This is a genomic window from Mycobacteroides sp. H001 (genome assembly GCF_001440005.1).
Lineage (GTDB): Bacteria > Actinomycetota > Actinomycetes > Mycobacteriales > Mycobacteriaceae > Mycobacterium > Mycobacterium gwanakae.
In genome coordinates this window covers 170,837-228,507 of record NZ_LJYH01000028.1, presented here as the reverse complement: position 1 = coordinate 228,507, position 57,671 = coordinate 170,837, and the positions used below count along the sequence as shown (strand labels likewise).

The following is a 57,671-nucleotide window of genomic DNA, read 5'->3' as shown; positions in this document are numbered from 1 at the left end:
CCGGGTGGGGAAATGTCGCGGATGTCCGCCGACATGACCTCGATGGCGGCGCAACCGCAAGCCCTCGAATCCGGTACCGCGCTGGATAACAGCAATAACATGATCGACCAGCTCATGCGGTTCATGACCAATCCGCTCGGCACGCTCCAGGACATGATCGAAGACTTCATGAAGAACCCGATCGCTGCGTTCTTCGCGTGGTTCCCACTGTTGTTCTTCATCGCGTACGAGGCGTTCTTCATTCCCTTCGGGTTCACCTTCTGGGGCATTGTGCTTTCGGCGCCGGCCTGGCTGCCGATTGTGCTCGGACTCGCTCTTTCAGCCCTGGTTCCGCCCGCCGGTATCGAAGAGCCCGGGCATGAGGACGAGCCCGGCCGCGAGCCTGCACGGATCGAGCGCCGCAACCTGCAACAGGATCTACAGCTCGCGCAGGTGCCGTCGGGGCAGTCGATGCCGGGCGGCTCATCCTCCGCCCCAACGACTTCCAGTGCACCCACGTCCACATCACCGGCTCCGGCGGCCGCCACTCCCGCATACATGGTGTACGCGGTGCAGGAGGATCCGCCGGCGGCGCGGTTTGGGCCGACATTGAATGAAGGTGCGGGTGCCAAGGCGCCGGCAGCGGGGATCTCCGCGGCGGCCGCCGCGGCCGCGTCGGCGCGTTCACGTGCCCGCCGCAAGCGCGCGGCGCGGATCAAAGATCCGGCCCCGCAGTTCATGGACATGAATTCCACCGTGGACCCCGACTTTTCGGAACAGACAACACGGCAGCCTGCTGGCGTGGGGGCTTCTTCTCGCGGCACGGGCCAGCTTGGCTTTTCCGGGACGGTATCCAGGAGTACCTCGAGCACCAGCGCGGCCGGTCTGATCGAACGCGAGACCGCCTCGGAGAGCATGGACGGCACGCGCACCATGCCCATGATCCCCACCACGTGGGGAGCCGAACCTGACGGACCCGCCGAAGGGGGGTCCAGCAGCTGACCGGCCGCCCCACTTCACTGACCATTTGAATCACATGCAACACAACACAATTCAGGAGGAACAATGAGTTTGCTTGATGCGCACATTCCGGCCCTGGTGGCTGCGGAGGGCACCTTTGGTGCCAAGACTGCTTTGATGCGTTCGACGATCTCGCAGGCGGAGTCGGCGGCGTTGTCGGCGCAGGCGTTCCATGTCGGTGAGTCTTCGGTGGCTTTCCAGGCCGCACACGCCCGGTTCGTGGAGGTCGCCGCGAAGGTCAACGCGCTGCTCGATATCGCGCAGATCAACCTTGGTGATGCCGCCGCCACCTACGTGGCCGAGGATGCCGCCGCCGCCAGCCGTTACGTCGGTGTCTAAGACCGGACTTTTGAGGAGATAGAAATGTCGCAGATTACTTTCAACTACCCCGCGATGCTGGCTCATGCCGGTGAGATGAACACCTATTCCGGTGTGCTGACCGCTCTGGGTGCTGACCTGGCCGCTCAGCAGGCTTCCCTGCAGGCGGCCTGGCACGGTGATACCTCGATGAGCCAGGCCGCTTGGCAGGCTCAGTGGAACACCGCGATGGAAGAGCTGATCCGCGCTTACCGCGCGATGGGTTCCACCCACGAAACCAACACCTTGTCGATGAACGCCCGCGACATGGCCGAAGGCGCCAAATGGGGCGCATAAACGCCGGCTAGCGATTCGCATAAGGGCCAGAAACTCTCAAGAGTTTCTGGCCCTTATGCTTTGCCGATCCGACGAAACCTATCGAGCTGCGTTGATGGCCTTGATGATTCGTTGCTCACTGACCGCACGCGCGGTGCCGAGCTGCTGGGCCCACAGGCTCACCCGCAATTCCTCGATGAACCACGCGATATCCCTGATATCGGGATCATCGGAGCGCCCGGCGGGTAGATCACGCAGCAGATCGTCGTAGACGTCCTCGACTGCATGCACGCGTTGCATGCGTTCGCGGTCCGCCTCCACCCCCTGGGGCAGACGTTCCAGTCGCTTACTGATCGCGGTGACGTAACGCGCAAGGTCGGCCAGCTTCGCGGCGCCGGTGGCCGCGACGAATCCCGCCTCCAGGAGTCTGGCGAGCTGATCGCGCATGTCGGTGATCGCATCGGCCTGCACCGCAGGCACTGTGGTGGGCAGCGCCACGTGTACCTCACTCCAGGCCGTCACAACCTTCTCGGCACGGCGCACGGTATCGAGCGTGGTGGCTACCAGACTCTGTGCCGTACGATCGCGGAGCGCCGTGAACTCTGCCCGGGTCCATACCGGTGCGGGGGCAAGCAGATCGACGGCTGCGTCGGCACAGTCGTCGAGCAACGCGGCCAAGGAACCATCTGGGTTGGACGAGAGTACGAGCCGGGATCGCGGGTCCAGGCCGCGTTCAACGGCTTTCATCGGTGACGGAATCGACAGCCGCAGCAGGCGACGGGTGCCCGCCGCCATGGAGGCCCGTTGCTCGGCAGCGGTGGCGAAGACGTGAATGTCCACCGCGTTGCCCGTATCCACCAGCGCCGGATATCCGCGTACGGTGTGGGCGCCGCTGACTTGTTCCACGGTGCAGGGCAATTCGGGTAAGTCCTCCGGCCAGCCGCGTAGATCCCTGCGCTCCCAATCCCCCGCGACCGCCGCCGCCACGGCCTGGCGGGTGGAGCCCGCGAGCTGTTGCTGCAGCGCATCGAGGTCCTTGTCACGTGCCACCTCGGTGCCGTCGGCGGACTCGACCACGAAGGTCACCCGCAGGTGCGGGGGCACTTTGTCCAGGTCGAACGCGTCGGTGGGTACACGGATGCCGGTGAGCCGGTGCAGCTCCCGCCCCAACGCGTACACCAGCGGTTCGGATCCGGGCGCAATGTTCTCGAGCACCGCCCGGGCGGTGTCGGGCGCGGGAACAAAGTTGCGGCGCAGATCCTTCGGTAGCGAACGGATCAGCGCGGTGACCAGTTCTTCACGCAGAGCCGGCACATGCCAAGCGAATTCGTCGCCGCCCAGGCGAGCAAGAACCTCGACCGGAATATGCACGGATACGCCGTCATCAGCCGCACCGGGTTCGAATCGATAACTGGCAGGCAACGCCACATCACCGGACCTCCAGGTGTTGGGCATATCGTCGATCGCGTGTTCGGAACGCAGCAGATCGTCACGTGTGAACGTCAGTAGAGCGGGCGTCTTGTGCCGCTGTTTGCGCCACCAGGCATCAAAATGCCTGGCGGACACGGCATCCTCCGGTATGCGCGCCGCGTACAGGGTGAAGATCTCGTCATCGCCCACCAGCAGATCGCGCCGGCGCGCCTTGTCCTCAAGCTCGGACAGCTCGCGCAGCAGTCGCGCGTTGTCCCGCAGGAAGTGGTGCTTGCTTTGCCAGTCGCCCTCCACCAGCGCGTGCCGGATGAACATCTCGCGAGCCAGCTCCGGATCCACCTGCGCGTAGCCCACCCGGCGGCGCGGCACCAGTGGCAGCCCGTAGAGAGTCACCCGCTCGAAGGCCATCACAGATCCGCGCTCGGCGTCCCAGTGCGGCTCGCTGTAGGTACGCTGCACCAGATCCCCGGCGATCCGCTCTACCGATTGTGGTTCGACGCGGGCCGCGATCCGGCCGAAAAGCCGACTGGTCTCGACCAGATCGGCAACGACCACCCACCGGGGCGGCTTCTTGGTCAGCACCGAGCCGGGGGCGAGTACGAATTTGGTGTTGCGTGCACCGGAATAGTCGCGGGAGTCGCCTTCGCGCAGACCGATATGGGACAGCAGGCCCGCGACCAGGGCCGCGTGGACCAATCCCGGATCGGCGGGCTCACCCGACTCGCGGATGCCGAGGTCACGCGCGATGCTGCGTAGCTGCCCCACCAAGTCCTGCCATTCCCGGATGCGCAGGTAGTGCAAAAACTCCTCGCGGCACATGCGCCGGAAGGCGCTGCCCGAGAGTTGGCTTCGTTGATCTTGGATGTATCGCCAGAGATTGAGATAGGCGCTGAAGTCGGAATGGTCGTCGGCGAAGCGCGCGTGCTTTTGGCGAGCCGCATCCTCGCGGTCGGCCGGTCGTTCCCGTGGATCGGGAATCGACAGTGCGGCCGCGAGTACCAGGATTTCCCCGACGCAGCCCTCGGCATCGGCCTGCAAGATCATCCGGCCGATGCGTGGGTCGAGGGGCAGCCGTGCCAGCCGTCGCCCCAGCTCGGTGATGGCGCCGCCGGTATCGAACGCGCCCAATTCCTGCAGCAGCTGTACACCATCGCGGATGCTGCGTTTGTCGGGCGGATCCAGAAACGGGAAGTTCTCGATATCGCCGAGCTTCAGCGCCGCCATCTGCAGGATGACGGCGGCAAGGTTGGTGCGCAGGATCTCCGGATCGGTGTAGTGGGGCCGGGCCTCGAAGTCTTGTTCGGAGTACAGCCGGATGCAGATACCGGGTGCCGTACGTCCGGAACGGCCGGAGCGCTGGGCGGCCGACGCCTGGGAGATGGATTCGATGGGCAGGCGCTGCACCTTAGTGCGCCGGCTGTAGCGGGAGATGCGTGCGGTGCCGGGGTCGATGACGTAGCGGATGCCCGGAACGGTCAGGGAGGTTTCGGCGACGTTGGTCGCCAGCACCACGCGCCGGCCGGTGTGGGGCGCAAAGACCTTATGCTGCTCTGCTGTTGGTAGACGTGCGTACAGCGGAAGAACTTCGGTGTTGTGGAAGCTGCCGCGCAGCGTCTCGGCGCAATCGCGGATCTCGCGCTCACCCGACAGAAATACCAATACGTCCCCGGGTGGTTCGGCTTCCAGCTCGCGGACGGCGTCGGCGATCGCCTCGGTCTGGTCGCGGATCTCGGTACGGACGATTTCATGGTCGGGGTCGTCCGGATCATCTGACGAATCACTGGAAACAGGGACTTCCAGCGGCCGGTAGCGGATCTCGACCGGGTACGTCCGCCCGGACACCTCGACGATGGGTGCTCCCCCGAAGTGCTCCGCAAAGCGTTGCGGCTCAATGGTGGCCGAGGTGACGATGATCTTCAGGTCGGGCCGCTGTGGCAGCAGTTCGCGCAGATAGCCCAGGAGGAAGTCGATGTTGAGGCTACGTTCGTGCGCCTCGTCCAGGATGAGGGTGTCGTAGCGCAGTAGCCGTCGATCGCGCTGGATCTCCGCGAGCAGAATGCCGTCAGTCATCAGCTTGACCAGGGTGCGGTCGCTGGCTTGGTCGGTGAATCTGACGGTGTAGCCCACGGTTTCGCCAAGGGGCGTGCCCAGTTCCTCGGCGATACGTTCGGCGACGGTGCGTGCCGCGAGTCGGCGTGGCTGGGTGTGGCCGATGGTGCCACGGATTCCACGGCCCAGCTCCAGACAGATCTTGGGAAGCTGTGTGGTTTTCCCCGAGCCGGTGGCGCCGGCGACGACGACCACCTGATGCGCGGAAATTGCGCGGGCGAGTTCGTCCCGATGCGCGCTGACGGGTAGGTCTGGGTACGTGATCGTCGGGACGGCAGCGGTCCGGGTGGCCACCAGTGCCTCGGCGGTGGAGATCTGTTCGAGGAGTTTCTCGGCGTCGGCAGGATTTCGCAGGTTCTTGAGGCGGCGCCCGAGCCGGGACGCGTCGCGAAGGGTCACGCCGTCGAGGCGCGCGCGCAACGCGGAACGGGACTCCCCCGACAATTCGGACACTCCGGAAAGGATAGGCGCCCGTGGCGCTAGGCCGTTAGACGCTCCAGGCGCTCGCCAGGCCGGCCGAGACCGAGGCCGCTGCGGTGACCAGGCCATGCCAGGTCTCGGGCTGCAGCTGATGGATGTCGAGCGGGCCCGCCGTGGCGATATGCGGGTCATAAGGCACAGCGACGATGTGGTTCGGCGAGATCCAGCGGTGGAATCGGGCGACCATCGCTGCCACCAGACGCTCGGAGTTCCTGCGATCCTCGCGATTGTCGTAGCCGCGAACATGGTTGATCACCACCACCATGCGGGGGATCAGATATTCGTAACCCTCGGAAATGAGCCACTCGATCGCGCGGACCGCGCCCTCGGCGCCGACCGGCGTGGCGGCCGCAACCAGCACCACACCGTTGGCGGACCGCAGCACGCCGGGCATCACCGGATGCCAGAAGTCCACGCCGGTATCGGTGAGCAGCAGGCTGTAAAGCCGCTGCAGCCGACTGTGGGCCTGGGTGTAGATCTCGGCATTGAGTTCCCCGCGCGGACGCACCGAATGTGCGTTGGCGGCAAGCACATCCAGCCCGGTCACCGGATTCTGGCCGACGAAGAAGCGCAGATCGAAGTTGCGCTCAGGTTCGTCCTGGGCCAGCACGTCGGCGAAGGTGGACGAGGCCGACGGATCAATCCACGACGCCAGGTTGGCCGACTGGCCCGGATCGGCGTCGGTGGCCAGCACCATGTCCTTGCGGCGCAGCTCTGAGAGCACCGAACCGAGAGCGGCGGTGATCATCGTCTTGCCGACGCCGCCGTTTCCGCCCAGCACCGCCAGGGAGTGGATGCCCCGCCAGGGGGTGCGCACCACGGCGGTCAGCTCACGAAGCTCGGCCTCTTCACGGGACTCGCCCGGATTGATAACGCCAAAGCTCCCGCGGTACACCCACTTACGCCAACCAATCGACGCGGGCCGACGCGGTGAGGGCAGAATTTCTGAACGAAGCTGCGCTCCCAACGCGTCGCCGATGGCCGGAGGGAGATCGACATGCGGATCATGCTGAGGTACGGCGTCGACGATGGACAGCGGGCCGCGAGGCGGTAACTGCAGTGGGCGGGGTTCCACCTCGGGCTGGCGCTGTTGCAGCGAGGCGGCCTCGGCGCGCTGCCGTTTGGCGTGCGCGCCCAGCTTGATGGGGATGATGGGTCCGGTCCGGTCGAGGATCTCGTCCTCGGAGCCGTCCGCCGGGGAATCGTTGGGCGCACTCACGGCAATCTCCTCCTCCACCAGAAGCCGTTTGGCCCCAGCGCTCCGACAGTTTCGATCTGCATCGCGGGCAGCGTGAGACCCGTCGCATACGCAGTCTCTTATGGTCGTTGCGCGGTTGGCGAGGGCCGTTACCCACCCGTGTCTGAATCGGCATCAAATGGAACGAGGTTGGTATGTAGTCGGTACCGGCGCTAAATCAGCAGGTCACATCCACATACATGGTCTTGGTGGTCGTGGTGTTGGTGAAGACGCCCGGACGCTTGTTGCTCGGCAGGCCGTAATCGGACCGCACGGTGGTCTGACCGGGACGCACGCTGCTGGCGGTGCACTGGTTGAGGGCCTTGGATCCGGTCTTGCTGACGATCACGCTGTAGCCCTGTGCCTGAAGCTCGCTGACGGTCTGTTGGGCGTTGGAGCCGTCGGTCTGAGCGGATGCGGTGCCGAGGGCGAAGCCGAGTGGCGCCAGCGCGAGGGCGGCGGCGGCGGTTCCGGTGATGATGTACTTCTTCATGATTTCTCCTGTGCCAGTGGGTCTTTGAGTTGGATCACCGGGTTGCTTGGTGATACTTCAACGATGCGGCGCGGAGGCCGGAATGTATGTCGGGCGACTGGCTGATACACCGGAGGATCTTGATGTCCCCCAATTGGGGGACACACGTGGATTTGGCGTGCCAAGCTTGCGTTTGTGCAGGTGAGCGGCGAACTTGTGCGGGTGGTTGTCGGCGATGATCACCCGCTTTTTCGCGAGGGTGTGGTGCGGGCGCTGACCGGAAGCGGCCAGATATCCGTGGTGGCGGAGGCTCAGGATGGCGCCGGTGCGCTCGCGTTGATCAGAGAGCACCAGCCCGACGTCGCGCTGCTCGATTACCGGATGCCGGAGCTCGACGGGACGCAGGTGGCGGCGGCCGTGCGCCGCGACGAGCTGCGTACCCGGGTACTGCTGCTCTCGGCGCATGACGACGCGGCGATCGTCTATCACGCGCTGGCGGAGGGTGCCGCGGGCTTCCTGTCGAAGGAATCCACGCGTGCGGAACTGGTCAGTGCGGTGCTCGACTGCGCGCGGGGCCGGGACGTGGTGACGGCCAGCCTCACGGCGGGACTGGCCGGTGAGATCCGCAAGCGCGCACAACCGGCAGGCCCGTCGTTGAGCACGCGTGAACGTGAGGTGCTCCAGATGATCGCCGACGGCCTCACCGTGCCGGCCATGGCCAAGCAACTGTTCCTGGCTCCGTCCACCGTGAAAACGCACGTGCAGCGGCTGTACGAAAAACTCGGCGTCGGTGACCGGGCGGCGGCGGTGGCCGAGGCCATGCGGCGTGGATTGCTCGAGTAGCCGTGGCGCTGGAGCGGGTGGCCGGGTACTTCACCGCTGAACCCATGCGGGTTTCGGCCTGGCTACGTCTGCCCCTGATCGTGCTGATTGTGCTGCTGGGGTCTAACCCGAACATCGAAATGTGGCATGTCGGTGTGTATTACGGGGTACTGGCCGTGTACACGGTGTCTGCGATTGTGTGGGTGCTGATCGCGGTTCGTGGACATGTCCCGATGTGGGTGGCCCCTGCCGCCACCGCCGTGGACATCGCCGCCGTGGTGGCGCTGTGTGTGGCCTCCGGTTACGGCACGTCGGAATTGCTCCCGGTGTTCTTCCTGCTTCCCGTTTCGGTGGCCTTCCAAGAGCGTCCGGCTGTGACGGCTGTCCTCGGAACCATCACCGCTGCAGGGTATTTGGGTGTTCTGGTGTTCTACACCAGGAGTGGCAACATCGACGGTATTCCCGGCGACGAGTACCTCACCGTTGTGACATTGCTGTGGCTGGCCGCTGCGACCGCCGGAATGTGCTTCGTGCTCAAACGCCGCTCCGAACACGTCGAGCAGCTCTTGCGCACGCGCGAGCAGCTGGTGCTGGAAGCGATGCGCGCCGAGGAGCGGCACAACCGCGAAGTCGCCGAGCGCTTGCATGACGGCCCGCTGCAGAATCTGCTGGCGGCACGCCTGGAAATCGAGGAAGTTCTTGAACGACAACCTGATCCGGTGTTGGTGGCGGTGCATGCGTCGTTGCGCGACACGGCAGCGGAATTGCGCGGCGCGGTGTCGGCCCTGCATCCGCAGGTGCTCGCCGAGCTGGGATTGACGGCGGCGGTCCGTGAGCTCGGCCGACAGTACGCGGCGCGGGGCACCGTCGAGGTCAGCACTGAGCTGCAGGAAGTGGGCAGTCCCCCGGCGCAGCCGCTGGTGTACCGCGCGGTCAAAGAGCTATTGACTAATGCGGTGAAGCACGGACGTGCCAAGAACATTCACGTCGAGCTGGCTCGAGATGACGATCTCCTCACGCTGGTGGTCGCCGATGACGGCAAGGGCTTCGATCCGCGTGATCTGTCCGCGTCGGTCGCCGACGGGCACATCGGGCTGGCCTCGCTGACGGTTCCCATCAACGCCGCGGGCGGCGATGTCGCGATCACCTCGGCACCGGGCGCCGGTACCCGGGTGTGCGTCATGGTGCCGGCCGATATGGCAGCGTAAGGGGGAACGCTCGGCACCGAGAGAGCGCGCCCTCAACGGATGGAGAACAGGTGTACGACCTCGTCATCATCGGTTCCGGCAGCGGAAACTCGTTGCCCGATGACCGCTTCGCGGACCAGAAGATCGCGATCGTCGATCGCGGTGTGTACGCGGGCGCCTACGGTGGCACCTGCCTGAATGTCGGTTGCATACCCACCAAGATGTTCGTCTACCCCGCAGACCTGGCCGACGAGGCCGGTGACGGCTCCCGGCTCGGTGTGGACAGCTCGGTGCGGGGAACTCGCTGGGCCGACATCCGTGAACGCGTCTTCGGCAGGATCGACCCGATCGCGGCGGGTGGGTTGCGCTACCGCGTCGAGGACTGCCCCAACATCACGGTCTTTCAGCAAGAAGGGCGATTCATGGCGCCGGGCACCGATACCGATGGCGACCCGGTCCATCGACTCCAGCTGGCGGACGGCACGATCCTGGACGCCCGGCAGGTGGTCATCGCCGCGGGTTCACGTCCGGTCATCCCGCCGGTGATCGCCGACAGCGGCGTGGCCTTTCACACCAACGACGACATCATGCGTCTACCGGAGTTACCCGAGCGTGTGGTGATCGTCGGCAGTGGCTTCATCGCCGCCGAGTTCGCGCACGTTTTCAGTGGCTTGGGCTCGGCGGTCACGGTGATCGCGCGCGGCCCGCGGCTGTTGCGCGCGCAGGATGAGACGATCGCGCAGCGTTTCACCGATGTGGTGTCGGCGCGGTGGGATGTGCGGCTGAACACAGAAGTGGTGGCCGCTCGCGAGATCGATGGTGGTGGTGTCGAACTGGACCTCACCGACGGATCAACGGTGACGGGCGATGTGCTGCTGGTCGCCACCGGACGCACCCCCAACGGTGATCAGCTGAATGTGTCCGCGGCGGGACTGGAGCTCGACGAGCAGGGCCGGGTGCCGGTCGACCAGTACCAGCGCACACCGGTGCGTGGCATCTACGCCCTCGGCGATGTGAGTTCGCACTATCTGCTCAAGCACGTGGCCAATCACGAAGCGCGGGTGGTGCAGGCGAATCTGCTGTCCGGCTGGGATTCCCCGACTACCGCCAGCGATCACCGGTTTGTTCCCGGCGCGGTGTTCAGCCGTCCGCAGGTGGCATCGGTGGGGTTGTCAGAGGACCAGGCGCGGCAACGCGGGATCGACGTGGCGGTCAAGGTGCAGACATACGGCGACATCGCGTACGGATGGGCGATGGAGGACACCGAGGGGCTGTGCAAGCTGGTCGCCGATCGGTCGACGGGGCTGCTGGTTGGCGCGCACATCGTCGGCTACCAGGCGTCGGCGTTGATCCAATCGCTGATCACCGCGATGAGCTTCTCGATACCGGTGCGCGAGATGGCGCGAGGTCAGTACTGGATACACCCGGCGCTGCCCGAGCTGATCGAGAACGCGTTGCTCGGCCTGGAGCTTTAGCCGAACTCAGCCGGCCATGAACTCGTCGTACGCAGAGGCCAGGCCCGGCGGCAGCACGGTGACATTGCATTCGCGCTGGGCATCACCGATCGGGGCCAGGATGCCGCGCAGCTCGTGGTACTCGCCGGGGTTGGCGGTGAAGTACGCGCGGATGTTCGCGGCGGCCTGGGCGCGCGGCTGGTCGGGCGCGGCGTCGAGCACCGCCCGTGCACCGGGGTGATTGTCGAGGTATCCGCGGGCGGCGATCGTTGTGGAGCCGACGGTGTCGGAGAGCCTCTCGCGGCTACAGTCCGGCGCGGCCGAAGCCGTGGGCAATAGGGCTGTCGCGGTGATGAACCCGAGCACACCGGCGATGCTGGTGGCACGGCGAATGCGGCTGTGGGAGAGCGTCATGTCGATGTTTCCTTCGCTGGGGGCAGTTGCTGATCCCCGATCCACGCGAGGTGTACCCCGTAAACGAGTGCTGAAACATCAGGAGACGAGCGGTACCTCCGCGGCGATGAGGTCCAGCAGGGCCGGGTAGCGCTTGGCTTCCTTGTGGTTACCCGGCTTGCCGCTGCTGACCACGCCGACGGACAGTGCACGGGCGGGGTCGGCCCACACGGCGATGTCCACCAGCCCGGTGTGCCCGAACGCCGCAGGCGAGTTGCGCCCGAACGGCCCGAACCGCTTGGAGCCCAGCATGTATCCGGTCCCCCAGCGCATCGGCATGCCGCCGGTTGCCATGTCCGGCCGCAGGCGCCGGGCCGGTGCCGCCGCGGCCCGGATCGTCTCGGGGGACATGATCCGTACCCCATCGAGTTCGCCACCCCGGCAGAGGATCTCGGCAAAGCGGGACAGCTCGTTCGCGGTGGAGACAGTGTTAGACGACGGCACCACGCCGGTGAGGAAGAAGGGCTGGTTCGACATCGGGATGATCTCGTGCATCGTCCCGCCGACCACCGCCCGGAAGGCCGCGCGCATGGGCGCGGGCAGTGGCTTACCGGTGGGATGGCTCGGCGCCACCAGCGGCACATCCTCCGGGGCCACACCGTAGTTGGTCCACCGGAACCCAAGGGGATCAAGGATTTCGGTGGCAAGGATGTCGCGGATGCTCTTGCCGGTCGCACCGAGCACGATCTCGCGCACCAACGGCCCCCAGGTCAGTGCGTGATACATGTGCACCAGGCCGGGACGGTAAAGCGGGCGCAGCTGGCCGAGCTGTTCGCGGGTGTACTCGCTGTCATCCATCCGGGTGACATCCGGCCGGGGACCGGTGGGCACCGGGATTCCCGCGCTATGCGTCAGCACGTGGCGGATGGTGATGCGATCCTTGCCGCGGCTGGTGAAGGTGGGCAGGTATTCGCAGACGCGGTCGTCCAGCGATAACGCGCCGCGTTCGATGAGCAGGTGCATCACTGTCGTCGAGACGGCCTTGGCGGCCGAGTACACGCAAAACGGCGTGTCGGTGGTGACGGGGATCTTCTCGGCGTCGGCCGGATCGGTGGGCGCGTTACCCCATCCGTGCCCGATGGCGCGGTTGAGGATCACTTTTCCCTTGTGCCGCAAACACACCTGGATCGCCGGGTGCATACCCGCCTGATACCAGTGCCGGGCCGCCTGCCAAATGCGCTCAACGGCGGCGGGATCGATCTCGGAGTGGTCCTCGGCCTGATCGCCGCCGCCGATGTTCGTCACCGAGTCCAGGTCGGCCGGAACCCGTACGCGTCCGTCGTCAGTCATGATGCCCTTTCACCGAGTGGGAATCTCACGAGGAAATTCCGGCCAAACGCCTCGCCAGATTCCCATTCGACGGTAGCGGCCCGGGCGGGGTCGGATCAGAAGCCCAGGTCGCGACCGATGAGCTCCTTCATGATCTCGTTGGAACCGGCCCAGATCTTGGTGACGCGCGCGTCCATCCAGGCCCGTGCGACGCGGTATTCCTTCATGTAGCCGTAGCCACCGTGCAGCTGCACGCAGGCGTCGATGACCTCATTCTGCACCTGAGAGGACCACCACTTGGCCTTCGCGGCATCGATCGCCGAGAGCTCGCCCTTGCTGTGCGCGAGCACGCCCTGATCGACATACACCTGCGCCGCTTCGAGTTTGGTGACGAGCTCGGCGATGAGGAACTTGTTGTACTGCAGGCTGCCGATCTGCTGACCGAATGCCTTGCGCTCCTTGGCGTACTCGATCGTCTCCTCGAGCACCGCGGCCGCGTGGGCGATGTTGGCGACCGCACAGCCCATCCGCTCCTGGGGCAGGCGCTGCATCATGGAGATGAATCCCTGGTTGACCTCGCCGATCACGTTCTCGGCGGGCACCCGCACATCGGTGAAGAACAGTTCGGCGGTATCGGCCTCGGGCTGGCCCACCTTGTCCAGCTTGCGGCCGCGCTCGAAGCCGGGCATGCCCTCTTCGACGGCGAACAAGGTGATGCCCTTGGCCTTGAGCTCGGGTGCGGTGCGCGCGGCGACGACGACGAGATCGGCGCGCGCGCCGTTGGTGATGAACGTCTTGGAGCCGTTGATGACCCAGTCGTCACCGTCCTTGACCGCGGTGGTCTTGAGGGCCGCCAGATCGGAGCCGCCCGACGGTTCGGTCATGCCGATGGCGGTGATCATCTCGCCGCTACAGAATTTCGGCAGCCAGCGCTGCTTCTGCTCATCGGTGGTCAGCTCGACCAGATAGGGGGCGACGATGTCGAAGTGGATGGACATCGAGGAGGCCAGTGCGGCGCTGGAGCGCGACAGCTCCTCCTGTAGAACCGCGTTGTAGCGGTAGTCGCCGGCACTGCTGCCGCCGAACTCCTCGGGCACGTCGAGCCCCAGGTAGCCCTGCTTGCCGGCCTCTAGCCACAGCTCGCGGTCGATGTAGCGCTGCTCGATGAAGTTCTCGGCGCGCGGCTCGACGTGGCGCTGCACGAATGTCTTCACGGACTCCCGGAACGCGTCGTGGTCCTCGGTGTAGATAGTGCGTTGCATGGTGTTATCGAAGCACGCGTCTAAATCCGCGTGCTCGGGTGTTCGGTGAGGTGGTAGGGATGGAGATCGTGAAACTGCTCGCCGCCGCCGCTCTCGCTGTCCTCGTCGCGGGCTGCACCGCCTCGCCGCAGGGGCCCGAACAGCATGAACACGGGAACTCGCTGACCGCACCGGTGGCGGGAGACCCGATCTGGACGCAGCCGCGTGCGCCCATCCGTGTGCACGGTGACACCTATTACGTCGGGACCGAGGGCATCAGTTCGGTGCTGATTCGGACGGACGAGGGTCTGATTCTTCTGGACGTGGGCATGCCGCAATCGGCGCCCCAGGTGGAGGACAACATCCGCACGCTTGGCTTCGCCGTCGAGGACCTGAAGTACGTGTTGTCCTCGCATACTCACGTCGACCATGCCGGCGGTATCGCCGCGGTGGTCCATGACAGTGGTGCCACGGCGGTATCGAGCCCTATCGGTGCACAGTCGCTGCGCGCCGGGCACGTGTCCGCCGATGATCCGCAGGCCTCCGATACCGCGAATGCAGCCTTCCCTGCCGTTGAACGAGTGCGGGAGATTGCCGATGGGGAGGTGCTGAAGCTCGGAAATGTCGCGGTGACAGCGCATTTCACGCCGGGTCACACGCCCGGCGGTGTCAGCTGGACCTGGAAATCGTGCGAGGGAGGCCGGTGCCTGGACATGGTCTACGCCGATAGCCTCAATGCTGTCGCCACCGGTAACTACCGTTTTGCGCCCGGCCACGTGTCCAGGTTTCGGCAGAGCATTCAGACGGTGCGCGCGCTGCCCTGCGACATCTTGTTCTCCGTGCACCCCGAACAAGCCGACGACATCACGAAGCTGAACAGGCTCGCGGCGCAACGTGACCCGAATCCGATGATTGACCCGACGGCGTGCACGGCGCTTGCCAACACGTTCGAGGCAAAGCTGGACAAGCGGATCGCCGACGAGCAGGCGGCCCGCTAGCGAGGCGGTGCGTCTGCAGTGACGGTGGCATCGATCACCGGCTCAACGTGACGCTGAACACCCCGTGAAGTGTGTTTTTCGGTTTGCTATAGCTATCGCCGTCATCTTAGATACAAGTTGTGTCTATTATTCGAACAGTGGCCATCTCCGCAAGTGAAGAGGCATATCGCTCGGTAAAGGAGCGCATCCTCAGCGGCGATATCCCCGGCGGTGAGCTGCTGAGCGAAGGGGAGATCTCGGCGCGGATGGGGTGTAGCCGCACTCCCGTGCGGGAAGCCTTCCTGCGGCTCGAAACCGAAGGCTGGCTGCGGCTCTATCCCAAGCGCGGGGCGCTGGTCGTGCCCATCACCCCAGAGGAACGCCGACACGTCGTCGACGCGCGCCGCGTCGTGGAGAGTGCTGCCGCGGCGCGCATTGCCGAACGAGGCGCATCTCCGGCACTCCTGTCAGACCTGTCAGCGCTCATCGAGGTGCAATTGGGGCGTGCCGCGCAGGGCGATGCCGCAGGTTTTGCCGCCGCAGACGTGGACTTCCACCGCGCGATCGTGGCCAAGCTCGGAAACCCGCTGCTGGAGAACTTCTACGACAGCCTTCGCGAGCGTCAGCGCCGAATGGCGGCGGCCGCCATCGGGGTAGACCCGGTGCGGGTCGCACGCTCGGTTGCCGGACACCGCGCGCTGGTGGACGCGCTTGCGGCGGGCGACGCGGCACGCTTCAGAGTCGAGCTGGTGGAGCACATGAAAGTGGTGACCGAGCGTGACTAGCCGCCTGCTGGCGCCATGGCAGCGGGTGGCCCTCGCGATGTTCGGAATTGCCTGGGGCGGTAATGAATTCACCCCGCTACTGGTGATGTATCGGCAGGCGGGGCAATCCGCCGCATCCGTTGACACACTGTTATTCGCCTACGTGCTGGGCATCATCCCGGCGCTCTTCCTGGGCGGACCACTTTCGGACCGTTACGGCCGACGTGCGGTGATGCTGCCGGCCCCGTTCATCTCGATGGCCGGGTCCCTGGTGCTGGCCCTGGGGGCACAGCATTTCGCGCTGCTCTTCACGGGGCGGGTGTTCTCCGGTATCGCGCTGGGCCTGGCCATGGCCGCAGGAAGCTCATGGGTCAAGGAGCTGTCGGCTCCCCCGTTTGACCGGATCGGCGCTGGTGCGCGGCGCGGAGCCATGAGCCTGACCGCGGGATTCGCGCTCGGCGCTGCCGTGGCCGGAGCGTTGGCGCAGTGGGGCCCCTGGCCACAGCACCTGGCGTTCCTGGTCAACATCGCGATCACGATTCCCGGTGCGGTACTGGCACTCTCGGTTCCGGAATCTGCGGCCGAGCGCGCACCGGGTCGGCTGGTGGACGATCTGAAGATCCCCGCCGCGCGCCGTCGCCGCTTCCTGTTCGTTGTGATGCCCTTGGCGCCCTGGGTGTTCGGCTCGGCGGCGGTGGCGTACGCGGTGCTGCCCACGCTCATCGCCCCGACACTCCCGGGCGAGCGCATCGCGTTCTCCGCGTTGTGCTGTCTGGTCTGCCTGGGCTGCGGTTTCACCGCACAGCTGCTTGCGCCCAGGATCGATCGGCCGGGTACCGCGCGGCTCGGCATCATCGGGCTGGCGCTGGTCGCCGCGGGGATGGCGCTGGCCGCCGTTGCCGCGCACCGGCTCACGATCCCATGGGTCCTGATCGCCGCGCTGGTGCTGGGTGCGGGGTATGGGACGGCACTGGTCAGCGGGCTCCAGGAGGTGAACCGGATCGCCGGGCCCACGGACCTGGCCGGACTCACCGCCGTCTTCTACGGGCTGACCTACCTGGGCTTCGGGGTGCCGATGATGCTGACAATGCTCAGCGACGCGCTGCCGGTGCTGACACACCCCGTGCTGCTCTGCGGTGGCGCGATACTGGCGGCGCTCTGCATGGTGGTGCTGACGATGAACTCGCGCACCGATATCCGCGAAGAGGCCCCCCTAGAGGCGGCGGAATCCGGCATGACGCCCGAGCCGGCTCTGCGTTAGCGGCGAGACGGATAGGCTCTCGCAGCATGATCATCGCAGGGCTGGTACTGACCGGAATCGCCGCGCTCATCCACGTCTACATCTTTTATCTGGAATCGATCACGTGGACCAGTGAGAAGACGCGCAAGATTTTCGGTGTTCGCACGCTCGAAGAGGCCGAGGTGACGAAACCTCTGGCCTTCAACCAGGGTTTCTACAACCTGTTCCTCGCGATCGCCATCGCGGTCGGCACGGTGCTGTGGGCACGGGGTTGCACGTCTGTCGGTGCGACGCTGGTGTTCACCGGTGCCGGGTCGATGGTCGCGGCCGGATTGGTGCTGTTGATCTCGTCGCCGGATAAGGCGTCAGCCGCGCTTAAGCAGCTGGTGCCGCCACTTCTCGGGGTTATCGCGCTGGCCCTGGGGCTGGCGCTCTGATCGGCTAGCTCGGATCGGGCCCGGTCGCGACGGGGCGCTGCGGGTCGTTCGACCACTCCGACCACGACCCCGGATAGAGGGCGGCGTCGTATCCCGCGACGGCCAACGCCGCGATCTGATGCGTGGCGGTGACACCGGACCCGCAGTACACCGTGACAGGGTGCCGTCCGGCGCCGAGTAGCTCGAAGCGCTCGCGCAATTCGGCAGCGGACCGGAAGGTGCCCTGCGGTGTGAGGTTCTCGGCAGTCGCAGCGGAGACGGCACCGGGGATGTGCCCGGCGCGGGGATCCAGGGGTTCTTCGTCGCCGCGGTAGCGGGCTGCCGCCCGGGCGTCCAGGACCAAGGCATCGGGTGATTCCGCCTGGGAAGCAATCGCGTTGGCGTCGACCGAGGCGAAGCCGTCCAGCGAGGAAATGGTGATCCCGCCGGGCTCGGCGACAACCTCTCCCGTCTCGACGGGTCCTCCGAAGCGCTGCCAGGCCGCCCAGCCGCCGTCGAGAATCCGGACATCGGCAACTCCGGCGGCACGCAGCAGCCACCAGGCGCGCGAGGCCGCCTGCCCGTTCCAATCGTCGTAGACGACCACGGCGTCACCGTCGCTCAGACCCCAGCGCCGGCCACTGGCCTGGAGAGCCTGCGGCGTGGGCAGCGGATGGCGGCCACGGCCCGTCACCGCGTGGTCGGCGAGGTCGGCATCCAGGTCAACGAACACCGCGCCGGGAAGATGACCCTCGAGGTAGGCCGCGCGGCCGTTCGGCTGCATCACGGTCCAGCGCACATCGAGAACGCGAAAATCGGACAGGCGTTGTGCGAGTTCGTCGGCCGAGATGAGCACGTTCATGCCTCGACGGTACCGCCGAACGCTGCTACCGCTGCGTGCTGCCCGCGTCGACGGGCAGGGCGACCGAGGTGATGTAGCGCGCCTCGTCGGAGGCCAGGAACAGTGAGGCGTTGGCGATATCGAGCGGCTGCACCCACGGCAGGTCGAGCATGTTCATGGTCTTGGCGGCGTGAGCGAATTCTTCTTGAGTCGGTTCCTCAAGGTCGGGCCGGAACATCCGTCGCACGTGGTCGTTCTGGATCATCGGGGTATCCACGTTGGTGGGGTGCACGGTGTTCACGCGAATCTTGTGCGGCGCCAACTCCGATGCCAGTGAACGCATGAGCCCCACCACGCCATGCTTGGCCGCGACGTAGTGCGAGACCCCGACGAGACCGCGCAGCCCGGCGATGGAGCTCACCAGCACCATGGAGCCGCCGCCACGGCTGATCAGGTGTGGAATCGCGGCGCGGGTGGTATGCCACACGCCGGTCAGGTTGACGTCAAGCATGGTCTGCCACACGCTTTCACTCATCTCGGCGAGCATGCTGCGCGAGCTGATTCCGGCGGTGGCACACACGACATCCAGTCCGCCGAATGCGGTAACCGCGTCGGTGACAAAGGTCTCCAGCGCACGCAGATCCCGTACGTCGACCACACCCGGAATGACCCGTTGGCCGTAAGACTCCACCAGATCGGCCGTCCGGTCCAGGTCGGCCCGTGTCGCGGGCGGCGTGACGGTGGTGTGCACCGGCGCGCAGATATCGAGAGCGATGACATCGGCACCCTCCTGCGCGAAGCGCTCCGCCTGCGCACGCCCAATACCCCGGGCGGCGCCGGTGACCAGCGCCACCTTGCCCGCCAATCGTCCTGTCACGCGATTCATCACACTTTCTGCGTTAGTCCGGCGTCGACCACCAGCTGGGTGCCAGTGATGTAGCGCGCTTCGTCGGAGGCCAGGAACACCACGGCATTGCTGATGTCCACGGTTTCCACCCAGGGCACCGGCAACAAGGTGCGCTCCGCCAGGGCTTCGGCGGCGTCGGCCTCGGTGGGATGTGCGAGGTCCGGCCGCAGGCGAGCGATGACCTCGGGATTGAGGATCATCCCCGTGTTGACCGCGCCCGGATGCACGGTATTGACCCGAATACCCAACGGTCCCAGCTCATTGGCGGCCGTGCGGGCCAGGCCCACGACGGCGTGCTTGCTCGCGGTGTAGTGCACGGTGTTGGGGGTGCCCTTAAGGCCGTTCGTGGAACTGATGACCACGACGGAGCCGCCCGACGTCAGGTGTCGCACCCCCGCCTGAACGGTGTGGAGGACACCCGTCAGATTCACGTCGAGCGACCGCTGCCAGGCATCTTCGGTGATCTCCCAGGAGGGGCCGAGGCTTTCGTAGATTCCGGCGTTGGCGACGACGATGTCCAGCCGTCCCAGCATCTGCACTCCGGCATCGATGGCCTGGGTGAGTGATTCCGGATCGCGGACATCGGCGAAGCCGGGCACGCAGCGCCGTCCGCGATACTGCACCTCTTTGACGGTGTCGGCCAGCTCGGTGCAGCCCGGTAGGTCGATCGCGATGACATCGGCACCCTCCTCGGCGAGGCGCTCGCAATGTGTGCGCCCCATGCCCCGGCCTGCGCCGGTGACCAGCGCAACCCGCTCCAGCAGCCGTGTCACGCGTTGCTACCGCTCAGGGCGAAGCCCTTGTACCCGCTGGCAGCGACATCGGCACAGATGGCGCCGTACACGCCGAAACCACCGATGAACGGCATGAAAACCCTTGGCTTGCCGGGGATATTGGCGCCGAGGTACCACGAGTTGGCCTGCGGGAACATGGTGGCGGCGGCGCGTTCATTGCACTCGGCGACCCAGTCGTCGACGGCTCGAGAGTCGGCCTCCACTGCTGAGAAGCCGTGTTTGGCCATATGCCCCAACAGCTCGCCGATCCAATCCACATGCTGTTCGGCACCCAGCACCATGTTGGCCAGCACCGAGGGGCTGCCCGGGCCGGTCACGATGAACAGGTTGGGGAATCCGTCGACCCCGAGCCCCAGATAGGTGCGCGGCCCGGCCCGCCAGGTGTCCTGGAGTGTCTTGCCGCCCCGGCCCCGGATATCGATCCGATTCAGCGAGCCCGTCATGGCATCGAACCCCGTGGCGAAGACGATCATGTCGAGTCTGTAATGCTGTGCAGTGGTGGTAATTCCGCCGCTGTCTATCGACTCGATCGGGCTGGTGCGCAGATCCACCACATGCACATGATCCTGGTTGAATGTCTGAAAGTAGTTGGTGTCTGTACAGATTCGCTTGGTGCCGATGGGATGATCCGTCGGGATGAGAACATCGGCGTCGGCGGGATCGTCGATGACAGCGCGCACCTTCTCCTCGAAGAAGGCGCGCGCTTCGTCGTTGGCGCGCATGTCGGTCGTCTGATCCGGGAAGGTCTTACCGAACAGCACCCCGCCGAGATCCCAGCGTTGCTCGAACGCGGCCCGCCGCTCTTCGGCGGTGATCTCCAGAGTCTTCTTGGGATGCGCCTGGTGTGGGGAGCCGCCGCCACTTGCCCGGGATTGTCGCCGCCGCTCGTCGTAGCTGGCCTTCACCTCGGCGCGGCGTTGCGGAGTGATCACGGTATTGCCCGCGGGGACACTGTAATTGGCGGTGCGCTGGAATACGAAGAGTTCGCCGGCGGTCTGGGCGGCGATGGGCACCAATTGGATACCCGAGGATCCCGTTCCGATGATCCCGATGCGTTTTCCGGTGAAATCCACGCCTGCCGTCGGCCAGTGTCCGGTGTGGTACAGCTCGCCGGCGAATGAATCACGACCGGGGATGTCGGGCATGTTGGCGGTGGACAAGGCGCCGGTGGCCATGACGCAGAACCGCGCTGTCACCTCGTCCCCTCGATCGGTACGCACCGTCCAGGACACCTGTCCCTCGTCAAGCACCGCCGACGTGACGCGGGTACGGCAGCGGATGTCGCGGCGCAGGTCGAACCGGTCGGCGACGTGATTGATGTACCTCAGGATCTCCTCCTGGGTGGCGTACTTCTCGGTCCAGTCCCAATCCTGTTGCAGCTCATCGGAAAATGAATAGGAATAGTCGATGCTCTCCACATCGCAGCGCGCACCCGGGTACCGGTTGAAGAACCAGGTGCCGCCCACGTCCGAGCCTGCTTCGAACACGATGACCGACAGGCCCTGTGACCGCAGCCGTTGCAGGGCATACAACCCGGCGAAACCGGCGCCGACCACCACCACATCAACATTTCTTACGAGGGCCTTCACGGTTGGCCACGCTAGGTCCGTGCCGCAATCCCCCGGTCCCCCGTTCCCGGTGACCGGTCAATCAGATCCAACGGACCGCTGATCGGGAAAACGTCCCATGGGGATGGGGTGGCGAGCGCACTATCAAGCGCATGACCGAACGCGTAATCGATCGCATCAACGATCTCGCTGACCAGCTACGTGAGCAGGCGTGGGAGGCGGAGAAGCTGGGCAAGCTGCCCGATGAGACCGCCAAGATGCTCAGGGCTGCCGGACCGATCCGGCTGCTCCAGTCCAAGGGGTACGGCGGATACGAGGTGCACCCTCGCGAGTTCGCCGAAACCGTCATGGCCACCGCCGCACTGGATCCCGCCTCGGGCTGGATCTGTGGGGTCGTCGGTGTGCACCCCTGGCAGGTGGCCTTCGCCGACCCTAAGGTTGCCGCCGAGATGTGGAGTCAGGACCAGGACGTCTGGATGGCCTCCCCCTATGCGCCCACAGGTGTGGCCAAGCCGGTGGACGGCGGATACATCTTCAACGGACGGTGGCAGTTCAGCTCGGGCACCGACCACTGCGACTGGATCATCCTGGGCGCGTTGCTCGGTGACGGCGAGGGCAAGCCCCTCATGCCACCGAAAATGCTGCATATGATCCTGCCGCGTCAGGACTACGAGATCGTCGAAGACTCCTGGAATGTGGTGGGGCTGCGCGGTACCGGCTCGAAAGACATCATCGTCAGGGACGCGTTCGTACCGTCGTATCGGGTGATGGACGGGGACGAGGTGATTGATGGCACCGCGCAGCGCAACGCCGGCATGACCGGCACCCTGTACCGGATGCCGTGGTCGACGATGTTCCCACTGGGTATCAGTTCGGCCGTGATCGGCATCGCCGAAGGTGCGCTGGCCGCGCATCTGGACTATCAGCGCGAGCGGGTCGGAGCCCAGGGCACCGCGGTCAAGGACGATCCATATGTGCTGTTCGCGATCGGGGAGGCCGCCGCCGATATCAATGCCGCCCGCCAGGAGATCCTCGCGAATGTCGACAAGATCTGGGACATCGTCGATTCAGGCAAGGAAGTGTCATTCGAGAACAGGGCCGCGGGCCGTCGTACCCAGGTGCGCGCCGCATGGCGCGCCGTGATGGCAGTCGATCAGATCTTCTCGCGTTCCGGGGGTAACGCGATGCGATTGGACAAGCCCTTGCAGCGGTACTGGCGTGATGCGCACACCGGGCTCGCCCACGCGATTCATGTGCCCAGCACCGTGTTTCACGCATCGGCGCTGAGCTCGCTGGGCATCGAACCGCAGGGCCCGCTGAGGGCGATGATCTGATGCTGAAGAGCTTGGGATACATCACCGTCCAAACCCAGGACATGGACCGTTGGCGGCATTTCGCCCTGGGGGTGCTGGGATTCGCCGAAGGCAGCGGGCCCGACCCCGGAGCGTTGTACCTGCGGATGGATGAACGTGCCGCGCGGATCGTCGTGGTGCCCGGCGATACGGATCAGGTCGTCACGATCGGCTGGGAGGTGCGTGACGGCGCGGCGTTGCGCGACGTCACGCGGGCAGTGGAGGCTGCGGGCCTTGGGGTCAAGCAGTTGTCCGTCGAGGAGGCCGGCGCGCGGCGAGTGGAAGAGGCGGTGACGTTCACCGACCCCGGCGGCGCCACGGTCGAGGTGTTCCATGGCCCGGTACTGGACCACAGCCCGGTGGTCACGCCCTTCGGTGCGCGATTCGTCACCGGCGCTCAGGGGCTCGGGCATGTGGTGCTGCCGGTCACCGATCCGGATGCTGCCTTCACGTTCTATACCGAGGTGATGGGATTCCGGTCGAGGGGGGCGTTCCGCATTCCCGCGCCTCCGGAGTTCGGCCCGATGCGGGTGCGATTCCTGGGCATCAACGAGCGCCACCACAGTTTGGCGCTCTGTCCCGCGCCGCACGGTGGTGCACCGGGGCTGGTCCACGTGATGGTCGAGGTGGACAGTCTCGATGCCGTGGGGCAGGCCCTGGACCGGGTATTGAAATCAGACTCCACGGTCTCTTCTACCTTGGGGCGCCACACCAACGACAAGATGGTGTCCTTCTACGTCCGGGCTCCTGGCGGCTGGGATATCGAGTTCGGTACTGAAGGTATGCGGGTCGACGAAACGTATTACACCGCAGAGGAAATCACTGCTGATAGCTACTGGGGCCATGACTGGTCGGGCAGCGAGCCGCTGGCCGCCATGTAGCCCAAGTCTTCTTTCCGACAAAACAGACGCCTGTTGCAGACGCAACGGGCGTCTGTTCGCGTGTGGGGGCTCTGCGGGGTTGTGTCGGCGAACACACCCATGATACAAACAGGTATATGACTAATAGTCATATGTGACCGAGACCCCAACGCCGTGGGAGGGCACCATGACCACCATTACCGCCGAATCGGCGACCCCGAGCGCTGTCATCGATCGGGTATCCCTGCTGCTTGACGCCTTCGACGGCCCGGGCCGGCTCACGCTGGCGCAGCTGGTGCGCCGCACCGGCCTGCCTCGCTCGTCCGTTCATCGCATGCTGGAGCGGTTGGTACAGCTGCGGTGGCTCCGACGCGATGGTCGCGACTACGAACTGGGCACGCGATTGGTCGAGCTCGGCTCACTCGCGGTGCATCAGGACAGGCTGCATGCGGCCGCGCTGCCGATGCTGCATGAGCTGCATCGGGCCACCGGTCTCGTGGTCCACTTGTCGATCCTGGACGGCACAGACGTTGTGTACCTGGAGAAGATCGGTGCCGCGATGGGCGCGGCCCTGGCCACCCGCATCGGTGGTCGCCAGCCGGCGCACTGTACGGCCTCGGGTAAGGCCATCCTGGCGTACCAGCGCCAGACGCTCGACGAGTTCACCGCGCTGGCCCGCACGACGCGCTACTCCATTGGCTCGGCCGCACAGCTGCGTCCCGAGCTGGACAAGGTTCGCGGTCACGGCGTGGCCTTCGACCGTGAGGAGCTGCAGCAGGGCATCGGCTGCGTGGCCGCCCCGATCGGAAGCATCGGCGATGCCGTCGCCGCGGTTTCGGTATCCGGGCCGATGCCGAGGATGACCTTCGATCAACGGCTGGTGGCTCCGGTGCGCATGACAGCGATGGGCATCTGGCGCAATGTCGAGAGCGGCCCGACCCGGGTGGCACCGACCCTGCAGCCGATTCGGCCACTGCGGTGCGGCCCGTCCTCTGCTCCGCGCGAGACGAACTCACGCGCACTGCAATACGCGTGAGCCTAGATCCACAGATCGCGGCGCTGCTTCCATCGCTGAACGAGGGATTTCCGCGCGTCGAGACGATGACCGGAGCAGCGGCGCGCGCCGCCATCCGTGCGCGATACACCGCACCGGCCCATCCGCTGCCGATGCGTTCGGTGACCGATGAGTACGCCTCCGGGCCTCATGGTGAGATACCGGTCAGGGTGTACCGCCCGGCTGCGGCGGGGCCGCTAGCTACCCTCGTCTTCGCCCATGGTGGTGGATTCGTGTTCTGCGACAAGGACTCCCACGACGGCTTGTGCCGACGGCTGGCCAATCAGATGCCCGCCGTGGTGGTATCGGTGGACTATCGGCGCGCGCCGGAACATCGGTGGCCGGCGGCGGCGCACGACATGTTTCTGGCGACGTGTTGGGCGGTGCGCCAGGCGCGCACACTCGGAGGAGACCCCAGCCGCGTCATCGTGTGCGGCGACAGCGCTGGAGGCAATCTCGCCGCAGTCACCACGCTGATGGCCCGCGATATGGGTGGGCCCGCCCTCGCGGGCCAGATCCTGATCTACCCGGTGGTGGACGCGAACTTCGACACGGACTCTTATCGGCGGTATGCCAACGGTTACTACAACACCCGCGCCGCCATGCAGTGGTATTGGGATCAGTACCTGCCCGATCACGCCCTGCGCACACACCCCTACGCGGCACCACTGCGGGCAGATCTCACTGGACTACCTGCCGCGGTGGTGGTGACGGCGCGCTACGACCCGCCATGCAGTGAGGGTGAAGCCTACGCGCGGGCGCTGCAGAAGGCCGGGGTTCCGGTGCGGTACCGGCTTTACGACAACGCCATTCACGGGTTCATGACCATGCCGAGTCTGGATCTGGCCGCCGCCGCGCTCGAGCGGTTATGCCGCGACGTCGACGAGCTGCTTGCTTAAACGCCGTACTCTTCGGCGAGAACGGGTAGTCGTCCGCTGCATGCGGCATCGAGAATCGACCCGCGTAGCTCCGGGCACACCAGGAAGAGTCCGGTGCTGTCCCGCCGCCGAAGGCACCGAGATTCGGCCTCGGCATTCCACTGAACACTGGTCTGCTGCCAGCTACTCTTGCGCGCCAAAACCTCTGCGCCGCAACGCTGGCAGCCGACCGGCACCATCGGTGAGTCGGCCAGGCGATTATCGGCGCGGATCACGACGATGAGCTTCCGGCCATCGCCGCGAGGTTCTCCTCGATCTGCGATTTCCAGGCCTCCCCGGGTCGAGTGGTGTCCACCTCGTACTCGAACCGATCGACCATCTCGTCGGCCACATCTTCGGCGTCCACATAGAACTGCTGGTACCAGCGCCGCAACTGGTACACGGGGCCGTCCTCCTCGCACAGCAGTGGATTGTCGATACGTGCCTTGTTCTTCCAGATCTGGACATCCTGCTCAAACCCGATCTTCACCCAGTCGCCGAGCGCGATGGCGGCACCCGTGGCGGCATCATCGGGCAATGCCGGAGACTTCTTGACGATGATGCCGTATTGCAGCACAAAGGAATCCGCATCGATCGGATAGTGACAGTTGATGAGAATCGATTGCTGGTCGCCGCCAACGAAGTGGTAGGTCAGGTCATCGATCATGAAGGAGGGTCCGTAGTACGACGCGACGGAGGTCTGTCCGATCATCTCCACCCCTTCCGGGCTGGGCACGTCCGGCCGGGTTCCGCCGTTCATGTACTGAGTGGCAACGTGGCCCTCGAAGATGTTCTTGAAGTACGTAGGCAGCGCACCGTGTACGTAGAAGAAGTGCGCCATATCGACGACGTTGTCGACGATCTCTCGGCAGTTGGTGTTGACAATCGTTGTGTACCAGTGCCAATCGGTCCACTCGTCACTGCCGGCGCCCTCGATTCGGGGAATCGTTATGCCCTCCGGTGGCGGACTCCCTTGCGGGTCATTCCAGATGAACAGCATGCCGTCCTGTTCCAGCGTGGTCCAGGTGGCCGTGCGTGCGAGTTTGGGGGTGCGACGGCTATAGGGCACCTGCTTGCAGCGGCCATCGCCGCCCCAGCGCCAATCATGAAATGGGCAAGCGATTTCGTCACCCTTGACTTCGCCCTGGCTGAGGTCACCGCCCATATGCCTGCAGTAGGCGTCCAAGACGCTGATCTTGCCTCCGGCGCCGCGGAACACCACAAGCTTTTGACCGAACGCGTTGATGGAGTGTGGCTTTCCATCGCCGAAGTCCTTGATGAGGCCAAGGCAATGCCAGCCGCGGGCGAACCGGGTAGGCGCCGCGTCCGCCTCGATGCTTCGCACCTTCACAGAATCAAGATCGGGCTCTGACTGGGCTGTCGTCATGGACCCGTTCTAACAGCGTCTTTGCCTTCACAGCAGGGGGTCGGTCCGCTCACCGGACATCGGTTGTCGCCCGTAGAGCTGACGTCCCGCTGGGAGGGAACCGGCGGCTACCGCGAGGAACTATCGGCATAACCTCGCGGGCATTCACACCTATTCGACGGAGGTACATGCAGATGGCATCAGCACCCCATGGGCTGATTCCGGCGGGAACCGTCGCGGCCGACACCGAGGTCGATCTGCTGGTGGTCGGCGCCGGAACGGGGATGGCCGCCGCGCTGGCCGGCAGTGAGCGCGGACTGTCGGTGCTGATCGTCGAGAAGTCGCACTACGTGGGTGGGTCTACCGCCCGCTCCGGAGGAGCCCTGTGGCTTCCTGCGAGTCCGGTGCTGAGTGCCGCCGGCACGGGCGACACCCTGGATAAGGCACGCGCCTACCTGCGGTCGGTGGTCGCGGGAACCGCTTCGGAGGCGCGCAGTGACGGGTTCCTTGAGCACGGACCGGCGACCATCGAGATGTTGACGCGACTGACACCGATGCGTTTTACCTGGTGCCGGGACTACGCGGATTACCACCCCGAAGAGCCTGGCGGCAGCCCGGTCGGGCGTACCTGCGAATGCCGCCCGTTCGATGCATCCGTGCTGGGCGCGTACCGAAACCGACTGCAACCGGGTGTCATGAAGCCCCCCGCGGTCCCGATGCCCGTCACAAGCGCCGACTATCGGTGGATGAACCTGATGGCACGGCTCCCCCGTAAGGCTTTGCCGCTCATCGTGAAACGAGTCGCGCAAGGAGTCGGCGGGGCGGTACTGGGCCGGCGCTACCTGGCGGGCGGTCAGGCCCTGGCGGCGGGACTGTTCGCCGGGGTGCTGCGTGCGGGGATTCCGATCTGGACGGATACCCCGCTCGTGCGTCTGGTCACCCAGGGCGCGCGTGTCACCGGCGCGGTGGTCGCTCACGAGGGCCGCGAGATCACGGTGACGGCCCGTCGAGGCGTCGTATTGGCGGCCGGAGGCTTTGACCACAACATGGAGATGCGGCACAAGTTCCAGTCGTCGACCCTCGGCAGGAACATGAGCCTGGGTGCCGACACCAACACCGGTGATGCGCTACAGATCGGCCAAGAGTGCGGTGCGGCAATCGATTCTATGACCCAGGCCTGGTGGTTCCCGGCGGTCGCGCCGCTGCCCGGCGGTAGCCCAATGGTGATGCTGGCGGAGCGATCGTTACCGGGATCGTTCATCGTCGACCAAACCGGACGACGCTTCATCAACGAGGCAACCGACTACATGTCTTTTGGGCAGCGTGTACTTGAGCGGGAGCGGTGCGGCGACCCGGTGGAATCGATGTGGATCATCTTTGACCGGCAGTACCGCAACAGCTACGTCTTCGCCGGCCAGCTGTATCCGCGTATGCCGATACCGGCCAGCTGGTTCAATGCCGGAATTGCTTATCGTGCAGAGAGTTTAGCGGCACTGGCGCCGATGATGGGGATACCGCGTGAGGATTTTCTGGCCACGGTGCGGCGATTCAACGCATCGGCGACAGCCGGTAATGACGGTGATTTCCACCGGGGCCGCAGCGTGTACGACCGTTACTACGGTGACCCGACCGTGACACCGAATCCGAACCTGCGGCCGCTGCACGACGGCCCGTTCTACGCGGTGCGCATGGTGCTGAGCGACCTCGGCACCTGCGGCGGACTTCGTGCGGACGAGCGCGCACGCGTGCTGCGTGAAGACGGCACCGTGATGGAGGGGCTCTACGCGATCGGCAATACCGCCGCCAATGCCTTCGGCGCCACCTATCCGGGTGCGGGGGCCACGATTGCTCAGGGGCTGGTGTACGGCTACATCGCCGCACAGGCCGCGGCGGTGCGGTAGCTACTCCGGCGAATCATGTTGTTTAGAAAGCTTTTCGGCATCAACTCGTTTTTCGACCTCGCGCCAGTAACCCGGGACAAGGCGAGGGGTTTCGCCGTCGGGATCGGCCTTGTCGAATTCCTCTGCGGCCTCGGCAAGATCGTCGATCATCATCAGCGCGAGATCGCGCTCGGCCGCGTAGTAGCGCTCGGCCCATTTGAGTGCCACGCGCGAGTACGCCCAGGCAGGCTGGGCCGCAGCGCCATCCGCATCCAGCGCCGCGCGCCGTTGCATGTTTTCGGAGTACTCGACGTGACGTTCGAGAATCTCCTTGAGCCTGGCCGGATCCGTCATATGGCCCTGCATGACGCGCAGCACCACGCTGTGCTTGAGAACCTGCGGCTCGGCGGGCGTCTCGTTCGCCCACTGGTTCATCGCCGCCATACCCGCAGCCGTGATCTTGTACAGCCGGCGGCTACGGGCGCCGTTGTCGTGATCGACTCGCGACGTGGCGTACCCGATCTTTTCCAGTTTCCGTAGTTCCGAATAGATCTGGCTGAAGGAAGGGCTCCAGTAGAAGTAGCTGATACTCCAATCCGCCCACTTCTTGATGTCATAGCCGGAGACCTCTTCCTCGTAGGAAAGCATGCCGAGGATCGTCCAGCTGGTGGCAGCGAGATTTGGTTCGTCGGGCGAACTGGTTGCTGCCATCGATCAAGGGTAGCAACGCGACATGCCGTCCAGGGCGCTCCGGGGCCGCTCAGCGGGAGAATGGTAACTGTGTCAACATGACTGATATGGATGAGCAGGAATGGCAACCGCTCGGTGCGTTGATGTACCGCGTCTCGGCGGCCTTGCGTTCGGAGATCACGGCGGCGTTGGCGCCCCTGAATCTGCCATTCCCCCAGTACGTCTGCATGCGGGTGTTGTCCAAGAACCCCGGCTGGTCCAATGCGGATCTGGCCCGTGCGACGGATGTGACCCCGCAGTCGATGAACACCGTTTTGCAGGCGCTGCAGGACGCCGGTCTGGTGTCACGGCCGGACACCGTGGACTCCGGCCGTGCCCGGCCCGCTCAACTGAGCCGGTCCGGGGCGGCACTTCTCAAACAGGCTGACGTGCTGGCACGAGAGGCCGAAGAGCGCCTGCTCGCGGACATCTCGGCGGGGCAGCGCGCCGACTTCTTCCAGACCCTCCGCGACATCGCGGGCGAGGATGGCCCTACCTGCTGAATCGCTTCTCGTTGCACTGTCGGCGGGTAGCTTCGATGCCGTGAATAGGCTTATGGCAGGTGTGGTGGTCGGTGTAACGGCAGTTCTGGCGGGGTGCTCGGCGCATCCGCCGTCGGCGACTCCCGCCAACACGCCGAGTGCGTTGTCCCCAGAGCGGCGCACACCCGAGGGCACCATCGTTGTCACCCCTGACAACTTCGTGCGGGCAGAGTCGGACCTGTACTTCGGCAACATCGTGATGGATGGCGGCTTCGCCTCCTTCCATCACATCCGCGAGTTGTCACCACTGGATCGGCAGCTGGTAATCCGCCAGAACCGTGACACCCTCTACTCGTCGGCGGTGTTCGACCTTGACGCGGGTCCGGTCACCGTCTCGATGCCTGACCCGGGGCAGCGATTCATGTCGCTGCAGCTCATCACGGAGGATCACTATGTTCCGGCCGTCTTCTACGGCAAGGGTCAGCACACAATCACCAAGGAACAGACCGGAACCCGCTATGTAGCCGCTGCCGTGCGGACCCTGGTGAACCCGGGTGATCCCGCGGACCTCGCGGAGGTCCATGCCTTGCAGGACGCCGTGACGGCACAACAAGAACGCCCGGGGAGCTTCGATATCCCTAAATGGGACAGTGCAAGTCAACAGAAGGTGCGCGAAGGCCTGCTCCAGCTGGCCGCGACACTTCCCGATACCAAGGCAATGTTCGGTACCAGGGACACCACCGACCCGGTCCGCCATCTGATCGGTACCGCCTCGGCCTGGGGCGGCAACCCCGAGAAAGACGCCCTCTACCTCAATGTCAACCCAGCCAAGAATGACGGCACCACGGTGTATCGACTGACGGTCGGACAGGTACCGGTAGATGGATTCTGGTCGGTCACCGTCTACAACAAAGACGGGTACTTCACGCCGAATTCCCGTAATGCCTACTCACTCAACAACATCACCGCGCGACGCGGAGCCGGGGGCGATACCACGGTGCAGTTCGGCGGGTGCACGGACGCCACGGTGAACTGCCTGCCGATCACGCCAGGCTGGAACTACATGGTCCGGCTGTACCGCGCGCAGCCGCAGATTCTCGACGGCCAGTGGGTGTTCCCGGAGGCGCAACCCGTCACCTAGTGGAATCTATTGGGGTGTAACGAGCTTGGCGACTTGCCCGGCGACCTCTGCACGGATGTCGGCATCGGACATGTCCTCCAGGCCGAAGCCGGCACGCAGGCTGGGCCCCATCAGCCGCCAGCCGAGTTGCAGGGCAATCGCGTGGGCCCCCGCTAGCCGGGCCTCACGCTCGTCCGCGTGACCGGGGCGTATCTGTTCGAGTAGCCACTCCATCCCTGGTCTGCGCTCCTGGAGTTCTTCGGTGGGAAAGCCGTCGAGCGTGGAGCGCACCATCACTCGCAGCTGCAGATCATGTGCGGCCTCCAGGTCCGGAGCGGATGCCCCGGCTTCGTGTAGTGCGGCCCCGGTGTCGGCCAGGTGTTGCAGCGTGGAGGCCAGCAGCTGGCGCTTGCTTCCGAAATGGCGGTGCACCAGGCCATGGTTCACCCCGGCGCGGGCGGCGACCTCGCGGATGGATGCGGCGGCGGGCCCCTTCTCGGCGAAGAGCTTGGCGGCGGCGTTCAGAACGGCCTCCACCACTTCCTCCTTGCCCACGGGCTTGGCAGCCGTTGCCTCGGGTGTAGTCATGTGTGTACAGTAGCGGACGAGCGAGTGTAGTCATTTGACTACACCGAATTGTCTGGAAGAAGGAGCGGGTCATGAGCAGCGATGTACGTGTGGTGAAGCTGGGCGAGAACATCGGCGCCCGTATCGACGGAGTACGCCTCGGCGAAGTGGACGCCGAGACGGCAGCTGCCATCAACGAGGCCATGCTGGAGCACAAGGTGATCTTCTTCCGCGGACAGCATCACCTCGACGACGAAGCGCAGTTCGCTTTCGCGCGCTGCATGGGCGTGCCGACATCGCCGCACCCCACATTGAAGTTCGACGGAGAGCGTGTGATGCGGCTCGACTCGGAGGAGGGGGGCCGCGCCAACCAGTGGCATACGGATGTGACCTTCGTGGACCGGATTCCGAAGGCCTCGATCCTGCGCGCGGTGGAGCTGCCACCGTATGGCGGGACAACCACGTGGACCTCCACGGTGGCGGCCTACCGGCAGCTGCCCAAGGCCCTGCAAGAGTTGGCGGACAATCTGTGGGCCATGCACAACAATCAATTCGATTACGCCCAAGTAGATCCCGCGAAGGTGGCCGAACTGTTGGCCAAGGCGGGATCCGGATCCAAGTATGTGCGCGAGTTCGGGTCGACGCATTTCGAGGCGCACCACCCGGTGGTTCGGGTGCATCCCGAGACGGGCGAGAAGGCGCTGCTGCTGGGCAACTTCGTGAAGCGGATTCTGGATGTGAACGGCAGCGAATCGCAAGCGTTGTTCCGGATGTTCCAGGATCGGATCACCTGGCTGGAGAACACGATTCGATGGAGCTGGGAGCTCGGTGACGTCGCGATGTGGGACAATCGCGCCACCCAGCACTATGCCGTCTCCGATTACGGTGACCAACGGCGCCGGATGCATCGCGTCACCCTGGCCGGTGATGTGCCGGTGGGTGTCAACGGTGAAAGCAGCCGGGTGATCTCCGGGGACGCCAGTGACTACTCGGTGATCGACAACCCGAAGCGGCTGGTGGCGTAGGCCTCAGGGCATCGAGTGGGAATTTCGCGAGGAAATCCGGCCGATTTTCCTCGCGAAGTTCCCACTCGGCTGTTCGAGCCCGGTGTGCGTGGCCGTCAGGCCCCGCGCCTGCCCAAGAAGAACGTGGCGGCGGCGCCCAGCGCGGCTGCCACCACCGCGATCCCTCCGGCCAGCCACCAGGACGGCCCGTTCGAGGCGTCGGGGCTCTTGGATCCGAGCAGCGCACCGACGATCGTGTTGAAGTTGTCGGTCTGATCGGTGAGTCCGGAGACGTTCGCGGCACCCGGCCCGTAGGCGGCGATGCGCACCTGCGTTCCCGTGTGCGTCTGCGACTCCCCCTCCGGCGCGGTGGGATACATGATCCGCATGGTGGCGCCGTCGGCCGTCTTCACCGCGACCGACAGGGCGGTTGGGTTGTCGAAGTCCTCAGGAACGATGAGCGAGGAGTGCCCGTGATCGGCGGTCACGATGACCAGGGTGTTGCCGTCCTTGCGCGCAAAGTCCAGCGCCGCCGCGACGGCCTCGTCCAGCGCGATGGTCTCACCGATCTGACCGCAGATGTTGGCCGCGTGATCCTGCTTGTCGATCGACGCCGACTCCACCTGCAGGAAGAAGCCCTTGTCCTGCCCCTTTTTCGAGTTCACCAGCAGGTCAATGGCTTTGGTGGTCATCGCGGACAGTTGAGGTTGGTCTTTGGGCAGCTCGGGGTTGGGCCGGCAGGTGGTTGCGGGCAGCTTGCCGCCGTTGGGAACCGCCGCGGGCACCTTGTCCCACTGCACCGGCAGGTTGCCCTTCGCGAACACACCGAGCACCGGATTGTCCAGGCTGCCTACCTTGTTCAGATCACCCGCGGTGGTGGGCAGCTGGTATCCGGCGGCCTTGGCGACATCCAGCGAGCTCTTGCCCCTGTGCTCGCCGCCGGTGATGGTCTCCTCGAAGTACTTACCGCCGCCGCCGAGGCTGATATCGGCCCGGGTGGCCACCAGCTGCTCGGAGATCGAGCCCTTGCCGCCGTTGTCGACGGCGTTGCCCGCGCACTTCTCGAGAGTCTCCTTGGGGCCCTTGCAGTCCCGATCGACGACATGGGCGGTGAGCACGGCCGGGGTGGCGTCCTGCAGTTCCGCGGTGGTGACGTTTCCGGTGGCGAACCCCTGCTTCTGCACGATCTCCAGGATCGTGTCCAGGGGCTTGCCGTCGAGGTCGACCGAGATGGCTCCGTTGTAGGTCTTGGTCCCGGTCGCCCACCCGGTGCCGGAGGCCGCCGAGTCGGTCACGTAATCCGGCTTGCCCTTCTCGGGGCCGTCCTTGGTGAGCGCGAACGTGGTGTACTCACCGGTGATGGGCAGTGCGTCGAGTCCGGGAAGGGTCCCGGCGGCGCCGTGCTGGTAGTTGCGCGCCGAGGTGATCTCCGAGGTCCCCATGCCATCACCGATCAGCAGGATGACGTTCTTGGCGTTGCGGCCCTGCACCGAATTCCGCAGATCTGCCGCCTTGTCGCCGTCACGTCCGCCCGGCGTACGGTTCGCGCCACCGGTCTTGGCGATCTCGCCGACAGGCACCTCGGGAGCGTCCGAGGGCGGTGCGGCGGCCGCGGACGGAGCAAGGGCCAGGATCAGTGTCGAGGTGAGGGCGATGACTGCGTGGGAGATGCGCATCGGGCCAGTTTCCAGGGAACCGATGAACGCTCGGTGAACCGATGGGGAAACGCCTCACCCAGACCGAGGTTATGGCGCATACGTTTCGCACAAATTCGCCACAACCTCGGTCTCGGCGCAGAGGTGTTACTCGGCGGGCAGGTCCAGAACCAGGCGCCCTTCCCCGCGCGATACGCAGGTCAGAATCTGTCCCTCGTCTCGCTGGGATTCGGTGAGGATCTGGTCCCGATGGTCGACGGTGCCTGCCAGCACATTCACTCTGCAGGTACCGCAGAAACCCTGCTGGCATGAATACGCCACATGCGGCAGCTTCTTCTTGATGACGTCCAGCGCCGTGCGATCGGCGGGCACCTCGAGCACCGGCCCACCGGGGCCCAGCTGTACCTCGAAGGGATGACCATCCACCACGGGTGCGGCGGCAAATCGCTCGAAATGCAGTTCCACCGACGGCATTTCGAGTAGGCGCCGCTGCAGGACGGCGAGCATCGGTGCGGGGCCACAGCAGTACACCGCGTCGTTCTCGCCCACCTCGGGCAGCAGGTCATTGGCGGTCGGCAGACCCGACTGATCGTCGGTCCGCACGATGACCCGATCACCAAAGCGTTTGAGCTCATTGAGGAACGGGAGCGAATCGCGGTTCCGGCCGGTGTACACCATGGTCCATGGCTTACCCAGCTGCTCGGCGAAGGCGATCATGGACAGGATCGGTGTGATGCCGATGCCGCCGGCCACGAAGTGCAGCTTGCGCGGCCCGGGCTGGGTCATCGCGAGCGGGAAGGCGTTGCGCGGTCCGAGGATCGACACGGTGGCGCCGATCTGAAGCGCGTCATGCACCTCGATGGAGCCACCGCCGCCCTCGGGGATACGACGTACGGCGATGCGGTAGTGGTACGGGTCGGAGACGTCGCCGCACAGTGAGTACTGCCGCATCCGGCCCGACGGCAGCAGTAGATCCAGGTGTGCGCCGGGATGCCACGGCGGAAGGCGTTCGCCGTCGGGTGCGGCGAGCACCAGGCTGGCGACGTCCTGATCCTTCGCCTCGATCCAGCGGTCCTTCACCACCAGCGTCAGCGTGCGGTCGACGTGGTTCTCGGGCGGTTTCTTGAGAATCAGCAGGGCGCCGATGGCCCGGACCGCGACTGGGAACAGCACGCTGCCGAGTGCGATCGTGGGCGACACCGGCAGGGTGCCGTACAGCGTGGGCGGCAGCGAAGGCCGTTTGCGCTTGGGAGTGGGCTGCGGAGTGCGGCGAAAGCGATCGAACATCAGTAGCCGGCCGCGGCCTTCGCGGCGGGTGACGTACTCAGGTATGCCACCGCCTGCGCCGTGCTGCCCACCTGGTCGGGTGAGAAGCCGGGACGCATGAATTCCATGGCCGACTTGGCCAGCTCGCGCCACCGCAAGAACGCTCCCCGCTTCATGGCTTTGTTCATCTGCCGCAGCACGCCGAAGACGCCGTAGTTGGGCAGCGACGGGTCCTGCCGCACCAAGAACTTGGTGTAGCGCAGCATCACGCCCACCAGCAGCATGGTGGCCAGCACGAAGGTCAGCATCATGTGCCCGCGGCGGATCTGGAAGTACCGGGCCACGTCGTACGCGACGCTGCGGTGCTCGACCTCTTCGGCGCCGTGCCAGCGGAACAGGTCAACCATCTCCGCGTCGGCGTTGAACTTCTCGAAGGGGTGGTTGAGCACCCAGTCGCCGAGCACGGCGGTGAAGTGTTCGATACCGGCGATGAGGGCTAGCTTCTCCACCATCACGCGGTACCGGAGCTTCTCGCTGCGCAGCTCGTTGGTGCGCTCCAGCATGTGCGTGATGTATTCGATCTGGGTGATCGCGGGCGCGACGTTGATGCCGTTCTTCTCCAGGAAGTCGCCCAGCACCTTGCTGTGGGTCTCGGCGTGCACGGCCTCCTGGCCCATGAATCCGATCATCGCCTCGCGGATCTTGTCGTCCTTCACATACGGCAACGCGCGGGTGAAGGTGTCGACGAATGCCCGCTCACCCTCCGGCAGAAGGAGATTGAAGGCCGAGATGAAATGCGAGACGATGGGCTCGTTGGGGATCCAGTGCAGCGGCGTGTGGCTGGTGTCGAACTGGACATTGCGCGGCCGGAGCACTACCTCGCCGGGCTCAGTGGGTACGACGTGCAGGCCGGTGGCCTCAGTTGTGTTGCGCGCCATGGTGTCCTCCTATTTGTTGAGTTTGTTGCCAAGGCTGCCCCAGAAGAGCCGGTTCAGCGCCGGGGCCAGGCGGCTGAGGTGGTATTGCATGTGTGCTTCCGGAGTGACCGGGACGACCGACTTGCCTTTGAGGACGGCATTCACGATGCCCTTGGCCACCTTCTCCGGGCCGTAGCCGCGTTTGGCGTACAGCCCCGCGCCCTGCCGCTGGCGCTTGGCCTGGTCCTCGGCCGACAGACCGGAAAACTGAGTGGTGCGAATGATGTTCGTGTTGACGATGCCCGGGCAGATGGTGCTGACCTTGACCTTCGCGCGAGCGAGCTCGCCGCGCAGCACGTCGGAGAACATGAACACGGCGGCCTTGCTGGTGGCGTAGGCGCCCATCTCGGGGATCGGTGTGTACGCGGCGGCACTGGAGATGTTGACGATGTGACCGCTCTTGCGCTCAGCCATTCGGGGGCCGAACGCGCGGCAGCCGTACACGACTCCATTGAGATTGATGTTGAGCACGCGCTGGAAGTCCGCCGACGGCGTATCGAAGAATCGCCCGGCCTGGCCGATGCCGGCGTTGTTGATCAGGACGTCCGGCACTCCGTGCGTGGCGCAGACTTCGTCGGCGAATGCGGTCACGGCGCTCTCGTCGGACACATCCAGGGCATAAGGGTGGGCGGTGCCGCCTAATTTCTCCACGAGGCCGACGGTCTCGTTGGCGGTGTCGAGGTTGATATCGGCGACAACGACACGGGCCGCCTGGCGGGCGAAGGCCAACGCGGTCTCGCGGCCGATGCCGCTTCCGCCGCCGGTCACCACCACCAGGCTGTTGCGCTGTGCACTGCCGGATGTCATGCATCCTCCGAATCCTGCGCACCGAGCGCGCTTACGTGATAGCGGAGATTGTAAATCACCAAACGGGGGTCAAAAAAGACGCAGCGTTTGGTAAAGGGGTCCGGTGGTGTTTATCGAGGAAACGGGCGTTGACCTACACGTTGAGAGAACGACGCCGCAAGGTGTCGCGCCATCTAACCACCCGAGTTGGCGTCCACCGGGGTTCCTGACATATCGTTTTGATTACTTGTCGCGTCGGGGCACGAGATCCGCTGGTCAACGGTGTCCGGCGGGTGCCTCATCGTCGGAGCCGGATGCTCTTCACGCAAGCGGTTCATCGCCGCGAGCCCACGAAGCAGACGGCCGAGAAGGACGCTACGGACAAGGGCCAACGGGCCAGCCCCGGGGTTTGAGCACCACCCCGTGCCGGTCTGTGGGGCACCTTCGAGGAGGGCATTGACGGGTGCATACAGCCTGTGCACCCAGGGAGGCCCTGGAGACGAGACGAGCAGCCATGCCACACCCCGCGACCGGGCTCTACAACCCGGCCTACGAGCACGATGCGTGCGGTGTCGCCATGGTCGTGGATATGCACGGCCGGCGCAGCCGCGACATTGTGGACAAGGCCATCACCGCACTGCTGAACCTGGAGCACCGTGGTGCCGCGGGAGCCGAACCCAATAGCGGTGACGGCGCCGGAATCATGCTGCAGATCCCGGACAAGTTCTTCCGCGCTGTCGTGGACTTCGAACTGCCCGCCGAGGGCAGCTACGCCTCGGGTATCGCGTTTCTGCCCCAGGGATCCAAGGACGCGGCGGCGGCGTGCGAGGCCGTCGACAAAATCGTCGAGGCAGAGGGTTTGACCGTTCTGGGCTGGCGTGAGGTTCCGCACGACGACTCATCGCTGGGCGCCCTCGCCCGCGACGCCATGCCCACCTTCCGGCAGCTGTTCATCTCCGGTGCCTCCGGTATCGACCTGGAGCGGCGCGTCTACGTGGTGCGCAAGCGCATCGAGCACGAGCTGGGCAACCAGGGATCGGGCCGGGGCAGCCTCGGCGAGGAAACCGTCTATTTCCCAAGCCTTTCCGGCCGCACCTTCGTCTACAAGGGCATGCTGACCACTCCGCAGCTGCGGGCGTTCTACCTCGATCTGCAGGATGAGCGCGTCGAGAGCGCACTGGGCATCGTGCATTCGCGCTTCTCCACCAACACCTTCCCGTCCTGGCCGTTGGCGCACCCCTACCGCCGGGTGGCGCACAACGGTGAGATCAACACCGTCGCGGGTAACGAGAACTGGATGCGGGCCCGTGAGGCGCTCATCAAGACCGATGCGTTCGGCGATCCTGCCCAGCTCGACAAGATCTTCCCCATCTGTACGCGCGGTGCCTCGGACACGGCGCGGTTCGACGAGGCACTGGAACTGCTGCACCTGGGTGGCCGCCCCCTGCACCATGCGGTGCTGATGATGATCCCCGAGGCGTGGGAGCGGCACGAGTCCATGGACCCGCAGCGCCGCGCGTTCTACGAGTACCACGCATCCCTCATGGAGCCCTGGGACGGGCCGGCCTCGGTCTGCTTCACCGACGGCACCATTGTCGGCGCCGTGCTCGACCGCAACGGCCTACGGCCGTCCCGTGTTTGGGTGACCAACGACGGACTGGTCGTGATGGCCTCCGAGGCCGGCGTGCTGGATCTGGACCCGTCCACCGTCGTGCAGCGCACCCGCCTGCAGCCCGGCCGCATGTTCCTGGTGGACACCACCCAGGGCCGCATCGTCTCCGATGAAGAGGTCAAGGCCGAACTCGCCGCCGCGGAGCCGTACCAGAAGTGGATCGACGAGGGCCTGGTGCGCCTGGAGCAGCTGCCGGACCGCCCACACCAGCACATGCCGCACAACCGGATCGTGTTGCGCCAGCAGGTATTCGGCTACACCTATGAGGAGATCAACCTCCTGGTGGCGCCGATGGCCCGCACGGGTGCCGAGGCACTCGGCTCGATGGGCACCGATACCCCGATTGCGGTGCTGTCCAACCGGTCCCGGATGCTGTTCGACTACTTCCAGCAGCTTTTCGCGCAGGTCACCAATCCCCCGCTGGACGCCATCCGCGAGGAGGTCGTGACGAGCCTCGGCGGTGTGATTGGCCCCGAGGGCGATCTGTTGAACCCGACCGCCGAGTCGTGCCACCAGATCCTGCTGCCGCAGCCGGTGTTGCACAACGACGAGCTGGACAAGCTCATCCACCTCGACCCTTCGGACGAGGTCAACGGGCGTCCGCATGGCTTCTCCAGTCGCGTGATTCGCTGCTTGTACCCGGTTGCCGAGGGTGGTGCGGGACTACGGACCGCCCTGGAGTCGGTGCGCGCGGAGGTCTCCGCGGCCATCGCGGGCGGCGCCCAGGTGATCATCTTGTCCGATCGTGAGTCGGACGATCAGATGGCGCCGATCCCTTCACTGTTGGCTGTTGCCGCGGTGCACCACCACCTCGTTCGCGAGCGGTCCCGCACCAAGGTCGGTCTGGTGGTCGAGGCCGGAGACGCACGCGAGGTGCACCATGTGGCGGCACTGGTCGGTTTCGGTGCGGCCGCCGTCAACCCCTACATGGCCTTCGAGTCCATCGAAGATCTGATCGACCGCGGCATGATCTCGGGTGTGGAGCGCGACAAGGCGATCCGCAACTACATCAAGGCTGCGGGCAAGGGCGTGCTCAAGGTCATGTCCAAGATGGGCATCTCCACCCTGGCCTCCTACACGGGTGCCCAGCTCTTCCAGGCCATCGGCCTGTCACCGGAGCTGCTCAACGAGTACTTCACCGGATTGGCTTGTCCCACAGGCGGTATCGGTCTGGACGAGATTGCCGCCGACGTTGCCTCCCGCCACCATCTGGCCTTCCTGGAGCGCCCCGAAGAATGGGCGCACCGGGAGCTCGAGGTCGGTGGTGAGTACCAGTGGCGGCGTGAGGGCGAGTACCACCTGTTCAACCCCGACACGGTGTTCAAGCTGCAGCACTCCACCCGGACCGGCCAGTACTCGGTCTTCAAGGAGTACACCCAGTTGGTCGACGACCAGAGCGAGCGGATGGCTTCGCTGCGCGGTCTGCTGAAGTTCAAGTCCTCCGAAGACACTGGGCGCGCGCCGGTTCCGCTGGACGAGGTGGAGCCCGCCAGCGAGATCGTGAAGCGTTTCTCGACCGGTGCGATGAGCTTCGGCTCCATCTCTGCCGAGGCGCACGAGACCCTGGCGATCGCGATGAACCGCCTCGGTGCTCGATCGAACTCCGGTGAGGGCGGCGAGGATCCGCGTCGATTCACGCCCGATGAGAATGGCGACTGGCGACGCAGTGCCATAAAGCAGGTGGCCTCCGGCCGGTTCGGTGTGACTTCGCACTACCTGAGCAACTGCACCGACATCCAGATCAAGATGGCGCAGGGCGCCAAGCCCGGCGAGGGTGGGCAGCTGCCCGCGCACAAGGTCTACCCATGGGTGGCCGAGGTGCGGCACTCCACACCCGGCGTGGGACTCATCTCCCCGCCGCCACACCACGACATCTACTCGATCGAGGACCTGGCGCAGCTGATCCACGATCTGAAGAACTCCAACCCGCAGGCGCGTATCCACGTGAAGCTGGTGTCGGAGAACGGTGTTGGCACGGTCGCCACGGGTGTTTCGAAGGCTCACGCCGACGTGGTGCTCATCTCGGGGCACGACGGCGGCACCGGTGCTACCCCGCTGACCTCCATGAAGCACGCGGGTGCGCCGTGGGAGCTGGGTCTGGCCGAGACACAGCAGACGTTGTTGCTCAACGGTCTGCGTGACCGCATCGTCGTGCAGGTCGACGGCCAGCTCAAGACCGGTCGCGACGTGATGATCGCCATGCTGCTGGGCGGCGAGGAGTTCGGTTTCGCGACCGCTCCCCTGGTCGTCTCGGGCTGCATCATGATGCGCGTCTGCCACCTGGACACTTGCCCGGTGGGTGTGGCCACGCAAAACCCCGTGCTGCGCGAGCGGTTCAACGGCAAGCCGGAGTTCGTGGAGAACTTCTTCCTGTTCATCGCCGAGGAAGTCCGGGAGCTGATGGCCGAGCTCGGTTTCCGCACCGTCAACGAGGCCGTCGGCCAGGTTGGCGCGCTGGACACCGAGAAGGCGATCGCGCACTGGAAGGCCAGCAAGATCGATCTGACCCCGGTGCTAACGGAGCCGGAGTCGGCGTTCATGAACCAGGACCTGTACTGCAGTGGGTCGCAGGACCATGGCCTGGAGAAGGCGCTGGACCAGCAGCTGATCGTGATGAGCCGCGAGGCCCTCGATCGCGGTACTCCGGTGAAGTTCGAGACGCTGATCACCAACGTCAACCGGACTGTCGGCACCATGCTTGGGCACGAGGTGACCAAGGCCTATGGCGGCGAGGGACTTCCGGACGACACCATCGACATCACCTTCACCGGCTCGGCGGGGAACAGCTTCGGCGCGTTCGTGCCGCGTGGCATCACGCTGCGGTTGTTCGGCGATGCCAACGACTACGTGGGCAAGGGACTGTCCGGCGGGCACATCGCGGTGCGCCCCTCCCGCGAGGCACCGGCAGACTTTGAGGCCGAGAAGAACATCATCGGCGGAAACGTCATTCTGTTCGGCGCCACCAGCGGTGAGGCCTTCCTCAACGGATTGGTGGGCGAGCGGTTCGCCGTGCGCAACTCGGGTGCATCCGCTGTCGTCGAAGGCGTGGGCGATCACGGCTGCGAGTACATGACCGGCGGCACTGTGGTGGTGCTCGGCCCGACCGGGCGCAACTTCGCCGCGGGGATGTCCGGCGGTGTGGCCTATGTGTACGACCCGGCCAAACAGCTAGTGGACAACCTCAACGACGAGATGGTCGATGTGGACGCGCTGGATCCTGACGATGAGCAGGTGCTGCGCAGCCTGATCGAAAAGCACGTAGCGGCGACCGACTCTGCTGTCGGACAACGCATTCTGGCCGACTGGAGCGGCCAAAGCGACTCCTTCGTCAAGGTGATGCCTCGCGACTACCGTCGCGTGCTGGAGGCCATTGCCGACGCGGAGCTGACCGGAGGCGATGTGAACGAGGCGATCATGGCGGCAGCTCGTGGGTGACCCAAGCGGCTTTCTGACTCACACCACCCGCGAACTGCCGAAGCGGCGTCCTGTGCCGTTGCGGCTGCTCGACTGGAAAGAGGTCTACGAAGACTTTGAGCACACGGCCCTGCAGACGCAGGCATCGCGATGCATGGACTGTGGAATTCCGTTCTGCCACAAGGGTTGCCCCCTGGGTAACTTGATTCCCGAGTGGAACGACATGGTGTACCGCGGAAACTGGCGTGAGGCCATCGAGCGGCTGCACGCCACCAACAACTTCCCGGAATTCACCGGCCGGCTCTGCCCCGCGCCCTGTGAGGCGTCGTGTGTACTGGGCATCAACCAGGACCCGGTGACCATCAAGCAGGTCGAGGTCGAACTGATCGACAACGCCTTCGAAAACGACTGGGTCAAGCCCATTCCGTCCGAGGTGAAGACCGGCAAGAAGGTCGCGGTGGTGGGTTCGGGCCCAGCTGGCTTGGCTGCGGCACAGCAACTTACGCGTGCCGGACATGACGTCACCGTGTATGAGCGGGCCGACCGCATCGGTGGTCTGCTGCGATATGGCATTCCCGAGTTCAAGATGGAAAAGCGCCACATCGACCGTCGGTTGGACCAAATGCGGGCCGAGGGCACGGTTTTCGAGGCCGGAGTGAACGTCGGCGTCGACATCACGGCCGACGAGCTGCGCGCGAAGTTCGATGCGGTGGTGCTCGCGGGCGGAGCGACGGCTTGGCGTGACCTTCCGGTTCCGGGACGCGAGCTCGAGGGCATCTACCAGGCCATGGAGTACTTGCCCTGGGCCAACAAGGTGCAGCTGGGTGACGACGTCGTGGACGAGGACGGGCAGCCCCCGATCACCGCAAAGGGCAAGCGCGTCATCATCATTGGTGGTGGTGATACCGGAGCTGATTGCCTGGGTACCGCGCACCGGCAGGGTGCGGCAAGCGTCCAGCAGTTCGAGATCATGCCCAGGCCGCCCGAGCTCCGTTCCGAGCGCGACCCGTGGCCGACTTACCCGACACTGTTCCGGGTGGCCTCCGCGCACGAAGAGGGCGGCGAGCGGATCTACGCCGTCAACACCGAGCGGTTCCTCGGTGAAGACGGCAAGGTGACCGGCTTGCGGGCACACGAGGTTGTCTTCAACGCCGGAAAGTTCGAGAAGGTCGAGGGCTCGGACTTCGAGCTGGAAGCCGACATCGTCTTCCTGGCGATGGGATTCGTCGGCCCGGAGAAGCCGGGCCTGCTCGAGAGCCTGGGCGTGGAACTCACCGACCGCGGCAATGTGGCGCGTGACGGTGCGTACGCGACGTCGGTGGACGGTGTGTTCGTGGCAGGCGATATGGGCCGGGGCCAGTCGCTGATTGTGTGGGCGATTGCCGAGGGCCGCTCCGCCGCTGCCGCGGTGGACGAGTATCTGACCGGTGAGACGGCGCTACCCGCACCGATCAAGCCGACTGCCGCACCGCAGCGCTGAGCTTCCTGCCCGGCGTTGCCGGGCTCGCGAGGGCCGGTAGCTCCGGGCGATTTCACCTCGTGTTACCTGACATGTTTGCTTGTTGTCGGTGTGACACGTGATCTAGGTCGGGATTTGCGTTATGCTTCTGCCTGGTTCTGAAAGCTTGCCGACGCAGGAGATGTTCTCGTGCCCAACACACCCGTTACGAAGACATGGGTTGGCCGAATTGCCTGGTCACTGCTCCGTCATCCCATGAAGAGTCATAGTTTCCCTGCGAAGAACGAGCGACTCATCACTCCCGAAGAGCTCCTGCGCTTCAGCCACTGAGCGTTGCTCGCGACAGCCATTGGGCGTGTCGAGGTGCGAACACGCCCGGTATTCAAGATCGTTATCGATCCGTAACCGTCTCTGTCGTAGGTGGTAGCGGATGGTGCTGGTCGCCGATCCCGCCTAACTCCGTAGCGTGAGCACCTGTGGCCCGTCCTCGGTGATCGCGATGGTGTGCTCGGAATGCGCGCCCCGAGACCCGTCGGCCAGCCGGAGCGTCCAACCGTCTGGATCGACGGTCAGCCGATGGGTTCCCCGGCCGAACCATGGCTCCAGCGCGAGCGTCAGGCCCGGCTTCAAGGTCATTCCCCGCCCGGCCGTCCCCTTGTTCGGAACATGGGGGTCCTCGTGCATGGTCCGCCCCAGTCCGTGCCCGCCGAAATCGGTGTTGATCCGATACCCGCCACCTTCGGCCACCGCGGCGACGGCTGCGGAGATATCGCCGAGCCGGTTGCCCGGCTGAGCGGCCGCGACGGCCGCATCCAGGGCGGCGCGGGTGGTGTCGATCAGACGTATGTCCTCGGGGTCCGGGGTGCCGACGATGACGCTCACCGCGGAATCGGCCACCCAGCCGTCGATACTCACCGCGAAATCCATGCTCAGCAGGTCGCCGTCGGCCAGCACGTAATCGTGTGGAAGCCCGTGCAGTACTGCGTCATTCACCGACAGGCAGATGACATTGCGGAACGGTCCGCGCCCGAACGAGGGGGAGTAATCCCAGTAGCAGGAAACCGCGCCGCGTTCTGTAACCATTGCGCGCGCCCGCTGCTCCAGGTGCAGCAGATTGACGCCAGGCGCGGCGATGGCCGACAGCTCGGAGAGCACCGAGGCGACAAACTCGCCGGTCACCCGCATGTGCGCGATCTCTGCGGGCGATTTCAACTCGATCACGCGAACCTCCTGGACGGTATTTAAATACCACCTTAGGGCTTTCGGTATTTAAATACCAAGACTAGAGTCGGCGGCATGGTTCGGCAGCCGCTCACCGCAGAACAACTCGCCGCGGGGAAGCGTCTGGGTGGGTTGTTGCGCTCCGCTCGGGGCGACCGACCGCTGGACGATGTCGCCCGCGCGTCCGGAATCTCTCCGGAAACGCTGCGCAAGATTGAAACCGGGCGGCTCCCGACACCCGCTTTCGGTGCTGTCGTGCAGCTGGCCGCCGCATTGCGTCTCGACCTCAACGACATCGCGGCGGCCTGGCAGGAAGAGGCCAAGATCGGCGCCGCGTCGTAACTGGCCCAGCGGCCGTAAAATCTGGCCGATGCACAGCTGGGGCGGGGAGATGCGGCTGCCGCGGGGCGCCGTTCTGAGTGCGCTGATCGTGGCCGGAGCTGCAATGGTGCTGCACAACGGCCTCGTCCCGTTCGACACGCGGTTCTTCGGACTGGCCGAAAACGGCTATGACCTGGACACCTATCGCGCCGCAGTACGCGGCCTCTGGGAGGGCAAGAGGCTGTACGAGGCCCCGGCGCTCAACCAGGCGTGGTTCGTCTACCCTCCATTCGCGACGGTGGTTCTCGCGCCCCTTGCCTGGGCCTCGTTCGATGTCGCCAAGTGGCTGTTGCTCGCGCTGTCCATCGCCGCGCTGACAGTCATCGCGTGGCGCGTCCTGCGTCTAGCCGGCATCCGCGCCGATATCCGGCTGGCCGTGATGACCACGGCGCTCGCGGTTGTCGTGATCGATGCCGAACCGGTGCAGGCCACCCTCTGGTGGGGGCAGATCAACGTCCTGCTCATGGCGCTGGTGTTCCTGGACCTGGCGCGGTCAAACCCGGGACGGTGGCAGGGGATCGGGCTTGGACTGGCTGCGGGTATCAAGCTCACGCCGCTGGTTTTCCTGCCGTACCTCCTGCTCACCCGGCAATGGCGTGCCTGCGCCATCGCGACGGCGACGTTCGCCGCCACCGCGGCGTTGACGTGGCCGCTGCTCTCGCGCGACAGCGCATGGTTTTGGAGTCATCTCGGAGACACCGCGCACATCAGCCGCATCGATCACTTGGCCAATCAGTCGATCAACGGATTCTTGGCGCGCTACTTCTTTCCACACGCGCGCCCGGAGTGGCTGTGGATTTCCTTGAGCCTCTTGGTGCTTGCCGCCGGCATGGCTGTCGCGGTGTGGGCACACCGCAAGGGGGAGTACGTGCTGGCAGTGGTGGCGGTAGGGCTCACCGGTTGCGCGGTGTCGCCCTTCAGCTGGGCTGCGCACTGGGTATGGTTCGCCCCTGCGATCGTCTGGCTTGTCGCCAAGGCGTGCACGACCGCGCGACCCTGGTCGAGCGGCTGGGCCTGGCGGGCGGCGGGGCTATTCGCGATGGTGTTCATGTGGACCCTGCACCGGCCGGGCCGTGGGCACACCACCATCTACTTCAGCGGGGTGTACTGGAACTTCCTTGACCTGCGCCCGTTCTGGATAGGCCAGCTGATGAGCGGCTGGTACCCGTTGGTGTTCCTGTGCTTCATGATCGGCGCCGTCAGCTGGTTGCGGCTCAGCAGTGCGTCGGTGCGAGATGACCCGGACGACTTTTCGATGCTGTCGACGGATGTCGAGGACTATCCGCCGGAAATTCTTGGTGAGGAGCTGGCGCTGCGCGCCTAGAGTCCAGGGGTGGACCCTGTCGCGGCATTGCGTGAAGTTGCCTACTACAAGGAACTCGCGCGCGAAGAGTCGCGCCGCGTCATGGCGTACCGCAAGGCCGCCGACGTCATCGCCGCGCTGAGCCCCGAAGAGCGAGAGCGCCACGGTGCCAACAAGACCTGGAAGAGTCTCACGGGCCTGGGCCCCAAGACGGCAACCGTCGTCGCCGAAGCCTGGTCCGGGAAGGTGCCGGTTGCGCTCGAACAACTACGTGCCAGCGCCACGGGCACCGGCGGTGGCACCATGCGCGAAGCGCTCAGGGGCGACCTGCATCTGCATTCGAACTGGTCGGACGGATCGGTGCCCATCGAGGAGATGATGAGCACCGCCAAGGCGCTCGGACACGAATACTGCGCGCTGACGGACCACTCGCCGCGTCTGCGGGTGGCCAACGGGCTGTCTGCGGAACGGTTGCGTGCTCAGCTGAAGGTGATCGACGGACTGCGGGAACAGATGGCGCCCATGCGAATCCTCACCGGGATCGAGGTCGACATCCTGGACGACGGCGATCTGGACCAGGACCCTGAGCTTCTGGATCAGCTCGACATCGTCGTCGCGAGTGTGCATTCCAAGCTCGCGATGGACTCCGCGGCGATGACCCGTCGCATGATCGCGGCCGTGACCAACCCGCGCGTCGACGTGCTGGGCCATTGCACGGGGCGGCTGGTGGAGGGGGAGCGCGGCCTCCGCGCGGAATCGAAATTCGATGCCGCAGAGGTATTTCGGGCCTGCCGCGATTCGGGTACTGCCGTCGAGATCAACTCGCGCCCGGAGCGACGCGATCCACCGCGCAGGCTGCTGGACTTGGCGCTGAACATCGGTTGCGACTTCTCGATCGACACCGACGCGCATGCGCCGGGACAGCTGGAGTTCTCCGGGTACGGCTGCGAGCGTGCGCTTGAGGCCGGTGTGCCGGAAGAACGAGTGATCAATACGTGGCCCGTGGAGCAGCTGTTGGCCAGGACCAGCAAGGGCCGCTGATCGCCTATTGACACTTTGAACACATTCGCGCAAAGTGTTCAAACGTGAAGCTCGTGAAGACGGCGGGTCCGCGTGGTGAGGTGCCTGAACCGATTGTCGCGGCCGTCGCGCAGACCCTGGTCCGCTCGGGAATCCAGCGTTTCAGCCTCTCGGCGGCCGCCGACGAGGCGGGCGTCTCGCGTGGAACCATCTACAACTGGTTCGGCGGCAAGAAGGAAGCCATCGATGTCGCTGTCGGCTTCATCGCGGGCGCCTTCATCGAGCTGTTCGCCGGGGCGGTGAGTGCCAAAGCCACGCTGACCGAGCAGGTGGGCGAGGCGGCGGTACGCATCAGCGATCACCGGGCCTGGTCCGACCGCCTGGATCCGACCCTGCACGTGTCGAACGTGCTGGAGCTGGTGCTCGAGGAGTGCGGTGACGACCTGATGCGCCGCTCGGTGGAGTTTTGGGTGCCACAGGTGCAGGCGGCGAAGAAGCGCGGCGAGATCGGTAAGGACGTCGAAGCCACCGAGGGCGCCGAATGGATCATGCGGACCCTGATGAGCATCGAGGTGCTGCCCGCCATCTCCGTGGACCTGAAAGACCCGGCCGTGGTGCGGGATTACTTCTCCCGGTTCATCCTGCGTGGGTTGGCATGAGTGACATCGACTACCAAGTGGCGATCGTCGGGGCCGGTCCCGGTGGCATCGCCGCCGCTTACTACCTGCGCCGACGGGGTATCGACGACTTCGTGATCCTGGACCGTGCCGACGATTTCGGTGGCACCTGGCGCGATAACACCTATCCGGGCCTCGCCGTCGACATCCCGGTCTTGTTCTACCAGTTGAGCTTTGCGCGAACCGGCCGGTGGAACAAGCTCTTCGCCGACGGTGCCGATATCCAGCGCTACCACCTGTCGGTGGTGGACCGCTTGGGCTTACGCAAGCACTTCCAGGGCGGCAGCGCCGTTACCGCGGAACGCTGGAACGAGGGCGGCAGCCACTGGGAACTCACCGTCGCCGGGAAGCCGACGGTGCGCGCCCGGTATGTCATCAGCGCCGTGGGTGGATACATCGACACCAAACCCGGCCCGGACATCCCGGGCCTCGGCGACTTTCGCGGCAGAATCATGCGGCCCAACGCGTGGGACCACTCATACGACTACGCGGGTAAGCGCGTCGCGGTGATCGGTACCGGCTCCAGCGGCATCCAGATCGCCCCCGCAGTCGCGGAAACTGCCGCGTCGGTCACCACCTTTCAGCGCACCCCCGCATGGATCATTCCCAAACCCAACCCGAGTATCTCGGTCCGCGGGCAGCGGATTCTCGGCGCGCCGTTTGTGCTGACAGTCATCAACGCGCTGATCATCGGATCGATGGACGCCGCTCAGGCGGTGCTGTTCCATCTGCTGCCGCTGCTACCGGAATCGCTGCTGCGCAAGATGATTCCTCGATACGACGATATGGCGCGCAGGTGGTATCGCAAACTGCTGGCGGACACCGTCCGCGATCCGGCCCTGCGTGAGGCCTTGATGCCAAGCTACGGAATTCTGGCACGGCGCACCATCTTGTCCAATGACTTCCTGCAGGCCGTGGATGCCGGCGCGGTCCGACTGATCACCGACCCGATCTCACGGATCACCGAGAATGGTGTCGAGACGGCAGATGGCACCCATCATGACGTCGACCTTTTGGTATTGGCGACGGGATATGAGATCTACACGGATCCGGAACATTACCGGCCCGGAACCGTGCGGGGCCGCGGCGGATTCGACCTGGGTGAGTACTACCGCGACCACGAAATGCGGACCTACGGCGGCGCGGCACTGCCGGGCCTGCCCAACCGGTGGGTGTTGGTGGGACCCGAGGGCAACCAGGGGCAGGGGTGGCACGCCATGGTGGAGGCCAACGCGCGCCACGCCGCCCGGGTCATCGCCGAATCCGTGCGGACCTGCCGCGAGATCGCGGAAGTACGCCAACGTGCCTTTGACGCATGGGTGCGGCGGATGGCCCATCAGAGCAAGGCGATCCGGTTATACGCGACCGACTGCCAACCGCCACTGAACACCTACTTCGTCAACTCAAAGGGGGAGGCACGCTACTACCGGCCCCAAACCGTAAGCGAAATGAACTGGTTCTCCACGCATTCCCGACTCTCTGACTACTCATTTCGTCCGGCATCGATCCAAGCGAGGGCTTCCCATGGAAAAAGATCAGAACAGTCAGCCTGATAAACCACTGGCCGGCCGGGTCGCATACATCACCGGTGCGGGGCGCGGGCAGGGCCGCGCACACGCCATCCGGTTGGCCGCCGATGGTGCCGACATCGTGGCCATCGACAGCTGTGACAAGCCCTCGCCCTATAACGAATACCCGGCCACCACCGCTGAAGACTTCGACGAGACCGTCTCCGCGGTACGGGAACTGGGCCGTGAGATCGTCGCAGAACGTATCGACGTAAGGGACCTCGCCGGACAGCAGAAGGTGATCAACGAAGCGACGACCCGCTTCGGTCGGCTGGACATCGTGGTCGCCAACGCCGGCATCGCGAGCTGGGCGCGGCTGTGGGAGATCGAGGCCGACCAGTGGCGCGACGTCATCGACGTCAATCTGACCGGTGTGTGGAACACCATCAAGGCAGCGGTCCCCGCAATGATCGAAGCGGGCAACGGTGGGTCCATCATCACGGTCAGCTCATCGGCCGGGATCAAGGCCATGCCCGGCTGCGGCCACTATGTGGCCGCTAAATTCGGTGTTGTGGGCTTGACGAACTCGCTGGCGGTTGAGCTGGGGGAGTATGGGATTCGAGTCAACTCCATCCACCCGTACGGAACCAACACGCCGCTGGCAGCCGACGAGTCGGTGCTGCGGATGTTCGAGAAGTACCCGGGTTATCTGCAGAGCTTTAGCCAGACACTGGTGGACAACGACAGGCTCGTCGAACCTGCCGAAATCGCCGAGGTGGTGGCGTGGCTCGCCGGCGACGCATCCGGTGTCATGACCGGCGCCCAGATTCCCGTCGACAAGGGGTACTTGAAGCGATGACCACGTGCCCGTTCGCACCCGGATTCGATTTCACCGACCCGGACCTCATCCAGCAGCGCATCCCCGCCGAGGAGTTCGCGTATCTCCGCAAGACCGAACCCATCTGGTGGAACGCCCAGCCCAGGGGAGTGGCCGGATTCGACGACGACGGCTACTGGGTAGTGACCAAACACAGTGACGTCAAAGAGATATCGCGGCTCAGCGAAGTCTTCTCCAACAGCCTGAACACCACAGTGGTGCGCTACAACGAGGACATCACCGCCGAGCAGCTGGATATCCAGCGCGAGAATCTGCTGATCGACATGGATGAGCCGAAACACCGCATCCTGCGGCGCATCGTGTCACCGCTGTTCACCCCCAAGGCCGTCAACGGATTACACGAACGGCTGGTGGCGCGCGCCAGAGGCATTGTGGAAGCGGCCGCCGAAAAGTCCAGCGGCAACTTCGTCTCCGATATCGCCTCGGTGCTTCCCATGCATGCCATCGCGGATCTGGTGGGTATCCCGGAGTCGGACCGCCAACAGGTGCTGGACTGGACGAACCAGATGTTCGCCTACGACGACCCGGCGATCGGCAAAGATACGGCCACCACCGCAACGGTCTCTATGCTGGGCTACGCCTACGCGATGGCCGAAGAGCGACAACTGAATCCGCGCGACGACATTCTCACCGGATTGGTCCAGGGCGCGTACGAGGACCGCCCACTCACCCCGCTGGAGTTCGCCTACTTTGTCATCCAGCTCATGGTCGCGGGGAACGAGACCTCTCGTAACGCCATCACACATGGGGTACTGGCCTTCGCCGACAACCCCGCACAGTGGGAGCTGTACCGCGAGTGCCGCCCGCAGACGACTGCTGACGAGATCATCCGGTGGGCGAGCCCCATCATCGCCTTCCAGCGCACGGCGCTGCAGGATGTCGATCTTGGTGGTGTGCGGATCCAGAAGGGGCAGCGCGTGGGAATGTTCTACGCGTCGGCCAACTTCGACGAGGACGTTTTCGACGACCCGTTCACCTTCAAGATCGAGCGCGACCCCAACCCGCATCTGGCCTTCGGCGGGCACGGCATTCACTACTGCCTCGGCGCGAACCTGGCCCGGCTGGAGATCGGCATCATGTTCGATGCCATGGCCGACACGCTTCCGGATCTGATGCCGACCGGGGAGCCCACCCGCTTCCGGTCGGGGTGGATTAACGGCGTGGTGTCGCTGCCCGCAAGCTACCGAGGGTAGACATCCTGCCTGCGCGTTCGGCCGGACTGCGTCCTGACCTGCGGTATCGGCGGCACAGTGTGCGTGCAACCGCAAGGGTCTAACTTTACTTTTCTCCCCGATCCGTAAGCGGTAGCATCGCGGCATGTCCGAACACTTTGACGTGCTCATCGTCGGCGCCGGCATCTCCGGCATCAGCGCCGCCTGGCACATCCAGAACCGCTGCCCGTCCAAGACCTATGCGGTGCTTGAGGCCCGCGACGATATGGGCGGGACCTGGAATCTGTTCAAGTACCCAGGTATCCGGTCGGACTCGGACATGTACACGTTGGGGTTCCGCTTCTCGCCGTGGAACGACAGCCGCACCCTGGCGGACGGACCGTCGATCCTCGACTACGTGCACAAGACCGCGGCCAACTCCGGAATCGACGGGCACGTCCGATACCGCCACAAGGTGGTCGGAGCGGCCTGGTCCACCGAGACCCAGCAATGGACGGTCCAGGTGGATCACGACGGCAAGACCGTCGAGTACACCTGCTCCTTCCTGTTCTGCTGCAGCGGCTACTACGACTACGACCAGGGCTACTCGCCCGAGTTTCCCGGCGTCGCCGACTTCAAGGGCACCGTGATTCACCCTCAGCACTGGCCTGAGGACCTCGATTACAAGGGTAAGAAGGTCGTGGTGATCGGCTCCGGCGCCACCGCGGTGACCCTGGTGCCGGCGATGGCGCCCGATGTCGGACACATCACCATGCTGCAGCGCTCGCCCACCTACATCCTGTCGTTGCCGAACGAGAACCCGATCATCAACGGTCTGCGAAAGATATTGCCGGCCAAGGTCGCCTATCCGATCGCCCGCTGGATCAATATCGGCCAGCTGATCTTCAGCTACCAGGCCAGTCGCAAGTTCCCCAAGGCCGCGCGGCGGATCATCATGCAGCAGGCCAAACTGCAGCTGCCCAAGGGCTATGACTACAAGACCCACTTCGGTCCCAAGTACAACCCGTGGGACGAGCGTCTTTGCGTGGTGCCCAACGGTGACCTGTACAAGACCATCCGCAAGGGCAAGGCCGATATCGTCACCGATCACATCGAGACATTTGACGAGACCGGCATCAAGCTCAAGTCCGGTAAGCATCTCGATGCTGACATCATCATCACCGCAACGGGTTTGAACCTGAAATTCTTCAGCGGTGTCATCCCGACGGTTGATGGCGTACCCGTAGACCTGCCCGCGCAGACCGTGTACAAGGGTGCGATGCTCACGGGCATCCCGAACATGGCGTTCACCATCGGGTACACCAACGCCTCGTGGACACTCAAGGCAGACCTGGTATCCGAGTACGTTGGACGTCTACTGAACTACATGGACGAGAACGGCTATGTCACAGCGGTTCCCGAGCTGGCCGATGAGACGCTCGAGAAGCAGCCGTTCATGGACTTCACACCGGGCTACGTGCTGCGTGCGCTGGATGAGCTGCCCAAGCAGGGTGACAAACACCCGTGGCGTCTGAAGCAGAACTATGCCTATGACGTCGGGATGATGCGGCGCAGCCGGGTCAGCGAGGGTATGCGCTTCGGCAGAAAGAAGGCCGCCACCGAGACAACACCGGTGGCCGTCAACAGCTAGATCTTCTCTGCGGAGCGGCCGGGTGTCACGCGCGGACACCCGGCCGTTCGCTGTCTACGAACCGCTACCGGTGGACGCCCGTAGAACGCTATTTCTGTTCGGGTGCAGCCTGATCCGTGCTGGCGGCGATCAGCATGGGAAGCATCGGGCTCATGGGTAGCAGCCGTTGCACCGCGGTCAGGAGCCGCGCCGTCCAGTCGGTGGTCGATGAAGGATCTTTGATGCTGTCGAGGGCCACTCCCTGACCCATGGCGACGCAGAGGCGGGCGAGGTCACGCACGCTTGCCTCCGGAAGTTCGAGGTCGTCGTCCAGCTGCGAGATCGCACCCGCAACGTGGTCCAGCATGGTTTTGTCGCGTGCCGCGAGTTCATCGTTCAGCGTCGAATTGCGTCGGGCAACCAAGGCGAGCTCGATCTTCAGCAGGGCCCAGCCGGTGTCGCTGAGTGATTGCTCGATCCAGTCCTGAAACTTTTGAACGCGATCCCCTGACGATCCTTCGGCGAGAGTGGTGCGATAGCTCTCCAGAACCTGTTCGGTGTGACGGTCGATGACCTCTAGCGCCAACGCCTCTTTGCTGGGAAAATTTGAGTACACGGCGCCGCGACTGTAACCGGCTTCTTCGGCCACCTGCTCGTTCGACGTCGCGGCGAAACCCTGTTGCAAATAGAGCTGGGTCGCAGACTCCACCAGCCGGGCCTTTGTCTGAGCCTGGGCTTCAGAACGAGTCAATCGCTTGGCCACAACCAGTGAGTCTATGCGGTCATCGACACGTGCCAGGAGCGATATCGCGAGTAACGCCGCAGCGTATCGAGGGCTGAATCCCTCATCCCGCCGGCACTGAACAGTTTTGGGTACAGTACGTAGCCAGATAGCCGCCGTCATCATAGGGATTGGAGAACGTCGTGGGACGACACAACCGGCCCGCCGTAGCCGACGATGTGCCCATCCGTACAGACTGGAGCGCCGACTTCCTGGTCGACAGCGAAGTGACCGGGGTATCGCGCGCGGTGATCGATTCCGACTCGGCGTTCTCCCCAACGCCGCCGCCCTGGTTCAGGGGCTGACCGGGCCCAGGAGCCTATTCAGGTACGCACCGCTGAACACGCCCTCGGGATCCAGCCGGGCGCGGACCTCCTGGAAGGTCCGCCATTGCGGATACCGCTCGCTGAGCTGCCCGGCGGTCAAAGTGTGTCGTTTGCCCCAGTGGGGCCGGCCGCCGAGCCCGATCAGGATGGGTTCAAGGTCGTGGAAGTAGGGCTCCCATAGCCCGTGAATGCTCTGGTGCACTGCCAGGTACACGCTCTCGCGGCCGTAGGCCGGGGCCAGCAGCGCATCATCGGCCTGGGTGAAGCGGACCTCCAGCGGGAAGGCGACCCGATGACGATTCTGTTCAATCGTGGCCAGCACGGTCTCAATCGCATCACCCGCATTTGTCAGCGGAAGCGAATACTCCATCTCCGTGAACTTCACCTTGCGGGGACTCGCGAACACCGCGGCGCTTTCATCCTGCGACTCATTCGAACCCGCGAGTTTGGCGACCAATCTGGATATGTAGGGGGCAGCCACGGGTAGGCGCCCGGCCGTCCACATCAGCGCGCCGAGTGCGCCGTTCTCTACCAGGTCGCGCTCCACCCAATGCCGCACCGGATGACTGGGCCACCGATCCTCTTGGGTGCGTGTCGACTGCAGCAGCAGAACCCGTCGCGTATGTGGAAACAAATACAGCTCAAGGTGATCGGTCTCGGCCAGCAATGTGGGCAGATCGGCCAAGACGGTGTCCAGGTCACGCACTGACTGGCGCCGGTGCAGCCGGAAGGCCGGAACACATTGCAGGGTGAGTTCGGTGACCACACCCAGTGCGCCCAATGAGATCCGCGCCGCGAGCAGCTCATCGCCGCTGTCGATCTCATGAATTACGCCGTCGGCAGTCATGATTCGCATCGACACGATGGTCTGCGAGATGTTGCCGAATCGCAGGCCCGTCCCGTGCGTTCCCGTGGCGGCGGCCCCGGCAAGGGTCTGGACGTCGATATCGCCGAGGTTCGGCAGCGCCAGCCCGCGCCGCAGCAGTTTGCGGTTCAGCTCATGCAGATTGATGCCGGCCTGGACCCGCACCCGGTCGTGTTCGTCCACTGAGATCAGTTGCCGCAGTTCGGAGATGTCGACCTGTACGCCGTCGGTGACGCACAGTTCGGTGAAGGAATGTGATGATCCGATCGGCCTAACCGTTCGTCCGGCGGAGCGTCTCAGGGCGAACGCCAGCTCGTCCTCGGACCGTGGACGCACCACAAGTCCTGGGGCGCAAGATGTTTGACCACTCCAGTTGCGCCACTGACTCATAGGAACATCATTCCCTCGCCGCGATACGTGGATACCGCACCTGCGTGTTGACCATCTTCGACCAGTTGCAGTTCGGTGAAGTGTTCACAGAGCTCACCGGCCTTGGCATGCCGGAACCACACCGCATCGCCAATCCGTAGTTCCCGCGCACCCCGTAACGGGGTCTGTACCTCACCGGCACCCTCGGAGGCCTCGAAGGACAAACCCGTAGGCCACGACGGGAGCGGTACGCGGCTGGCCCCGGCAGGGCCGCTGGCGATGTACCCACCGCCCAGCACGGTGGCGAGTTCGGGACTCGGCTTGCGCACGACCGGCAACGCGAACGCCGCCGCGGGATCCAGTTGCAGGCTGCGATAGTTGTCGAAGAGAGCAGGAGCGAAGAAGCCCGACCCGGCCGCCAGTTCGGTGGCGAATCCCAACCCGCCGATACGGGCCAGGCTGCCGGTGCCGCCGGAGTTCACCAGTTCCAGCGGCGGCGCTCCGGCGGCACGAAGCCGCGCGCTCACCGCGTCCAGAATCCGGGGAAGGCGCTGGCCGAGATCACGCAGCGAGGAGGCCTGCATTCCGCGAACAGCCAACTGGTACCAGGGATTTCCGGGGACGATATCGCCCACACCGGCGATCTGCCCGTCATAGGCCATTACCGCGGCGAGCCGCAGACCGGGTGTAGCGCACACCAGGTCGGTGAGGGTGGCTGCCTGTTCGGGGGTGCGCACCGGTGATCGCTTGGGCCCCAGATGAACCGGGCCGTCGAGAGGCCGCCACCCGGCATCGATGTCGAGGCACACCGGGATCGGTGCATTCGTCTCCTGCGCGATGTCTGCCAGTAGACGGACATGGTCGGCAGAATCGATCAAGGGGCGGATGACCGAACGATGCCGCGCCGCAGTCGCCAGGGCTCCCCGATCGACACTCGGGTAGGCGATCAACAGATCGTCGACCCCGGCGTCAGCGAGGTGCACGGCCTCCGCTGGGGTGAAGGCGAGCACCCCACGAAAACCCGGTATCTCCAGGAATTTCCGGATCAATGCGGTGCTGCGTATGGACTTACTGGCCACCCTGATGGGTAAGCCTGAGGCGGCGGCGACCAACGACGCGGCGTTTGCCCGCGCCGCGTCCATATCGACCGCGGCTAGCGGTGCGGGTGCCCCCCGTAATGCCCTGGCCAGCCGCCGTACCGACATCAGGCAGGAACCACGACAACGCCGTCATGGTCGGCGTAACAGATCGCACCCGGCGTGAAGTCGATACCGCCGAAGTTGACGACGATATCGCGTTCCCCGGCACCGGTTTTGGTGCCCTTGCGGGGGTTGGTGCCGAGAGCCTTGATGCCGATGTCCATGGTGGCCAGGGCGGCACTGTCGCGCACCACCCCGTTGATCACCAAACCCGACCAGCCGCTCTCGACGGCGAGCCCCGCGATGATGTCGCCCACGAGCGCGCAGTGCAGCGAGCCGCCACCGTCGATGACCAGTACACCGCCTGAACCCGGTTCCGACAGAATCGATTTCAGCAGCGCGTTGTCATGGTGGCAGCGCACTGTGGTGATGACTCCGGCGAATACCGGACGCCCACCGAACTGGGTGAGCTGAAGATCGCAACTGGCCATGTCGATGCCCAGCTCGTCTCCCAGGTCGGCGGTCGGTTGGGGGGTGATCGGTGCGGT

At 65.1% G+C, this 57,671-nt stretch carries 52 protein-coding genes (2 of these 52 running past the window's edge); 29 read left to right on the top strand and 23 right to left on the bottom strand.

Annotation, left to right across the window (positions count from 1 at the left end; translation table 11 throughout):
• The 3 genes from AOT83_RS11785 to AOT83_RS11775 all read left to right on the top strand — a co-directional run.
• Positions 1-981: the 3' portion of a PPE family protein gene (locus AOT83_RS11785; protein WP_057964524.1), read on the top strand. It extends 537 nt beyond the left edge of the window; 981 of the gene's 1,518 nt are visible here — the last part of the coding sequence; its start codon lies off the left edge, out of view; it ends in the stop codon at positions 979-981.
• Positions 982-1,044: 63 nt separating this feature from the next.
• Positions 1,045-1,338, top strand: coding sequence for a type VII secretion protein EsxS (locus AOT83_RS11780; RefSeq protein WP_030098163.1), 294 nt, complete (start codon positions 1,045-1,047; stop codon positions 1,336-1,338).
• Between the two features lie 24 nt (positions 1,339-1,362).
• Positions 1,363-1,653 (top strand): WXG100 family type VII secretion target, encoded by a 291-nt coding sequence (locus AOT83_RS11775; RefSeq protein ID WP_005062633.1) that lies wholly within the window; start codon positions 1,363-1,365, stop codon positions 1,651-1,653.
• Positions 1,654-1,731: 78 nt separating this feature from the next.
• Here AOT83_RS11775 and hrpA read toward each other — a convergent pair whose 3' ends face one another.
• The 3 genes from hrpA to AOT83_RS11760 form a co-directional block, all read right to left on the bottom strand.
• Complete coding sequence (gene hrpA, locus AOT83_RS11770; protein WP_057965432.1) at positions 1,732-5,616, bottom strand: ATP-dependent RNA helicase HrpA; 3,885 nt, start codon at positions 5,614-5,616, stop codon at positions 1,732-1,734.
• A gap of 43 nt (positions 5,617-5,659) precedes the next feature.
• Positions 5,660-6,889: a MinD/ParA family protein gene (locus tag AOT83_RS11765; RefSeq protein WP_057965414.1), complete on the bottom strand. Its 1,230-nt coding sequence runs from the start codon at positions 6,887-6,889 to the stop codon at positions 5,660-5,662.
• 178 nt (positions 6,890-7,067) lie between these two features.
• Positions 7,068-7,382: a hypothetical protein gene (locus tag AOT83_RS11760; RefSeq protein ID WP_057965413.1), complete on the bottom strand. Its 315-nt coding sequence runs from the start codon at positions 7,380-7,382 to the stop codon at positions 7,068-7,070.
• Between the two features lie 195 nt (positions 7,383-7,577).
• Between AOT83_RS11760 and AOT83_RS11755 the strand changes: the two genes are divergently transcribed.
• Genes AOT83_RS11755 through AOT83_RS11745 form a run of 3 tightly spaced genes read left to right on the top strand, consistent with a single transcriptional unit; the run spans position 7,578 to position 10,845 of the window.
• Complete coding sequence (locus AOT83_RS11755) at positions 7,578-8,204, top strand: response regulator transcription factor (RefSeq protein ID WP_057965431.1); 627 nt, start codon at positions 7,578-7,580, stop codon at positions 8,202-8,204.
• A gap of 44 nt (positions 8,205-8,248) precedes the next feature.
• Entirely contained in the window at positions 8,249-9,391 is a 1,143-nt protein-coding gene (locus tag AOT83_RS11750) for an ATP-binding protein (RefSeq protein WP_057965430.1), read from the top strand.
• A gap of 50 nt (positions 9,392-9,441) precedes the next feature.
• Positions 9,442-10,845 carry a mycothione reductase gene (locus AOT83_RS11745; protein ID WP_057965412.1) on the top strand — a complete coding sequence of 468 codons (1,404 nt, stop codon included), beginning with the start codon at positions 9,442-9,444 and terminating at the stop codon, positions 10,843-10,845.
• 6 nt (positions 10,846-10,851) lie between these two features.
• Here the strand turns inward: AOT83_RS11745 and AOT83_RS11740 are convergent, their stop codons facing one another.
• From AOT83_RS11740 to AOT83_RS11730, 3 genes are all read right to left on the bottom strand, one after another.
• Complete coding sequence (locus AOT83_RS11740) at positions 10,852-11,238, bottom strand: heme-binding protein (RefSeq protein ID WP_057965411.1); 387 nt, start codon at positions 11,236-11,238, stop codon at positions 10,852-10,854.
• A gap of 78 nt (positions 11,239-11,316) precedes the next feature.
• The gene (gene lipE / locus AOT83_RS11735; RefSeq protein WP_057965410.1) at positions 11,317-12,567 is read right to left on the bottom strand and encodes a lipase LipE; all 1,251 of its coding nucleotides are present in this window, start codon (positions 12,565-12,567) and stop codon (positions 11,317-11,319) included.
• 95 nt (positions 12,568-12,662) lie between these two features.
• The gene (locus AOT83_RS11730; RefSeq protein WP_030096216.1) at positions 12,663-13,808 is read right to left on the bottom strand and encodes an acyl-CoA dehydrogenase family protein; all 1,146 of its coding nucleotides are present in this window, start codon (positions 13,806-13,808) and stop codon (positions 12,663-12,665) included.
• Positions 13,809-13,867: 59 nt separating this feature from the next.
• On the opposite strand from AOT83_RS11730, the gene bla reads away from it, so the two are divergent.
• The 4 genes from bla (at position 13,868) to AOT83_RS11710 (ending at position 17,205) form a co-directional block, all read left to right on the top strand.
• Complete coding sequence (gene bla / locus AOT83_RS11725; protein ID WP_070928472.1) at positions 13,868-14,785, top strand: subclass B3 metallo-beta-lactamase; 918 nt, start codon at positions 13,868-13,870, stop codon at positions 14,783-14,785.
• A gap of 125 nt (positions 14,786-14,910) precedes the next feature.
• A complete protein-coding gene (locus tag AOT83_RS11720; protein WP_057965429.1) occupies positions 14,911-15,549 on the top strand; it encodes a GntR family transcriptional regulator in 639 nt (212 codons plus the stop codon).
• Between the two features lie 37 nt (positions 15,550-15,586).
• On the top strand, positions 15,587-16,789 hold the full coding sequence (locus AOT83_RS11715) for an MFS transporter (protein ID WP_057965428.1): 1,203 nt from the start codon (positions 15,587-15,589) through the stop codon (positions 16,787-16,789).
• Positions 16,790-16,815: 26 nt separating this feature from the next.
• Complete coding sequence (locus AOT83_RS11710) at positions 16,816-17,205, top strand: DUF1304 domain-containing protein (RefSeq protein WP_057965408.1); 390 nt, start codon at positions 16,816-16,818, stop codon at positions 17,203-17,205.
• 4 nt (positions 17,206-17,209) lie between these two features.
• On the opposite strand, the gene AOT83_RS11705 is transcribed toward AOT83_RS11710, so the two are convergent.
• From AOT83_RS11705 to AOT83_RS11690, 4 genes are read right to left on the bottom strand one after another with little or no spacing between them, the layout of a single operon-like run.
• Positions 17,210-18,046 (bottom strand): sulfurtransferase, encoded by an 837-nt coding sequence (locus AOT83_RS11705; RefSeq protein WP_057965407.1) that lies wholly within the window; start codon positions 18,044-18,046, stop codon positions 17,210-17,212.
• A 25-nt stretch (positions 18,047-18,071) separates the two neighbouring features.
• Positions 18,072-18,902 (bottom strand): mycofactocin-coupled SDR family oxidoreductase, encoded by an 831-nt coding sequence (locus AOT83_RS11700; protein WP_109394491.1) that lies wholly within the window; start codon positions 18,900-18,902, stop codon positions 18,072-18,074.
• Positions 18,903-18,910: 8 nt separating this feature from the next.
• Positions 18,911-19,705, bottom strand: coding sequence for a mycofactocin-coupled SDR family oxidoreductase (locus AOT83_RS11695; RefSeq protein WP_057965405.1), 795 nt, complete (start codon positions 19,703-19,705; stop codon positions 18,911-18,913).
• Complete coding sequence (locus AOT83_RS11690) at positions 19,702-21,315, bottom strand: NAD(P)/FAD-dependent oxidoreductase (RefSeq protein WP_057965404.1); 1,614 nt, start codon at positions 21,313-21,315, stop codon at positions 19,702-19,704. The genes AOT83_RS11695 and AOT83_RS11690 overlap by 4 nt, the downstream gene beginning before the upstream one ends.
• A 131-nt stretch (positions 21,316-21,446) precedes the next feature.
• Here AOT83_RS11690 and AOT83_RS11685 point away from each other — a divergent pair, with 131 nt between their 5' ends.
• The 4 genes from AOT83_RS11685 to AOT83_RS11670 all read left to right on the top strand — a co-directional run bounded on the left by AOT83_RS11685 (position 21,447) and on the right by AOT83_RS11670 (position 25,459).
• Positions 21,447-22,628: an acyl-CoA dehydrogenase family protein gene (locus AOT83_RS11685; protein WP_057965403.1), complete on the top strand. Its 1,182-nt coding sequence runs from the start codon at positions 21,447-21,449 to the stop codon at positions 22,626-22,628.
• On the top strand, positions 22,628-23,527 hold the full coding sequence (bphC, locus tag AOT83_RS11680) for a biphenyl-2,3-diol 1,2-dioxygenase (protein ID WP_057965402.1): 900 nt from the start codon (positions 22,628-22,630) through the stop codon (positions 23,525-23,527). Before AOT83_RS11685 ends, bphC begins: the two co-directional genes overlap by 1 nt.
• A 166-nt stretch (positions 23,528-23,693) precedes the next feature.
• A complete protein-coding gene (locus AOT83_RS11675) occupies positions 23,694-24,542 on the top strand; it encodes an IclR family transcriptional regulator (RefSeq protein ID WP_057965427.1) in 849 nt (282 codons plus the stop codon).
• Entirely contained in the window at positions 24,539-25,459 is a 921-nt protein-coding gene (locus AOT83_RS11670; RefSeq protein ID WP_057965401.1) for an alpha/beta hydrolase, read from the top strand. Before AOT83_RS11675 ends, AOT83_RS11670 begins: the two co-directional genes overlap by 4 nt.
• Here AOT83_RS11670 and AOT83_RS11665 read toward each other — a convergent pair.
• On the bottom strand, positions 25,456-25,713 hold the full coding sequence (locus AOT83_RS11665) for a hypothetical protein (RefSeq protein WP_030096203.1): 258 nt from the start codon (positions 25,711-25,713) through the stop codon (positions 25,456-25,458). The two genes, AOT83_RS11670 and AOT83_RS11665, sit on opposite strands and share 4 nt — an antisense overlap.
• The gene (locus AOT83_RS11660; RefSeq protein ID WP_057965400.1) at positions 25,710-26,864 is read right to left on the bottom strand and encodes a Rieske 2Fe-2S domain-containing protein; all 1,155 of its coding nucleotides are present in this window, start codon (positions 26,862-26,864) and stop codon (positions 25,710-25,712) included. The genes AOT83_RS11665 and AOT83_RS11660 overlap by 4 nt, the downstream gene beginning before the upstream one ends.
• A gap of 173 nt (positions 26,865-27,037) precedes the next feature.
• On the opposite strand from AOT83_RS11660, the gene AOT83_RS11655 reads away from it, so the two are divergent.
• The gene (locus AOT83_RS11655) at positions 27,038-28,744 is read left to right on the top strand and encodes a 3-ketosteroid-delta-1-dehydrogenase (RefSeq protein WP_057965426.1); all 1,707 of its coding nucleotides are present in this window, start codon (positions 27,038-27,040) and stop codon (positions 28,742-28,744) included.
• On the opposite strand, the gene AOT83_RS11650 is transcribed toward AOT83_RS11655, so the two are convergent.
• Positions 28,745-29,434: a PadR family transcriptional regulator gene (locus AOT83_RS11650; RefSeq protein ID WP_057965399.1), complete on the bottom strand. Its 690-nt coding sequence runs from the start codon at positions 29,432-29,434 to the stop codon at positions 28,745-28,747.
• An 86-nt stretch (positions 29,435-29,520) separates the two neighbouring features.
• Here AOT83_RS11650 and AOT83_RS11645 point away from each other — a divergent pair, with 86 nt between their 5' ends.
• Positions 29,521-29,955, top strand: coding sequence for a MarR family transcriptional regulator (locus AOT83_RS11645; RefSeq protein WP_030096199.1), 435 nt, complete (start codon positions 29,521-29,523; stop codon positions 29,953-29,955).
• Between the two features lie 238 nt (positions 29,956-30,193).
• A complete protein-coding gene (locus AOT83_RS11640; RefSeq protein WP_057965425.1) occupies positions 30,194-31,075 on the top strand; it encodes a DUF1254 domain-containing protein in 882 nt (293 codons plus the stop codon).
• 6 nt (positions 31,076-31,081) lie between these two features.
• On the opposite strand, the gene AOT83_RS11635 is transcribed toward AOT83_RS11640, so the two are convergent.
• Positions 31,082-31,642 carry a TetR/AcrR family transcriptional regulator gene (locus tag AOT83_RS11635; protein WP_057965398.1) on the bottom strand — a complete coding sequence of 187 codons (561 nt, stop codon included), beginning with the start codon at positions 31,640-31,642 and terminating at the stop codon, positions 31,082-31,084.
• 71 nt (positions 31,643-31,713) lie between these two features.
• Between AOT83_RS11635 and AOT83_RS11630 the strand changes: the two genes are divergently transcribed.
• A complete protein-coding gene (locus AOT83_RS11630; protein WP_030096196.1) occupies positions 31,714-32,646 on the top strand; it encodes a TauD/TfdA family dioxygenase in 933 nt (310 codons plus the stop codon).
• Between the two features lie 95 nt (positions 32,647-32,741).
• On the opposite strand, the gene phoA is transcribed toward AOT83_RS11630, so the two are convergent.
• The 4 genes from phoA to AOT83_RS11610 all read right to left on the bottom strand — a co-directional run bounded on the left by phoA (position 32,742) and on the right by AOT83_RS11610 (position 37,330).
• A complete protein-coding gene (gene phoA / locus AOT83_RS11625; protein WP_057965397.1) occupies positions 32,742-34,301 on the bottom strand; it encodes an alkaline phosphatase in 1,560 nt (519 codons plus the stop codon).
• A gap of 126 nt (positions 34,302-34,427) precedes the next feature.
• Entirely contained in the window at positions 34,428-35,567 is a 1,140-nt protein-coding gene (locus AOT83_RS11620) for a PDR/VanB family oxidoreductase (RefSeq protein ID WP_030096194.1), read from the bottom strand.
• Positions 35,567-36,484: a metal-dependent hydrolase gene (locus AOT83_RS11615; RefSeq protein ID WP_030096193.1), complete on the bottom strand. Its 918-nt coding sequence runs from the start codon at positions 36,482-36,484 to the stop codon at positions 35,567-35,569. The genes AOT83_RS11620 and AOT83_RS11615 overlap by 1 nt, the downstream gene beginning before the upstream one ends.
• A gap of 9 nt (positions 36,485-36,493) precedes the next feature.
• Positions 36,494-37,330, bottom strand: a complete 837-nt coding sequence (locus AOT83_RS11610) for an SDR family NAD(P)-dependent oxidoreductase (protein ID WP_030096192.1) — start codon at positions 37,328-37,330, stop codon at positions 36,494-36,496.
• Between the two features lie 493 nt (positions 37,331-37,823).
• Between AOT83_RS11610 and gltB the strand changes: the two genes are divergently transcribed.
• The gene (gene gltB / locus AOT83_RS11605; protein ID WP_057965396.1) at positions 37,824-42,416 is read left to right on the top strand and encodes a glutamate synthase large subunit; all 4,593 of its coding nucleotides are present in this window, start codon (positions 37,824-37,826) and stop codon (positions 42,414-42,416) included.
• A complete protein-coding gene (locus AOT83_RS11600) occupies positions 42,409-43,875 on the top strand; it encodes a glutamate synthase subunit beta (RefSeq protein ID WP_057965395.1) in 1,467 nt (488 codons plus the stop codon). The genes gltB and AOT83_RS11600 overlap by 8 nt, the downstream gene beginning before the upstream one ends.
• Positions 43,876-44,307: 432 nt before the next feature.
• Here the strand turns inward: AOT83_RS11600 and map are convergent, their stop codons facing one another.
• The gene (gene map / locus AOT83_RS11595) at positions 44,308-45,075 is read right to left on the bottom strand and encodes a type I methionyl aminopeptidase (RefSeq protein ID WP_030096189.1); all 768 of its coding nucleotides are present in this window, start codon (positions 45,073-45,075) and stop codon (positions 44,308-44,310) included.
• Between the two features lie 75 nt (positions 45,076-45,150).
• Between map and AOT83_RS11590 the strand changes: the two genes are divergently transcribed.
• The 8 genes from AOT83_RS11590 (at position 45,151) to AOT83_RS11555 (ending at position 53,664) form a co-directional block, all read left to right on the top strand.
• Positions 45,151-45,417, top strand: coding sequence for a helix-turn-helix transcriptional regulator (locus AOT83_RS11590; protein WP_030096188.1), 267 nt, complete (start codon positions 45,151-45,153; stop codon positions 45,415-45,417).
• A gap of 28 nt (positions 45,418-45,445) precedes the next feature.
• Positions 45,446-46,780 carry a glycosyltransferase 87 family protein gene (locus AOT83_RS11585; protein WP_057965394.1) on the top strand — a complete coding sequence of 445 codons (1,335 nt, stop codon included), beginning with the start codon at positions 45,446-45,448 and terminating at the stop codon, positions 46,778-46,780.
• 9 nt (positions 46,781-46,789) lie between these two features.
• The gene (locus AOT83_RS11580; protein WP_030096186.1) at positions 46,790-47,800 is read left to right on the top strand and encodes a PHP domain-containing protein; all 1,011 of its coding nucleotides are present in this window, start codon (positions 46,790-46,792) and stop codon (positions 47,798-47,800) included.
• 44 nt (positions 47,801-47,844) lie between these two features.
• Positions 47,845-48,438: a TetR/AcrR family transcriptional regulator gene (locus tag AOT83_RS11575; RefSeq protein ID WP_030096185.1), complete on the top strand. Its 594-nt coding sequence runs from the start codon at positions 47,845-47,847 to the stop codon at positions 48,436-48,438.
• Positions 48,435-50,009, top strand: a complete 1,575-nt coding sequence (locus AOT83_RS11570) for an NAD(P)/FAD-dependent oxidoreductase (protein ID WP_057965393.1) — start codon at positions 48,435-48,437, stop codon at positions 50,007-50,009. Before AOT83_RS11575 ends, AOT83_RS11570 begins: the two co-directional genes overlap by 4 nt.
• On the top strand, positions 49,981-50,823 hold the full coding sequence (locus AOT83_RS11565; protein WP_030096183.1) for a mycofactocin-coupled SDR family oxidoreductase: 843 nt from the start codon (positions 49,981-49,983) through the stop codon (positions 50,821-50,823). Before AOT83_RS11570 ends, AOT83_RS11565 begins: the two co-directional genes overlap by 29 nt.
• Positions 50,820-52,055 carry a cytochrome P450 gene (locus AOT83_RS11560; protein ID WP_057965392.1) on the top strand — a complete coding sequence of 412 codons (1,236 nt, stop codon included), beginning with the start codon at positions 50,820-50,822 and terminating at the stop codon, positions 52,053-52,055. Before AOT83_RS11565 ends, AOT83_RS11560 begins: the two co-directional genes overlap by 4 nt.
• Before the next feature lie 124 nt (positions 52,056-52,179).
• A complete protein-coding gene (locus tag AOT83_RS11555; protein ID WP_030096181.1) occupies positions 52,180-53,664 on the top strand; it encodes an NAD(P)/FAD-dependent oxidoreductase in 1,485 nt (494 codons plus the stop codon).
• An 88-nt stretch (positions 53,665-53,752) separates the two neighbouring features.
• On the opposite strand, the gene AOT83_RS11550 is transcribed toward AOT83_RS11555, so the two are convergent.
• Positions 53,753-54,352, bottom strand: a complete 600-nt coding sequence (locus AOT83_RS11550) for a TetR/AcrR family transcriptional regulator (protein ID WP_057965391.1) — start codon at positions 54,350-54,352, stop codon at positions 53,753-53,755.
• 215 nt (positions 54,353-54,567) lie between these two features.
• Between AOT83_RS11550 and AOT83_RS27850 the strand changes: the two genes are divergently transcribed.
• Complete coding sequence (locus AOT83_RS27850) at positions 54,568-54,729, top strand: hypothetical protein (protein WP_157858369.1); 162 nt, start codon at positions 54,568-54,570, stop codon at positions 54,727-54,729.
• On the opposite strand, the gene AOT83_RS11545 is transcribed toward AOT83_RS27850, so the two are convergent.
• The 3 genes in view from AOT83_RS11545 to rraA are tightly spaced (each overlapping or abutting the next) and all read right to left on the bottom strand, a layout consistent with a single transcriptional unit that may run on beyond the window.
• Positions 54,719-56,005 carry a D-arabinono-1,4-lactone oxidase gene (locus tag AOT83_RS11545; RefSeq protein ID WP_057965390.1) on the bottom strand — a complete coding sequence of 429 codons (1,287 nt, stop codon included), beginning with the start codon at positions 56,003-56,005 and terminating at the stop codon, positions 54,719-54,721. The two genes, AOT83_RS27850 and AOT83_RS11545, sit on opposite strands and share 11 nt — an antisense overlap.
• The gene (locus AOT83_RS11540) at positions 56,002-57,189 is read right to left on the bottom strand and encodes an amino acid deaminase/aldolase (RefSeq protein WP_030096178.1); all 1,188 of its coding nucleotides are present in this window, start codon (positions 57,187-57,189) and stop codon (positions 56,002-56,004) included. Before AOT83_RS11540 ends, AOT83_RS11545 begins: the two co-directional genes overlap by 4 nt.
• Positions 57,189-57,671 carry the 3' portion of a ribonuclease E activity regulator RraA gene (gene rraA / locus AOT83_RS11535; protein WP_030096177.1) on the bottom strand. 6 nt of this gene lie beyond the right edge of the window, so 483 of the gene's 489 nt are visible here — the last part of the coding sequence; its start codon lies off the right edge, out of view; the stop codon is at positions 57,189-57,191. Before rraA ends, AOT83_RS11540 begins: the two co-directional genes overlap by 1 nt.

What these genes read in the sequence shown, in the direction of transcription:
- bla (WP_070928472.1), top strand. Translation starts at nt 13,868, where the DNA reads ATGGAGATCGTGAAACTGCTCGCCGCCGCCGCTCTCGCTGTCCTCGTC.
- bphC (WP_057965402.1), top strand. Translation starts at nt 22,628, where the DNA reads ATGCTGAAGAGCTTGGGATACATCACCGTCCAAACCCAGGACATGGAC.
- AOT83_RS11540 (WP_030096178.1), bottom strand. Translation starts at nt 57,189, where the DNA reads ATGTCGGTACGGCGGCTGGCCAGGGCATTACGGGGGGCACCCGCACCG.
- AOT83_RS11560 (WP_057965392.1), top strand. Translation starts at nt 50,820, where the DNA reads ATGACCACGTGCCCGTTCGCACCCGGATTCGATTTCACCGACCCGGAC.
- AOT83_RS11555 (WP_030096181.1), top strand. Translation starts at nt 52,180, where the DNA reads ATGTCCGAACACTTTGACGTGCTCATCGTCGGCGCCGGCATCTCCGGC.
- AOT83_RS11590 (WP_030096188.1), top strand. Translation starts at nt 45,151, where the DNA reads ATGGTTCGGCAGCCGCTCACCGCAGAACAACTCGCCGCGGGGAAGCGT.
- AOT83_RS11655 (WP_057965426.1), top strand. Translation starts at nt 27,038, where the DNA reads ATGGCATCAGCACCCCATGGGCTGATTCCGGCGGGAACCGTCGCGGCC.
- AOT83_RS11775 (WP_005062633.1), top strand. Translation starts at nt 1,363, where the DNA reads ATGTCGCAGATTACTTTCAACTACCCCGCGATGCTGGCTCATGCCGGT.
- AOT83_RS11660 (WP_057965400.1), bottom strand. Translation starts at nt 26,864, where the DNA reads ATGACGACAGCCCAGTCAGAGCCCGATCTTGATTCTGTGAAGGTGCGA.
- phoA (WP_057965397.1), bottom strand. Translation starts at nt 34,301, where the DNA reads ATGCGCATCTCCCACGCAGTCATCGCCCTCACCTCGACACTGATCCTG.
- AOT83_RS11730 (WP_030096216.1), bottom strand. Translation starts at nt 13,808, where the DNA reads ATGCAACGCACTATCTACACCGAGGACCACGACGCGTTCCGGGAGTCC.
- AOT83_RS11615 (WP_030096193.1), bottom strand. Translation starts at nt 36,484, where the DNA reads ATGGCGCGCAACACAACTGAGGCCACCGGCCTGCACGTCGTACCCACT.
- AOT83_RS11570 (WP_057965393.1), top strand. Translation starts at nt 48,435, where the DNA reads ATGAGTGACATCGACTACCAAGTGGCGATCGTCGGGGCCGGTCCCGGT.
- AOT83_RS11620 (WP_030096194.1), bottom strand. Translation starts at nt 35,567, where the DNA reads ATGTTCGATCGCTTTCGCCGCACTCCGCAGCCCACTCCCAAGCGCAAA.
- AOT83_RS11635 (WP_057965398.1), bottom strand. Translation starts at nt 31,642, where the DNA reads ATGACTACACCCGAGGCAACGGCTGCCAAGCCCGTGGGCAAGGAGGAA.
- lipE (WP_057965410.1), bottom strand. Translation starts at nt 12,567, where the DNA reads ATGACTGACGACGGACGCGTACGGGTTCCGGCCGACCTGGACTCGGTG.
- AOT83_RS11640 (WP_057965425.1), top strand. Translation starts at nt 30,194, where the DNA reads ATGGATGGCGGCTTCGCCTCCTTCCATCACATCCGCGAGTTGTCACCA.
- AOT83_RS11630 (WP_030096196.1), top strand. Translation starts at nt 31,714, where the DNA reads ATGAGCAGCGATGTACGTGTGGTGAAGCTGGGCGAGAACATCGGCGCC.
- AOT83_RS11780 (WP_030098163.1), top strand. Translation starts at nt 1,045, where the DNA reads ATGAGTTTGCTTGATGCGCACATTCCGGCCCTGGTGGCTGCGGAGGGC.
- AOT83_RS11710 (WP_057965408.1), top strand. Translation starts at nt 16,816, where the DNA reads ATGATCATCGCAGGGCTGGTACTGACCGGAATCGCCGCGCTCATCCAC.
- AOT83_RS11760 (WP_057965413.1), bottom strand. Translation starts at nt 7,382, where the DNA reads ATGAAGAAGTACATCATCACCGGAACCGCCGCCGCCGCCCTCGCGCTG.
- AOT83_RS11650 (WP_057965399.1), bottom strand. Translation starts at nt 29,434, where the DNA reads ATGGCAGCAACCAGTTCGCCCGACGAACCAAATCTCGCTGCCACCAGC.
- AOT83_RS11750 (WP_057965430.1), top strand. Translation starts at nt 8,249, where the DNA reads ATGCGGGTTTCGGCCTGGCTACGTCTGCCCCTGATCGTGCTGATTGTG.
- AOT83_RS11675 (WP_057965427.1), top strand. Translation starts at nt 23,694, where the DNA reads ATGACCACCATTACCGCCGAATCGGCGACCCCGAGCGCTGTCATCGAT.
- AOT83_RS11645 (WP_030096199.1), top strand. Translation starts at nt 29,521, where the DNA reads ATGGATGAGCAGGAATGGCAACCGCTCGGTGCGTTGATGTACCGCGTC.
- AOT83_RS11715 (WP_057965428.1), top strand. Translation starts at nt 15,587, where the DNA reads ATGTTCGGAATTGCCTGGGGCGGTAATGAATTCACCCCGCTACTGGTG.
- AOT83_RS11545 (WP_057965390.1), bottom strand. Translation starts at nt 56,005, where the DNA reads ATGAGTCAGTGGCGCAACTGGAGTGGTCAAACATCTTGCGCCCCAGGA.
- AOT83_RS11585 (WP_057965394.1), top strand. Translation starts at nt 45,446, where the DNA reads ATGCACAGCTGGGGCGGGGAGATGCGGCTGCCGCGGGGCGCCGTTCTG.
- AOT83_RS11705 (WP_057965407.1), bottom strand. Translation starts at nt 18,046, where the DNA reads ATGAACGTGCTCATCTCGGCCGACGAACTCGCACAACGCCTGTCCGAT.
- AOT83_RS11610 (WP_030096192.1), bottom strand. Translation starts at nt 37,330, where the DNA reads ATGACATCCGGCAGTGCACAGCGCAACAGCCTGGTGGTGGTGACCGGC.
- AOT83_RS11740 (WP_057965411.1), bottom strand. Translation starts at nt 11,238, where the DNA reads ATGACGCTCTCCCACAGCCGCATTCGCCGTGCCACCAGCATCGCCGGT.
- AOT83_RS11685 (WP_057965403.1), top strand. Translation starts at nt 21,447, where the DNA reads ATGACCGAACGCGTAATCGATCGCATCAACGATCTCGCTGACCAGCTA.
- AOT83_RS11565 (WP_030096183.1), top strand. Translation starts at nt 49,981, where the DNA reads ATGGAAAAAGATCAGAACAGTCAGCCTGATAAACCACTGGCCGGCCGG.
- gltB (WP_057965396.1), top strand. Translation starts at nt 37,824, where the DNA reads ATGCCACACCCCGCGACCGGGCTCTACAACCCGGCCTACGAGCACGAT.